The 55450-nt window shown below is 67.2% G+C and carries 60 protein-coding genes (2 of these 60 cut by a window edge); 31 read left to right on the top strand and 29 right to left on the bottom strand.

All coding sequences use genetic code 11. The features are described from left to right. Nucleotides 1-76: the 3' portion of an MMPL/RND family transporter gene (locus AC4LGL_RS24175; protein ID WP_491840975.1), read on the top strand. 2822 nt of this gene lie to the left of the window's left edge; only the last 76 of its 2898 coding nucleotides appear in the window; its start codon lies beyond the left edge, outside the window; it ends in the stop codon at nt 74-76. Here AC4LGL_RS24175 and AC4LGL_RS24170 read toward each other — a convergent pair. Continuing rightward, on the bottom strand, nt 73-846 hold the full coding sequence (locus AC4LGL_RS24170) for an ArsR/SmtB family transcription factor (RefSeq protein WP_491840991.1): 774 nt from the start codon (nt 844-846) through the stop codon (nt 73-75). The genes AC4LGL_RS24175 and AC4LGL_RS24170 overlap by 4 nt on opposite strands. A gap of 548 nt (nt 847-1394) precedes the next feature. Between AC4LGL_RS24170 and AC4LGL_RS24165 the strand changes: the two genes are divergently transcribed. Beyond that, entirely contained in the window at nt 1395-2057 is a 663-nt protein-coding gene (locus tag AC4LGL_RS24165) for a C40 family peptidase (protein WP_491840974.1), read from the top strand. Between the two features lie 53 nt (nt 2058-2110). Beyond that, on the top strand, nt 2111-2857 hold the full coding sequence (gene yaaA / locus AC4LGL_RS24160; RefSeq protein WP_491840973.1) for a peroxide stress protein YaaA: 747 nt from the start codon (nt 2111-2113) through the stop codon (nt 2855-2857). Nucleotides 2858-2860: 3 nt separating this feature from the next. Here the strand turns inward: yaaA and AC4LGL_RS24155 are convergent, their stop codons facing one another. From AC4LGL_RS24155 to AC4LGL_RS24135, 5 genes are read right to left on the bottom strand one after another with little or no spacing between them, the layout of a single operon-like run. After that, entirely contained in the window at nt 2861-3778 is a 918-nt protein-coding gene (locus AC4LGL_RS24155) for a TauD/TfdA dioxygenase family protein (protein WP_491840972.1), read from the bottom strand. Nucleotides 3779-3808: 30 nt separating this feature from the next. Next, entirely contained in the window at nt 3809-4879 is a 1071-nt protein-coding gene (locus AC4LGL_RS24150) for a PhnD/SsuA/transferrin family substrate-binding protein (protein WP_491840971.1), read from the bottom strand. Next, the gene (locus AC4LGL_RS24145; protein WP_491840970.1) at nt 4869-5627 is read right to left on the bottom strand and encodes an ABC transporter ATP-binding protein; all 759 of its coding nucleotides are present in this window, start codon (nt 5625-5627) and stop codon (nt 4869-4871) included. Before AC4LGL_RS24145 ends, AC4LGL_RS24150 begins: the two co-directional genes overlap by 11 nt. Continuing rightward, the gene (locus AC4LGL_RS24140) at nt 5614-6477 is read right to left on the bottom strand and encodes an ABC transporter permease (protein WP_055114363.1); all 864 of its coding nucleotides are present in this window, start codon (nt 6475-6477) and stop codon (nt 5614-5616) included. Before AC4LGL_RS24140 ends, AC4LGL_RS24145 begins: the two co-directional genes overlap by 14 nt. Nucleotide 6478: 1 nt before the next feature. Further along, entirely contained in the window at nt 6479-7408 is a 930-nt protein-coding gene (locus AC4LGL_RS24135) for a TauD/TfdA dioxygenase family protein (protein WP_491840969.1), read from the bottom strand. A 399-nt stretch (nt 7409-7807) separates the two neighbouring features. Here AC4LGL_RS24135 and AC4LGL_RS24130 point away from each other — a divergent pair, with 399 nt between their 5' ends. The 7 genes from AC4LGL_RS24130 (at nt 7808) to AC4LGL_RS24100 (ending at nt 14290) form a co-directional block, all read left to right on the top strand. Continuing rightward, the gene (locus AC4LGL_RS24130; RefSeq protein ID WP_491840968.1) at nt 7808-8440 is read left to right on the top strand and encodes a hypothetical protein; all 633 of its coding nucleotides are present in this window, start codon (nt 7808-7810) and stop codon (nt 8438-8440) included. 43 nt (nt 8441-8483) lie between these two features. Then, the gene (locus AC4LGL_RS24125; protein WP_055114366.1) at nt 8484-8705 is read left to right on the top strand and encodes a hypothetical protein; all 222 of its coding nucleotides are present in this window, start codon (nt 8484-8486) and stop codon (nt 8703-8705) included. 6 nt (nt 8706-8711) lie between these two features. Continuing rightward, nucleotides 8712-10202: an amidase gene (locus AC4LGL_RS24120; RefSeq protein WP_491840967.1), complete on the top strand. Its 1491-nt coding sequence runs from the start codon at nt 8712-8714 to the stop codon at nt 10200-10202. Between the two features lie 81 nt (nt 10203-10283). Beyond that, nucleotides 10284-11177: a fructose bisphosphate aldolase gene (locus AC4LGL_RS24115; protein WP_055114370.1), complete on the top strand. Its 894-nt coding sequence runs from the start codon at nt 10284-10286 to the stop codon at nt 11175-11177. A 24-nt stretch (nt 11178-11201) separates the two neighbouring features. Continuing rightward, the gene (locus AC4LGL_RS24110) at nt 11202-12116 is read left to right on the top strand and encodes an alpha/beta fold hydrolase (protein ID WP_491840966.1); all 915 of its coding nucleotides are present in this window, start codon (nt 11202-11204) and stop codon (nt 12114-12116) included. Nucleotides 12117-12166: 50 nt separating this feature from the next. Continuing rightward, a complete protein-coding gene (locus AC4LGL_RS24105; protein ID WP_491840965.1) occupies nt 12167-12814 on the top strand; it encodes an MBL fold metallo-hydrolase in 648 nt (215 codons plus the stop codon). 90 nt (nt 12815-12904) lie between these two features. Then, entirely contained in the window at nt 12905-14290 is a 1386-nt protein-coding gene (locus tag AC4LGL_RS24100; RefSeq protein WP_491840964.1) for an FAD-dependent oxidoreductase, read from the top strand. A gap of 11 nt (nt 14291-14301) precedes the next feature. On the opposite strand, the gene AC4LGL_RS24095 is transcribed toward AC4LGL_RS24100, so the two are convergent. The 5 genes from AC4LGL_RS24095 to AC4LGL_RS24075 all read right to left on the bottom strand — a co-directional run bounded on the left by AC4LGL_RS24095 (nt 14302) and on the right by AC4LGL_RS24075 (nt 20782). Beyond that, complete coding sequence (locus AC4LGL_RS24095; protein WP_491840963.1) at nt 14302-15570, bottom strand: competence/damage-inducible protein A; 1269 nt, start codon at nt 15568-15570, stop codon at nt 14302-14304. A gap of 35 nt (nt 15571-15605) precedes the next feature. Continuing rightward, entirely contained in the window at nt 15606-16838 is a 1233-nt protein-coding gene (locus tag AC4LGL_RS24090; protein WP_491840990.1) for an enhanced intracellular survival protein Eis, read from the bottom strand. Nucleotides 16839-16901: 63 nt separating this feature from the next. Then, entirely contained in the window at nt 16902-17126 is a 225-nt protein-coding gene (locus AC4LGL_RS24085; protein ID WP_055114375.1) for a hypothetical protein, read from the bottom strand. Nucleotides 17127-17135: 9 nt separating this feature from the next. Next, nucleotides 17136-19877: a glycoside hydrolase family 2 protein gene (locus tag AC4LGL_RS24080; RefSeq protein WP_491840962.1), complete on the bottom strand. Its 2742-nt coding sequence runs from the start codon at nt 19875-19877 to the stop codon at nt 17136-17138. Between the two features lie 167 nt (nt 19878-20044). Beyond that, the gene (locus AC4LGL_RS24075; RefSeq protein WP_055114376.1) at nt 20045-20782 is read right to left on the bottom strand and encodes a glucose 1-dehydrogenase; all 738 of its coding nucleotides are present in this window, start codon (nt 20780-20782) and stop codon (nt 20045-20047) included. A 101-nt stretch (nt 20783-20883) separates the two neighbouring features. On the opposite strand from AC4LGL_RS24075, the gene AC4LGL_RS24070 reads away from it, so the two are divergent. Further along, complete coding sequence (locus AC4LGL_RS24070) at nt 20884-21960, top strand: NAD(P)H-dependent amine dehydrogenase family protein (RefSeq protein ID WP_491840961.1); 1077 nt, start codon at nt 20884-20886, stop codon at nt 21958-21960. Here AC4LGL_RS24070 and AC4LGL_RS24065 read toward each other — a convergent pair. After that, the gene (locus AC4LGL_RS24065; protein ID WP_491840960.1) at nt 21957-22721 is read right to left on the bottom strand and encodes an HAD family hydrolase; all 765 of its coding nucleotides are present in this window, start codon (nt 22719-22721) and stop codon (nt 21957-21959) included. The two genes, AC4LGL_RS24070 and AC4LGL_RS24065, sit on opposite strands and share 4 nt — an antisense overlap. Nucleotides 22722-22788: 67 nt before the next feature. Between AC4LGL_RS24065 and AC4LGL_RS24060 the strand changes: the two genes are divergently transcribed. The 5 genes from AC4LGL_RS24060 (at nt 22789) to AC4LGL_RS24040 (ending at nt 27806) form a co-directional block, all read left to right on the top strand. Then, nucleotides 22789-23154, top strand: a complete 366-nt coding sequence (locus AC4LGL_RS24060) for a VOC family protein (protein WP_491840959.1) — start codon at nt 22789-22791, stop codon at nt 23152-23154. Nucleotides 23155-23286: 132 nt separating this feature from the next. Further along, nucleotides 23287-24417 (top strand): nitronate monooxygenase, encoded by a 1131-nt coding sequence (locus AC4LGL_RS24055; RefSeq protein ID WP_491840958.1) that lies wholly within the window; start codon nt 23287-23289, stop codon nt 24415-24417. Between the two features lie 41 nt (nt 24418-24458). Beyond that, entirely contained in the window at nt 24459-24863 is a 405-nt protein-coding gene (locus tag AC4LGL_RS24050; RefSeq protein WP_491840989.1) for a hypothetical protein, read from the top strand. A gap of 130 nt (nt 24864-24993) precedes the next feature. Continuing rightward, nucleotides 24994-25563: a TetR/AcrR family transcriptional regulator gene (locus tag AC4LGL_RS24045; protein ID WP_491840957.1), complete on the top strand. Its 570-nt coding sequence runs from the start codon at nt 24994-24996 to the stop codon at nt 25561-25563. Beyond that, complete coding sequence (locus AC4LGL_RS24040; protein ID WP_491840956.1) at nt 25560-27806, top strand: molybdopterin-dependent oxidoreductase; 2247 nt, start codon at nt 25560-25562, stop codon at nt 27804-27806. The genes AC4LGL_RS24045 and AC4LGL_RS24040 overlap by 4 nt, the downstream gene beginning before the upstream one ends. A gap of 15 nt (nt 27807-27821) precedes the next feature. Here AC4LGL_RS24040 and AC4LGL_RS24035 read toward each other — a convergent pair whose 3' ends face one another. After that, a complete protein-coding gene (locus AC4LGL_RS24035) occupies nt 27822-28427 on the bottom strand; it encodes a hypothetical protein (protein ID WP_491840955.1) in 606 nt (201 codons plus the stop codon). Between the two features lie 209 nt (nt 28428-28636). Between AC4LGL_RS24035 and AC4LGL_RS24030 the strand changes: the two genes are divergently transcribed. Beyond that, the gene (locus AC4LGL_RS24030) at nt 28637-29884 is read left to right on the top strand and encodes a cytochrome P450 (RefSeq protein WP_491840954.1); all 1248 of its coding nucleotides are present in this window, start codon (nt 28637-28639) and stop codon (nt 29882-29884) included. Here the strand turns inward: AC4LGL_RS24030 and AC4LGL_RS24025 are convergent. After that, the gene (locus tag AC4LGL_RS24025; RefSeq protein WP_491840988.1) at nt 29838-30107 is read right to left on the bottom strand and encodes a hypothetical protein; all 270 of its coding nucleotides are present in this window, start codon (nt 30105-30107) and stop codon (nt 29838-29840) included. The genes AC4LGL_RS24030 and AC4LGL_RS24025 overlap by 47 nt on opposite strands. A gap of 202 nt (nt 30108-30309) precedes the next feature. On the opposite strand from AC4LGL_RS24025, the gene AC4LGL_RS24020 reads away from it, so the two are divergent. From AC4LGL_RS24020 to AC4LGL_RS24010, 3 genes are read left to right on the top strand one after another with little or no spacing between them, the layout of a single operon-like run. After that, on the top strand, nt 30310-31044 hold the full coding sequence (locus AC4LGL_RS24020) for a helix-turn-helix domain-containing protein (RefSeq protein ID WP_491840987.1): 735 nt from the start codon (nt 30310-30312) through the stop codon (nt 31042-31044). Between the two features lie 57 nt (nt 31045-31101). Next, nucleotides 31102-31824 carry a FadR/GntR family transcriptional regulator gene (locus AC4LGL_RS24015; protein ID WP_491840953.1) on the top strand — a complete coding sequence of 241 codons (723 nt, stop codon included), beginning with the start codon at nt 31102-31104 and terminating at the stop codon, nt 31822-31824. Further along, nucleotides 31821-32477, top strand: coding sequence for a sterol desaturase family protein (locus AC4LGL_RS24010; RefSeq protein WP_491840952.1), 657 nt, complete (start codon nt 31821-31823; stop codon nt 32475-32477). The genes AC4LGL_RS24015 and AC4LGL_RS24010 overlap by 4 nt, the downstream gene beginning before the upstream one ends. Here the strand turns inward: AC4LGL_RS24010 and AC4LGL_RS24005 are convergent. Together AC4LGL_RS24005 and AC4LGL_RS24000 are read right to left on the bottom strand one after the other, a co-directional pair. Next, nucleotides 32458-33237 carry a L,D-transpeptidase gene (locus AC4LGL_RS24005; RefSeq protein WP_491840951.1) on the bottom strand — a complete coding sequence of 260 codons (780 nt, stop codon included), beginning with the start codon at nt 33235-33237 and terminating at the stop codon, nt 32458-32460. The genes AC4LGL_RS24010 and AC4LGL_RS24005 overlap by 20 nt on opposite strands. 176 nt (nt 33238-33413) lie before the next feature. Further along, nucleotides 33414-34835 (bottom strand): DUF7159 family protein, encoded by a 1422-nt coding sequence (locus tag AC4LGL_RS24000; protein WP_491840950.1) that lies wholly within the window; start codon nt 34833-34835, stop codon nt 33414-33416. A gap of 211 nt (nt 34836-35046) precedes the next feature. Between AC4LGL_RS24000 and AC4LGL_RS23995 the strand changes: the two genes are divergently transcribed. Continuing rightward, nucleotides 35047-36504 carry a peptide MFS transporter gene (locus AC4LGL_RS23995; RefSeq protein ID WP_491840949.1) on the top strand — a complete coding sequence of 486 codons (1458 nt, stop codon included), beginning with the start codon at nt 35047-35049 and terminating at the stop codon, nt 36502-36504. Here the strand turns inward: AC4LGL_RS23995 and AC4LGL_RS23990 are convergent. After that, the gene (locus AC4LGL_RS23990) at nt 36498-37451 is read right to left on the bottom strand and encodes a threonine ammonia-lyase (RefSeq protein WP_491840948.1); all 954 of its coding nucleotides are present in this window, start codon (nt 37449-37451) and stop codon (nt 36498-36500) included. The two genes, AC4LGL_RS23995 and AC4LGL_RS23990, sit on opposite strands and share 7 nt — an antisense overlap. A gap of 38 nt (nt 37452-37489) precedes the next feature. Here AC4LGL_RS23990 and AC4LGL_RS23985 point away from each other — a divergent pair, with 38 nt between their 5' ends. From AC4LGL_RS23985 to AC4LGL_RS23975, 3 genes are read left to right on the top strand one after another with little or no spacing between them, the layout of a single operon-like run. Then, entirely contained in the window at nt 37490-37912 is a 423-nt protein-coding gene (locus AC4LGL_RS23985) for an acyl-CoA thioesterase (RefSeq protein WP_491840947.1), read from the top strand. A gap of 49 nt (nt 37913-37961) precedes the next feature. After that, complete coding sequence (locus tag AC4LGL_RS23980; RefSeq protein ID WP_491840946.1) at nt 37962-38174, top strand: Rv3202a family protein; 213 nt, start codon at nt 37962-37964, stop codon at nt 38172-38174. Between the two features lie 18 nt (nt 38175-38192). Beyond that, on the top strand, nt 38193-38525 hold the full coding sequence (locus AC4LGL_RS23975; protein WP_491840945.1) for a hypothetical protein: 333 nt from the start codon (nt 38193-38195) through the stop codon (nt 38523-38525). Here AC4LGL_RS23975 and AC4LGL_RS23970 read toward each other — a convergent pair. From AC4LGL_RS23970 to AC4LGL_RS23960, 3 genes are all read right to left on the bottom strand, one after another. Further along, nucleotides 38467-39369, bottom strand: coding sequence for a cytochrome c biogenesis CcdA family protein (locus AC4LGL_RS23970; protein WP_491840944.1), 903 nt, complete (start codon nt 39367-39369; stop codon nt 38467-38469). The two genes, AC4LGL_RS23975 and AC4LGL_RS23970, sit on opposite strands and share 59 nt — an antisense overlap. A gap of 9 nt (nt 39370-39378) precedes the next feature. Further along, nucleotides 39379-39825, bottom strand: a complete 447-nt coding sequence (locus AC4LGL_RS23965) for a protein disulfide oxidoreductase (protein WP_491840986.1) — start codon at nt 39823-39825, stop codon at nt 39379-39381. Between the two features lie 180 nt (nt 39826-40005). Further along, nucleotides 40006-40887, bottom strand: a complete 882-nt coding sequence (locus AC4LGL_RS23960; RefSeq protein WP_491840943.1) for a TIGR03854 family LLM class F420-dependent oxidoreductase — start codon at nt 40885-40887, stop codon at nt 40006-40008. 86 nt (nt 40888-40973) lie between these two features. Between AC4LGL_RS23960 and AC4LGL_RS23955 the strand changes: the two genes are divergently transcribed. Beyond that, complete coding sequence (locus AC4LGL_RS23955; RefSeq protein WP_491840942.1) at nt 40974-41414, top strand: DUF6188 family protein; 441 nt, start codon at nt 40974-40976, stop codon at nt 41412-41414. Between the two features lie 17 nt (nt 41415-41431). Here AC4LGL_RS23955 and AC4LGL_RS23950 read toward each other — a convergent pair whose 3' ends face one another. After that, on the bottom strand, nt 41432-41905 hold the full coding sequence (locus tag AC4LGL_RS23950; protein WP_491840941.1) for a hypothetical protein: 474 nt from the start codon (nt 41903-41905) through the stop codon (nt 41432-41434). A 178-nt stretch (nt 41906-42083) separates the two neighbouring features. On the opposite strand from AC4LGL_RS23950, the gene AC4LGL_RS23945 reads away from it, so the two are divergent. After that, on the top strand, nt 42084-43364 hold the full coding sequence (locus AC4LGL_RS23945; RefSeq protein WP_491840940.1) for a cytochrome P450: 1281 nt from the start codon (nt 42084-42086) through the stop codon (nt 43362-43364). A 4-nt stretch (nt 43365-43368) separates the two neighbouring features. On the opposite strand, the gene AC4LGL_RS23940 is transcribed toward AC4LGL_RS23945, so the two are convergent. From AC4LGL_RS23940 to AC4LGL_RS23925, 4 genes are all read right to left on the bottom strand, one after another. Next, a complete protein-coding gene (locus tag AC4LGL_RS23940) occupies nt 43369-43755 on the bottom strand; it encodes a cupredoxin domain-containing protein (RefSeq protein WP_491840939.1) in 387 nt (128 codons plus the stop codon). A gap of 67 nt (nt 43756-43822) precedes the next feature. Next, nucleotides 43823-45241 carry an APC family permease gene (locus tag AC4LGL_RS23935; protein ID WP_491840938.1) on the bottom strand — a complete coding sequence of 473 codons (1419 nt, stop codon included), beginning with the start codon at nt 45239-45241 and terminating at the stop codon, nt 43823-43825. Nucleotides 45242-45348: 107 nt separating this feature from the next. Continuing rightward, entirely contained in the window at nt 45349-46455 is a 1107-nt protein-coding gene (locus AC4LGL_RS23930; RefSeq protein ID WP_491840937.1) for a glycosyltransferase, read from the bottom strand. Nucleotides 46456-46538: 83 nt separating this feature from the next. Next, the gene (locus tag AC4LGL_RS23925; RefSeq protein ID WP_491840936.1) at nt 46539-47441 is read right to left on the bottom strand and encodes a dienelactone hydrolase family protein; all 903 of its coding nucleotides are present in this window, start codon (nt 47439-47441) and stop codon (nt 46539-46541) included. A gap of 67 nt (nt 47442-47508) precedes the next feature. Between AC4LGL_RS23925 and AC4LGL_RS23920 the strand changes: the two genes are divergently transcribed. From AC4LGL_RS23920 to AC4LGL_RS23910, 3 genes are all read left to right on the top strand, one after another. Further along, on the top strand, nt 47509-48435 hold the full coding sequence (locus AC4LGL_RS23920; protein ID WP_491840935.1) for an SDR family oxidoreductase: 927 nt from the start codon (nt 47509-47511) through the stop codon (nt 48433-48435). A gap of 100 nt (nt 48436-48535) precedes the next feature. Next, the gene (locus tag AC4LGL_RS23915; protein WP_491840934.1) at nt 48536-50326 is read left to right on the top strand and encodes an N-acyl-D-amino-acid deacylase family protein; all 1791 of its coding nucleotides are present in this window, start codon (nt 48536-48538) and stop codon (nt 50324-50326) included. A 4-nt stretch (nt 50327-50330) separates the two neighbouring features. Further along, nucleotides 50331-50774: a nuclear transport factor 2 family protein gene (locus AC4LGL_RS23910; RefSeq protein WP_491840985.1), complete on the top strand. Its 444-nt coding sequence runs from the start codon at nt 50331-50333 to the stop codon at nt 50772-50774. Nucleotides 50775-50784: 10 nt separating this feature from the next. Here AC4LGL_RS23910 and AC4LGL_RS23905 read toward each other — a convergent pair whose 3' ends face one another. The 4 genes from AC4LGL_RS23905 to bfr all read right to left on the bottom strand — a co-directional run bounded on the left by AC4LGL_RS23905 (nt 50785) and on the right by bfr (nt 54419). Beyond that, nucleotides 50785-51150, bottom strand: a complete 366-nt coding sequence (locus AC4LGL_RS23905; protein WP_491840933.1) for a VOC family protein — start codon at nt 51148-51150, stop codon at nt 50785-50787. 54 nt (nt 51151-51204) lie between these two features. Next, complete coding sequence (locus AC4LGL_RS23900) at nt 51205-51687, bottom strand: carboxymuconolactone decarboxylase family protein (RefSeq protein WP_491840932.1); 483 nt, start codon at nt 51685-51687, stop codon at nt 51205-51207. A 41-nt stretch (nt 51688-51728) separates the two neighbouring features. Beyond that, entirely contained in the window at nt 51729-53792 is a 2064-nt protein-coding gene (locus AC4LGL_RS23895; protein WP_491840931.1) for an MDR family MFS transporter, read from the bottom strand. Nucleotides 53793-53939: 147 nt separating this feature from the next. Then, nucleotides 53940-54419: a bacterioferritin gene (gene bfr, locus AC4LGL_RS23890; RefSeq protein ID WP_055120222.1), complete on the bottom strand. Its 480-nt coding sequence runs from the start codon at nt 54417-54419 to the stop codon at nt 53940-53942. Nucleotides 54420-54660: 241 nt separating this feature from the next. Here bfr and AC4LGL_RS23885 point away from each other — a divergent pair, with 241 nt between their 5' ends. Both AC4LGL_RS23885 and AC4LGL_RS23880 read left to right on the top strand, forming a co-directional pair. After that, nucleotides 54661-55296 (top strand): fatty-acid--CoA ligase, encoded by a 636-nt coding sequence (locus tag AC4LGL_RS23885; protein ID WP_491840984.1) that lies wholly within the window; start codon nt 54661-54663, stop codon nt 55294-55296. Next, nucleotides 55296-55450, top strand: partial view of a (2Fe-2S)-binding protein gene (locus AC4LGL_RS23880; protein WP_055114440.1) — the 5' portion only. Its footprint extends 61 nt past the window's final position; only the first 155 of its 216 coding nucleotides appear in the window; its start codon is at nt 55296-55298; the stop codon falls past the right edge of the window. Before AC4LGL_RS23885 ends, AC4LGL_RS23880 begins: the two co-directional genes overlap by 1 nt.

Raw genomic sequence — 55450 nt, 5'->3', positions numbered from 1 at the left:
ACGGGTGCGTCAGCGTCCCCTGCCGGCGCCGTGGCCCACTCCCGTCCAGCGTGACCCGCAGGACTCGCTGGTCTAAACGGCCTGTTCCAATCCGGACTTCAAACCGGACAGTTTGACCGGCCAGCCGTGCGAGATGATCTCTCGCACGGGGCCGGCGGGATCGAAACCATCGTGGACCACCGTGAGCTTCACCTGGTCCCCGACCGGTTCGATGTCGAACGACACCCGTGACCGGGGTTCGGCCGCCGCCTCGGCAAGGATCTCCTCGTTGAGATCGGGGGCTATCTGGGTCAGGTCGGGCGTGAAGGTGTGGAACGTGAAGGCGAGCCGCTGATAGGGATCGGACTCGACGACGACCTGCTCGGGGTCTTCGATACGCAGCCCGCCTTCGACCCAGGTGTAGGTCGAGCCCTTCTGCCAGTCGGATTCGATGGCGTGTCCCATGTAGCTGCCGGAGAACGCCGGGTTGGTGAGCGCCTGCCACAGCCTTTCCGGTGTAGTGCGGATATAGGTGGTGTACACGAACTCGCCCGGAACAGAGGGGCGCTCCAGGACCGTCTTGAGGTCTGTGAGGGCCTCTACCCTCGTCGAGTCGTAGCGGTCGATCCAGCGGTCGGCGATGGCATTGATCGGTTCGGGGTTGAGGTAATGCAGTTTCTCCCGCCCCTGACGCAGCGTGGTGACGAGGTTGGCCGCCTCCAGCACCGCCAGATGCTTGCTGACCGACTGCCGGGCCATCGACAAGCCGCTACAGAGCTGCCGCAGGCTCTGTCCGTCGCTGTCGTTGAGGCTGTCCAGTAGCAGCCGCCGACTCGGGTCCGCCAGCGCTTTGAAGACCTCGTCCACCCTCACCGTCCCGTCATAGCCCGGGCGCCCGGGCTCTTCGGTCAATCATGCAGCCATTAGGCTGCATGTCAAGGGACGCCGCCGCCGGGGATCGCCGCCGCAACCGCGAATCAGAGCGCCCGATCGGGGCCCGCCAGCCACCATTCAACGGGGTGGCGCCGTTGCCGGATTTACCGCGCCGCGTCGATCCGCCTGCGATCGCGTCCACGGAGAAGCCCGTCGCCGCCCGGGACGCCCTCCAGGCGCGCAGGCAGCCGGTCGAGGTTCGAAATACCTTTAACATCAATGTAATTCGGACACCGCTTGCGTTGCGCAAGCTTTTGATCGACCCGTGGACTGTCAGCACAAGCCCAGTGCCACAGCACTATTGGCGATTGTCCGACACGTCCACCGACGCCTGGCAAACACATTCCCCTGGCAACCGAATTGCGCGCGCAGGCAACTGCACTCAATCCGGAGATGCGTGAAACAGTCCATATCAGGCACCTCTTGTGAACGGAGTCACATATTTTGCCCGGCCAAAAACGGCTCTGCTAGCGTCCCGCCGCATGTTTGCTATCGCGACGCTTATGGCGCTTGTCCAGCAGGTTTCGGGCACGCCGTACATCTCGGGTGGAGACTCGCCGGCCGGCACCGACTGCTCGGGGCTGGCTTCCTGGGTCAGCAATATGGCGACCGGCCGTCCCGTCTACGGCGACCGGTTCAACACCGGAAATCAGGAGCGTGCGCTCCTGGCCCGCGGCTTCAAGTACGGGACCCAGCCGGGCGCCCTGGTGATCGGCTGGAACGGCGGCCACACCGCCGTGACCCTGCCGGACGGCACGCCGGTGTCCTCGGGCGAGGGCGGCCACGGCGTCCGGGTCGGTGGCGGCGGTGCCTACCAGCGCCAGTTCAGCCATCACATGTACCTGCCCATGGCGGCAGAAGCGCCGCAGGAGGCGCCTGCGGACGTGCCGATGGACCCGTTCGCGCCCCCGCCACCTCCGCCGATCGATCCCATGGCCGCTCCGGCGCCCATGGACCCCTTCGCGCCCCCGCCACCCGTCGATCCGATGGCCGCTCCGGCCCCGATCGATCCATTCGCCCCGCCGCCGCCGGCCGATGCCGTCCCGCCGGTCGCCCCGATGGATGCGCCGGCGCCGATCGTCCTGGACGTCCCGCCCCCTCCGGCTCCCCCGGCGCCCGACGAGCCGGCCCCGATGGCCGTCTGACATCACACCGGTCGGTGGCCGGCCAACCGAGAGCATTCGGATAGCGTCTGGATGTGCTCGTGCTCCTGCCACCATCGGAGACCAAACGCACCGGCGGGGACGGCCCGCCGGTGCGTTTGGACATTCTGAGCTCGCCAGAGCTCACCCCGCTCCGCCAATCTCTGATCGACGAACTGGTCACCCTGGCCGCCGACCCACCGGCCAGCCGGACAGCCCTAGGCATCTCCGCCGGCCAGGACGCCGAGATCGAACGCAACGCCGCCCTGCGCCAGGCGCCGACGATGCCGGCCATCGAGCGATACACCGGGGTGCTCTACGACGCCCTCGACGTCGGGTCGCTCCGCGGCGCGGCCGTCGCACGAGCCCGCCACCGGCTCGCCGTCGGATCCGCCCTGTTCGGCCTCCTGCGCGCCGACGATCCGGTGCCGGCCTACCGGCTGTCCGCTTCGTCCAAACTGCCCGGACAACCGGGCCTGGCCAAACGTTGGCGCCCGCTGTTGGAACCCGTCCTCGCCGATATCGCCGCAGGCGAGCTGATCGTCGATCTGCGGTCCGGCTCCTACGCCGGGCTGGGCCGGATCCCCGGTTCGGTTCGCGTGCAGGTTCTCGCCGAACATGCCGACGGCCATCGCACCGTGGTCAGCCACTTCAACAAGGCTCACAAGGGCCACCTGGCCCGCGCGCTGGTCAGCTCCCGCAGCGAACCCGACAGCGCAGCCGGGGTCGCGGCGGTCGCCCGCCGTGCCGGCATGCACGTGGAACGCGACGGCGATGAACTGACCGTCGTGGTACCGGCCTGACGTTCAGGCTGCGTCGAACGGCTCGCCGTCGAGAGCCTGCGATGGTCGCCCGTCGGGGCCTTGGGGCACATCCCCCACCAACGTCACCCGATACAACCGGCGGTCGTGTTCGCCCGTGAGATCCGACGGTGCCAGATGCACGGTCGCGCGGTTGTCCCAGAACGCGATGCTGCCCGGCTCCCACTTGAACCGCACGGTGTACTCCGGACGCACCAACTCGTCGTAGAACAGGCCGAGCAGGCGGCGACTCTCGTGCGGTGACACGTCAACGATATGGCTGGTGAAACCCGGGTTGACGTAGAGCGCCCGCTCCCCCGTCTCCGGGTGGACCCGCACCACCGGGTGCTCGGTCAGCAGCGGACGGCGATTCACCCGGCGCTGATAGTCCTCGGTTGCGGTCGTGCCGTCCGGTGGTGCGAACCGGTGCACCGCCCTCAGTCCGTCGGCGAGCCGCCGCAGCGGTGCGGACAGTCCGGCGTAGGCGGCGACGGTGTTCGCCCACTGGGTGTCCCCGCCGTAGGGCGGGATCACCTCTGCCCGGAGTATCGATGCGGCAGGCGGATTCACCGCGGCGGTGACATCGGCATGCCAGTTGGCCTTGTCGTAACCGCGACTGCTGCCGTACCGGGCCTTGAACCGGTCGGCGAAAATCGGATAGATCGTCGGGTAGTCCGGGTCGGGGATGGAATCGAACAGCGGATGCGCCGGGGTCGGAGAGCCGAAGGCCCGGGCCAACCGAAGGTGATCGTCGTGGCCGATGAACTGGTCGCGGAAGAACACCACCTTCCATTTGAGCAGTGCGGCACGGATTTCGGCGATGTGCTCATCGAGTAGCGGTGCGGTGAGATCGATTCCGTGGATCTCGGCACCGATCCAGCCGGACAGTGGCCGAACGCTCAGTGCGGACGCCAGTTGTGTCATCAGTGTTCTCCTCGATTCAGTTTGGAGCCGTTAGGATTTCAGCGATTTCGGTGTGACACCGTCGAGTTCGTTCTGCGCAATGACGATGTCGTTGTACCGACCGTCCACAAAGGGCTTCACGTCAACGCGGCCCTTGATCGTTCCCGTCTCGTGCAGACCGTCGGCGACGGTCTGGAACAACGCCGTGGACTGCTCGTCGATCGGGTAGTACGAGGCGATCCCGTCCTCTTCGTAGAGCTTCTTGCCCTGGTCGAAGGTGATGCCCTGAACCTTGACGTAGTACTGGTCGATCCACTGGTCGGCATGCGTGTCCTTCCAGTTGTTGGCTGCGACGGCGCGTCCGAGGTAGTCGCCGATCGCCGCCACCTTGGCGGGATCATCGAGTACATCCCTTCGCACGATCAGGGTCTGAATGCCGGTGTTGATGCCCTTACCATCACCGAGGATCGGCGGCTCTCCCAATTGGTAGTACTGGTTACCCAGCACGATGGCGGCATCGACCGCGCCGGCGGCGAACGTCGGCACCACCTCTGCCCCAGCGAGTTCCACCGGCTGCACATCGGTTCGCAGGTCCAGACCGTGGCGCTTGAGCAGCCCTGCGGTCACCATGTGGCGGCCCGACCCGGGCGGATAGGCGACCCGCTTTCCGCGCAGATCCTCGATGGTCCTGACCCCGCTGTCGGGGCGAGCCACCAGGTAGTAGCCACCGCTGGTACCCGGATTCGCCTGCAACCCGATGGTCACCAGGTCTGTGACGCCACTGTCCACCGCGATCGGTACCGGTGCCTCACCGATGGAGCCGACGTCGGCCGCGCCCGACCGCAGTGCCTCGATGACCGCGGCGCCGCCGCTGAAATCGGCGAAATCGACCTCGTAAGGTGTTCCCTGGCCGGCATTGGCCAGGTTCCACGGCAGCGACTGTGTCCCGTTCTGCTCGGCGACGACGAGCTTGGTGCCGGCCGGTACCTCGGTCTTGGCGGCGATCTTCACCGTGTCGATGGCGCCGCCGGACTCGTCGTCGGACAACCCGCACGCGCTGAGCAACAGCGGAACCAACAACAATGCGGCGGAGCGCAACCGAACTCGACGGTCAAATGGCATCTGATGGTTCCTTGTCTTCGGATACGCCGAGTTCGGACAGCAACCGCTTTCGCAGCGCGGTGAATTCGTGGGTGTCACGGGCGCGCGGTTTGGGCACCGTGACGTCGACATCGAGAGAGATGACGCCGTCGGTCAGCACGATCACACGGTCGGCGAGCAGGATCGCCTCATCGACGTCGTGGGTGACCAAAAGGACCGCCGGGGTGTGTCGGCGGTGCAGATCCATCAGCAGGCCGTGCATCCTGATCCGCGTGAGCGCGTCGAGTGCGCCGAACGGTTCGTCGAGCAGCAGTAGCTGCGGTTCACGCACCAGGGCCCGGGCCAGCGCGACCCGCTGCGCCTCTCCGCCGGACAATGTGCGTGGCCATGCCTTGGCCTTGTCCGCAAGATTGACCTCGCGCAGCGCCGCCAGCGCGCGCCGTTGTACCGCTGCGCCGGCGGGCAATCCGATCGTCACGTTCGCCAGCACCCGCTGCCACGGCAGTAATCGGGAATCCTGGAAGACGATCGCCCGCCGCTCGGGCACCCGCAGGTAGCCGTCCACGTCGCTGTCGAGAGCGCCCAGTGCCCGCAGGAACGTGCTCTTGCCTGAACCACTTCGGCCGAGCAGGGCGACGAACTCGCCGGCTCGGATCTGCAGATCGAGCCCGTCGATGATGACGTTGTCCCCGAACCGCTTCCGGATGTCGCGGGCGATCACCACCGCCGCCGCGTCAACAGGGGCGGGCAGCGTGTCAGTCCCCGTCATAGGCCCGCCTCCAGGTGAGAAGCCGGCCTTCGAGGAAGCGCACCACCAGAATCGAGACAAGCCCGAGAATCGCGTACACAGCGATCAACACGAAGACGATGTCGATCTGGAAGTACTCGCGGGCGTCGGTCATCATCCGGCCCAGTCCCTTCTTGGCATTGATCGTCTCGGCGAAGATCAGCGACAACCAGGACGCCGTCAGCGCCAGCCGCAGGCCGACCAGGAATCCCGGAAGCGATCCGGGAATGATGACCCGGTAGATCATTTCGGCCCGGCCGGCACCGAACGATCGCGCCGCCTCAACCAGCGTGGCATCGACGCTGCGGATCGCGCTGAACGTGTTGATGTAGATCGCCACGGCAACGGCGAGTGTGATCAGCAGGATCTTCGGCAGCTCGCTGATGCCGAACCACACGATCAGCAGTGGCACCAGCGCGAAGTTCGGAACCGCGCGCAGCACTTCCATGTTGGCATCGACGAAGTTCTCCCCGATCCGGGACAGCCCCGAGATGAGGGCCAGCCCGAGGCCCAGCACGATGCCGAACGCGAGGCCGTATCCGACGCGCAACAGACTGGCGGTCAGATGCTCCTGAAAGGTCCCGTCGGCGATCAGCGTCCACGCGGCACCGAGCACCCGGGTCGGCGGCGGCACGGTGCGCTCGTCGAAGATGCCGACCGTCGAGAGCAGCTGCCACAGTCCGACCAGCAGCACCGGGCCCAGAAGCCGCTGCACCGAACGCGGCACCAGCGGTTTGCGCTGTGCCCGCCGGACCGCCGCCCGCGGGTCGACCAGTCCGCTGGGCGGGTCGGCATGCGCGACACCGGTCGGTCGCGACAACAAGATGGCCATCTCAGGCAGCGCCGAAGTAGTCGCCCGAAATCGACTCCGAGGCAACACCATCGGGGCCCACCGGAATGTCGCCCACCAGGGTGATGCGGTGCAGCACCCGATCGCCCTCGACGTGTTCGAAGTCCCGCGGTGCCAGGTGCAGGACGGCGCGGTTGTCCCAGAACGCCACACTGCCCGGCTCCCACCTGAATCGCACCGAGTACTCGGGCCGGGCGATCTCCTCGAACAACAGATCGAGCAGGTGCCTACTCTCCCGGGCCGAGAGATTGACGATCTCCCGCGTGAAGGACGGATTGACGTAGAGAACTTTCTCCCCGGTCTCCGGGTGCACCCGGACCACCGGGTGGATCGTCGCCAGTGGATTACTGCGCACCAGGTCGCCGATCTTCTCGTTGCTGCGTTCGGCCGATGCCGTCGAACCGAATCGGTGCTCGGCACGCAGCTCGTCGACGAGCGCCTGCACCGACGGAGACAGACCCGCGTACACCGCAGCCACATTGGCGAACTGAGTGTCACCCCCATAACCGGGCACCTGCTCTGCTCGCAGGATCGAATGCGACGGCGGGTTGATCAGCGGCGTGACGTCGGCGTGCCAACCCGGACCGTTGGGACTTTGCCGCTTGCGGTACCTGGTGCCGTAGCGATGGTCGTAGGCGGCCGGGGACACCGTATGAATCTGCGGGAATCCGACTGGGGCAGAATCGCCCTCGTAGGGATGACCCGGGGTGACTTCGCCGAACTGGGCACCGAACGCGATCTGCGACGCGTGGTCGAGGTCCTGCCCGCGGAAGAACACCACCTTCCACCGGTGCAGGGCCTCGCGGATCGCCGCCACCTGTTCGGGCGGCAGTGGCGCGGACAAATCGGCCCCGTCGATCAACGCTCCGGTGAATCCCGACAGCGGACTGATAGTGAGTCCCGTGGAAGACATGGCCACACTCCCCTCGAAAGCGGCTGCATACATCGGCCATTCGAAGCTACCGACGCTGCCCGCAGGGCCAACCGGTTTGAATCGACGTGACGGGAAGTGCCGTCGTGGAGCGGGTGACCGATTTGTCGTTGCCGGCCGCGGACCGAGTTGGTCATCCAAATCGCTTCTGCCTGCGGCGCACTGACTCTTTGCGAGGATACGACTGCGAATGTCACTGTTGCCGAGCTACTTTCAGCGCAGCGCTGCCACAGGAGCTCGACCGACCCACACCCCGACCGGATTTCGGCGAATTCCCGGGTGTCACCCACAGCGCCCGGTCTCGTCGTGCACAATATGAGCTCGCGTCAGCGCCCGTCGCCTGTGCCACGCCCATCACACCGCCGTTACCCGGGAGCAAGCTTGGTCACCTTCCCAGTCTCCACACCGCATCCGCCGTATCAACCGGTTCGCCGTGGACGTCACCGGAAGGCGCCGCAACGACAGTGGCTGCCCGTCGGGATCGGGGTCGCCGCCGCAGCCGTGGTCAGCTCCATGCTCACCGCGTTCGTCATCATCACCACGTTGGCTTCCAAATTCTCCGCCCGGGATTCGGTGTACGCCGTCGGCGCCAGAACATATGAGGTGAAACCGAACCGCCTACCGGAACCCGTCGCCACCGAACGGTCTGCCGCCGCTTCGGCCACCGCGGCATTCGCCTCCGACGGATCCGGTTTCGTCGACTCCCAGGCGCGGTGCCGCGACAACCAGACCGCCAGGGCCATCGGGCGCACCGAAGGCTCACTCGTCGTGATCTGCCTGGATCGCACCGGACGCCTGGAATACCACGGTGTACGGCTTTCCGACCGGGCCGCCCTGGCGGCGTCGGCGGACCTCACACCGGGCCGCAAGTTCGTCGCGCGCAACTTCCAGGCGAACTACGCAGTCTCACCGACCGAGTTGCTGGTCACCTCGGGAAGCGCGGTCCTCAAACGCGAACCGATGGTCGAGTACCGCGAGATCCTGTCCACACCGGTGGTCGTCGCGCCGCGGTAACCACGCTAAACTGGCCGCTCATCGGCCGTGCGGCGGGAGATCGATGTCCACTTTCTGGCGGTACGTCCGCATCCAGGTCATGGTGTTCGTCTTCGGTATCGTCGGGCCGATCTTCCTCATCGTTTACTTTGCCGCGCAACCCGATCCGACACTCAAGTGGATGTATTTCGTCGGCCTGATCCTGACGGGGGCCGAGGTACTGATCGCGCTCGAGCTGACCCGTCGAAGTACGCCGTCGGACACCACCGTCGAACTCCTGGAGTGAGGTGACATGGATTCCTCGTCGGCATTCGAACTCGCGGCCACCGATGCCATCGGGCAGGCGGCACTGGCCGCATCCGGTGAGGTCAGTGCCGTCGAGTTGCTCGAGGCTGCGATCATCCGGGTCGAGGCGACGCGCACCCTGAACGCCGTGGTCACCGACCTGTTCGACCGGGGGCGGGCCCAAGCCGCGGCACTCGACGAGTCCGGCGTACTGCGCAAGGAGCAGGCCGGGCCGCTGGCCGGGGTGCCGTTCCTGCTCAAGGATCTGGGTGCCGCACTGGCCGGTGCCCGCGAGGCGATGGGCTCGCGGGCGTTGCGCGACCATGTCGCGACCGAAAACGCGTGGACGGTGGACCGCTACCTGGACGCGGGCCTGGTCGTGTTCGGAAAGACCAACACCCCGGAGTGGGGCAACCACTGCACCACCGAACCGTTGTTGTTCGGTCCCACGATCAACCCGTGGTCCCCCTCCGTCACCCCCGGCGGGTCCAGCGGAGGTTCGGCCGCAGCCGTGGCGGCCGGCGTGGTGCCCGCTGCCTCGGGCGGGGACGGCACCGGGTCCATCCGGGTGCCCGCCTCCTGCTGCGGCGTCGTCGGTCTCAAGCCACGGCGCGGGCGGTCGTCCTTCGCCCCCGATGGTGGCCACGGCCTCGAAGGCCTCGTGAACGGACACGCCCTCACCCGCACGGTGCGCGACAGCGCGGCTCTGCTCGACGTCATCGCCGGCACCGCACCCGGTGATCCGTACAGCGCCGCGGCTCCTGCCGTCCCGTTCCTTCAGTCGGCCGCGCAGACCCCGTCGCCACAGCGCATCCTCATCGCCACCTCGTCACCGTTTCCCACCGACCGGATCGACCCGGAGGTGGTGGCTGCGGTCGAGGCGACCGGCCGTCTGCTGGAAAGCCTCGGACACCACCTCACTCCCGGGGCCCCGACGATCGATCCGGATGCCGTCGCCGACGCCATCGCGGTGCTGCACACCGTCAGCAACGCAGAACTACATGACCTGGCCGCCGCCCATCTGGGACGAGCACCCCTCGAAGACGAATTCGAGCCGAGCACCTGGGTGATGATCCGGGAGGGCTTCACCACCACCGGACTGGCGTACGCGAACGCGATCTCCGCCGTCCACGCCCAGACCCGCCGTTTCGCCCGGGAAATGGCCGGTCACGACGTGCTGCTGGTGCCGACACTGCTGACCGGTCCGCCGCCGTACGGACTGCTGAATCAGCCCCGGGGCACCACCCGGGCCTTCTTCGACGTCGAGTTCGCCACCACCGGTTGGACCGCCTTGGCCAATGTCACCGGTTGGGCCGCGATTTCGCTGCCGCTGGGCCAGACCGCCGAGGGCCTGCCGATCGGCGTGCAGCTGCTGGCACCCGACGAAACCGTGCTGCTCAGCCTGGCCGGCCAACTCGAGCAGGCGGCCCCGTGGGCCGGCCGTACCCCGCCCCGATGGGTGGGCGCTACCGCTGTGAGCTGGCCGCCTATCCTCTGAGTCGAACTGTGCGCCACTGTGGTGTGCGCCTCAGCAGCACAACTACATCAGGACACCGTCTTCAAAGGAGTAGACAACCTCATGGTGAACCAGCAGCAGGCCGACAAGATGACCACGGGCAAGGGCTTCATCGCCGCGCTCGACCAGAGCGGTGGGTCCACCCCCAAGGCGCTGCGTCTCTACGGGGTCGAGGAAAGCGCCTACTCCTCCGAAGAGGAGATGTTCGACCTGATCCACCAGATGCGGTCACGCATCATCACCTCGCCGGTGTTCAACGGTGACCGCGTGCTCGCCGCGATCCTGTTCGAGCAGACCATGGACCGCTCCATCGAGGGCAAACCCACCGCCACCTACCTCTGGGAGGACAAGGGCGTGGTGCCACTGCTCAAGATCGACAAGGGCCTGGCCGACGTCGAGAACGGCGTGCAGGTGATGAAGCCGATGCCCGGCCTGGACGATCTGCTCGCCCGCGCGGCCAAGGGTGGCATCTTCGGCACCAAGGAGCGTTCGGTGATCGGCGCGGCCGACGCCGAAGGCATCGCGGCCGTGGTCGCCCAGCAATTCGAGGTGGCCAAGCAGGTGTTGTCGCACGGTCTGATCCCGATCATCGAACCCGAGGTCACCATCTCGATCTCCGACAAGGCCGAGGCCGAGGACCTGCTCCGCGACGAGATCACCAAGAACCTCGACGCGCTGCCCGCCGACCAGAAGGTCATGCTCAAGCTGACTCTGCCGACTCAGGCCAACCACTACCAGTCGCTGGTCGAACATCCCAAGGTGATGCGGGTAGTGGCGCTGTCCGGCGGCTACTCGCGCGATGACGCCAACAAGATGCTGGCCGAGAACACCGGCGTGATCGCGAGCTTCAGCCGCGCGCTCACCGAAGGCCTGTCGGCGCAGCAGAGCGACGACGAGTTCAACGCCACGTTGGACAAGTCCATCCAGTCCATCTACGACGCCTCGGTCGCGGGCTAGACGCGGACCCGGCGAGGCACACAGATGGTCATCCCGATCGATCGCCCCAAACTGGAGGGCAATGTCGCCGTCGGCGACGGCCGTCAGCTCGGCTTCGCCGAATTCGGTGACCCGCAGGGCCGTGCGGTCTTCTGGCTGCACGGCACCCCGGGAGCGCGTAGGCAGATCCCGACCGAGGCCCGGATCTACGCCGAGCGCAACCACATCCGGCTGATCGGGGTGGACCGGCCCGGCATCGGTTCCTCCACCCCGCACCAGTACGACCGGGTACTGGATTTCGGTGACGATCTGCGCACCATCGCCGACGTCCTGGGCATCGACAAGATGGCCGTCATCGGGCTGTCCGGTGGCGGCCCCTACACGCTGGCCACCGCGGCAGCCATGCCCGACCGGGTCGTGGCGGCCGGGGTGCTCGGCGGTGTGGCCCCGATGATCGGCCCCGACGCGATCAGCAGCCCGCTGATGCAGCTCGGTGCGGCAGTCGCGCCCATCCTTGAGGTGGCCGGTGCGCCGATCCGGTTGGCCGCCTCCGGACTCATCCGGCTGATCCGTCCGGTCGCCTCCCCCGCCCTCGAGATCTACGCGCGGATCTCCCCCGAGGGCGACCGGCGCATGCTGGGCCGGCCCGAGTTCAAGGCCATGTTCCTCGACGATCTGCTCAACGGCAGCCGCAAGCAGCTGGCCGCCCCGTTCTACGACATCGTGGTGTTCGAGCGGGACTGGGGCTTCCGGCTCGACGAGGTCAAGGTTCCGGTGCGCTGGTGGCACGGCGACCATGACCACATCGTGCCGTTCGCGCACGGTCAACATGTGGTTTCCCGGTTGCCCGATGCGGTGATGACCGAGCTGCCCTACGAGAGCCACCTCGGTGGTCTGGGCTGCGCCGAGGAGATCATGGGCACCATGATCACGATGTGGGACACGGCCGGCACCGACTGAACCCGTTCAGGGGTTGACCTCAACCATTGTTGAGGGGCGAGGCTGTCGTCATGACCACCTCGATGACCCGGATCCGGACCGATCTGTGGGAAACGCGCACCGACACACCGTTTCCCGGATTGACCACCCACGCCTATCTGTGGACGCCCGCCGGGCACAACGCCCTGTTCTACAGTCCGGCCAGTGACGCCGACTTCGCCGCGCTGGACACGCTCGGCGGAGTCGACGACCACTACCTCTCACACCAGGACGAGGCGGGACCGATGCTGGCCCGCGTCGCCGAGCGGTTCGGGTCGAGGTTGCATGCGCCCGCCGCCGAACGCGAGACGATCGGGCGGCACAGCCCGATCGACGTCCCGCTGGGGTCCCGCCATCTCGACGACCGCGGTGTCGAGGTGATCCCCACCCCGGGGCACACTCCCGGCAGCACGAGCTATCTGGTTCAGGGCGCCCAGGGCCGGTACCTGTTCACCGGGGACACCATGTTCGTCGCCGGCGACGGGCGATGGTCGACGTTCGTGATCCCGGGTGTCGGTGACGCCGCAGCCATGGCGGACAGCCTGAACCTGTTGGCGAGCCTGCAACCCGATGTCGTCATCTCCAGCGCGTTCGGGGCGCGGGCGGTCACTGTCCTCGACGAGGGCGCTTGGCCGGCATGCGTCGAGCAGGCGCGGCGCTCGATACCGGTGACCCGCTGAGGTTCGAGTAGCGCACTACTCTAGGCCCGGCTCCGGCCCGCTCCGATACTTCGAGCAACTGGTGATGTGCCAGCGGTCCGGAGGTCGGCAATGGCAACGATCGGCAAACACGCAGTGGTGCTGGGCGCGAGCATGGGCGGGCTGTTGGCAGCCCGGGTGCTGGCCGAGTTCTTCGAGACGGTCACCCTCGTGGAGCGCGACGTACTCCCCGGCGGTCCGGCCCAGCGGCGCGGGGTGCCGCAGGGCCGGCATGCCCACGGACTGCTCAGCGGTGGGCTCCGGACACTGGAGAAACTCTTTCCCGGCCTCCCCGAAGACCTGGCCGCCGACGGCGCAACGGTGCTGGGCGGTGAAAACCTGTCCCTCATCTCGCTGACATTCGGCGGCCACAAGCTCAATCTCAGCCGGGCACCGGAGCAGCCGATCGATTCCTATCTGGCCAGCCGACCGTTCCTGGAAGCACATGTGCGAGACCGGGTGCGCGCCATCGACAACGTCGACGTGCTCGACGGGCATGACGCGGTCGAGCTGCTGATGACCGGCACCCGGCGGGTGACGGGCGTCCTGGTCGCCGGCCGCGACGGTGGTACCGGCAGGGCGATAGCCGCCGATTTGATCGTCGACGCGATGGGACGCGCCGGCCGGACCCCGGCGTTCCTCGAAAGTGCGGGATTCGGGCGTCCGGCCGAATCACGGGTCGAGGTGAAGGTCGCTTATTCCAGCCAACTGTTGCGCTTCACCGGCAGCGCGCCCCGCGATCGGCTCATCCTGGTCGGCGCCGTACCCGAAAGACCTTACGGTGGTTCATTGTTCGCCTACGAAGACGACACCTGGATGCTCACCACGGCGGGCATGAACGGACATGAACCACCGGCCGATCTGGCCGGGATGATCGACTTCGTCGAGGATCTGTTCCCGGCCGATGCGATCGCGGCCCTGCGCGGCGCCCAACCGCTGGAGCCGGTGGCCACCTTCCGTTATCCCGCGAGCGTGCGTAGGCGGTACGAGCGCATGACCCGTTTCCCCGATGGTCTCCTGGTGTTCGGCGACGCCATCTGCAGCTTCAATCCGGTGTACGGACAAGGGATGTCGGTGGCCGCGCTCGAGGCGCTGGCGCTGCGCGACTGCCTGTCCCGAGGTGCCGATGATCTGGGTCCCCGATTCCTGCGCGCGGCCGCCGGCTGCGTCGACACGGCATGGCAGATGGCGAGCGGCGCCGACCTGGCGCTGCCGCAGATACCCGGCCATCGCCCGGTCTCGGTACGGGTATCCAACTGGTACACCCAGCACGTGCTCGCGGCCGCTGAGTCCGATCCGGTGGTGACCGAGGCGTTCTTCCGGGTGATGAACCTGATCGACCCACCCAGCAGACTGCTGCACCCGTCGATCGTGGCGCGGGTGGCGCGCGGCGCCCCGCGACGGCTCCGCGCGGTGCGTGCCGCGCCCGCGGCAACCCCGGTCGCGGCCGGCACCTGAGGGCGGCAGGTTCAGTCGCCAACTCCCGTGAGCGCCCGGCGCAGCAGGTGCATCGCGACCGTGGTGGCCCGCTCCCGGATGTCGGAACGGTTGCCGGGGAGTCGGAGGGTGCGGGTGATGGCCACCGGCCCCGACCGCACCGCGAAACACACGGTGCCGACCGGCTTTTCCGCGGTACCGCCGTCCGGGCCGGCGATCCCGCTGATGGCCACCGCGGTATCGGCACCGAAATGGTGCAGCGCGCCGGTGACCATGGATTCGACCACCGGTTCCGACACCGCGCCGTACTCGGCGATCAGCACCGGATCCACGTTCAACAGTTCGGCCTTGGCCTCGTTCGAATAGCTGACCACCCCGCCGGCGAAGTAATCCGAACACCCGGGGATGTCGGCCAACCGGGCGGCCAGTAGTCCTGCGGTGCAGGATTCCGCAGTGCCGATCCGGTGCCCGGCGAGCAGGCCGGCCACCTGCTGGTCCACGGTCGCGCCGTCCTCGGAGTACAACGCGGCACCGTGCCGGTCCCGCAGCAGGGCCAGCAGCGCCTGGTAGGCACCGGCGGCGTCGGGCTCGTAGCGGGTGACGATCTCGAGTTCGCCGCGACGCAGGCACGTCGTGATCTCCAGTGCGTCGAAGCCCGGGACGGACCCCTCGGCGTCACGCAAGGTCTCGGCCAGACCGGATTCGGCGAGGCCGAACATCCGAACCATTTCCTGCCGGTACTCGGTCCGACCCGAAATCGCTTGTTGCACAGCCTCGGTCGCGACAGCGGTATGCCACATCGGCTGCAGTTCCCGCGGCGGGCCGGGCAGGACCACCACCGTCGGGCTGCCAGGAACCACGACACCGGGGGCGGTGCCGACGGGTGCCAGAACCTCCGCGCCCACCGGCACCATGGCCTGTTTGCGGTTGGCGGCGCGCACCGAGTCGAAATCCACGCCGGGCCGGTCGCCGATCAACTTGCGCAGGATGGCGGCGATCCGCTCCTCCATCGCCTCGTCGAGCACGAGTTCGCGGCCGCAGAACTCGGCGACCGTCGCCACGGTGAGGTCGTCGGCGGTCGGTCCGAGCCCGCCGCTCGTCACGATCAGGTCCACGCCCTCATCGGCGAGGAACCGCAATTGTGCCGCGATGTCGCGGGGCCGGTCACCGCAGATGGTGATGTGTGCGAGTTCCACCCCGAGCTCGAGGAGCTGATCGGCCAGCCACGGACCGTTGCGGTCCTGAACCCTGCCGGTGAGAACTTCGGTTCCGGTTACGACGATGCCTGCGCGTGCGCTCACCCCGTGAACATTACGCAGCACGTGTCGGACGCGGCCTAGAAGCTGTAGCCCAGCTCGGCCGGAACATCGCTCACGAACGCCGCACCGAGCCGCTGCAGCAGGGCTGAGTCCTTGCTGCGCAATCGGTTTGCGGCAACGAACGCGTCCGGGTGATGAGCGCCGAGATAGAGACTTCCGAGGACGTCGAGGTCGAGTTCGACGTCCGCCGGCGCCTCAGTGGGCGTACACCGTGCGCGGCCTTCTCGAACCTGCAGGGCGAAGCGTCCGCCGTCGCCGCGGAAACCGTCCGCGACCTCCAGGACGACGTCGAGGTCGGCGTGATACCGCCGCGCCTCGAGAGCCACCGGGATGTTCATGATCCGGATCCACAGGTCGTCACTGCTCGAGGTCACGCGAGCCAGCCGTGGATTGGTCAGCAGGTAGGGCAACGGATCGCCGGGGTGAGTCCAAACGCTCACCTTGTCCATGAGGTCCATCCCGAGCAGGGCCCGCCACAGGGCGATGTAGGCGTCGGTGGTCACCGCGGTGACGTCGCGGACGCGCAGCGTCCGGGATTCCTCGCCGTGAACGCGATACAGCGCGTAGCCGTCGGGGTGCAGGAACGCGAACCATGCCGAACCGCCCTCGCGGGTGTCCTCCCGGTCGGCGAGCACGTCGTCCCACAGCGCCGTCGTACACGCCAACCCGCCCGGGGTCTGCCGTCGCCAGCGGTCGTAGATCGCGGAGAAGGCGTCGCGGTGCTCGACAGGTTTGACCATGCGGACACCACCGGGGTCGGGGACAGAGCCATGGAACTCGGCGAACCTGCGGTCAACGGTCATCAGGTGCACGGTGGTGGCCGGACCGTAACCGAATCGGCCGTAGATTCCGCCCTCGCTGGCGGTGAGTGCGGCGATCGGATATTGCGCCTCCGCGATCCGCTGGTGCAGCTCGGTGTACATCGAGCGCAGGATGCCGCGGCGTCGATGGGTGGGAGCGACGGCCACATAGCTGATTCCCGCCGCGGGCAGCGTTGCGCCGCCCGGAACGGTCAGGGTGAGGTCGAGGAAGATCGACTGTCCGACGATGTCGCCATCGCCGTCCCGCGCCACGACACCACCGTCGGCAGGCACCAGCTCGCGCCATGCCGCCATCGAATCGGGGTGGTTGACCTCACCGAACGCGGTGTTGCCGAGCAGCGCCATGCCCGCCCAGTCAGCGTCGGTGATGCTCTGTATCGCGAGCGGTGTTGTCGAGGGTGCCACGTTGTCGATCACAGAATCCGACAGTGCCACACCGTCACCGACGAGGGCGACCGATTTTCCGGCCGCCCGACCGGGACGGCCGGTGACTCAGCGCTTGAGCCAGTTGTTCAGCGTCGCGAGTTCGCGGGTGTAGGTGGTCATGATGTCGTCCTGGTACAGCGTCGCCCCGCTGATCGTGGTCGGCCCCTGCCACACCACCCTGATCCGGTTCGCACCGCGCTGGTAGACGTCCACCCGGTCGAGGTCACGGTGCAGCCATCCGCCGCTGTCGGCCAGCCGGCCGACCTCATGGCGCTCATCGGTTGTGGTCATCAGCCGATCCTATCGTCGTGCCCGCTGGTCGATCGGTACCACCGTCGGTGCACTGTTGTACCCGCCGACCCGGACCCAGTTGGGTCCGTGCTCCGATCCGGTCACCGTGCCGCTGATCTCCGTCGTCTCGCCCGGGTACACGGTGACGTAGTTGTCGGAGTATTCGATCGGGAGGATCTCGTCACCGTCGCGGGTCGTGGTGATCTCGGCCCGCTCGAAGAAGGCGATCTGACGTCCCGGATTGTGCAACCGGATCACCACGCTCGCGCTGCCGTCGGTCGACTCGGTTCGGTGCGCGGTCACGTCCAGCCGTGCGGGTCCCATGGTGTTGAGCGGTGTCAGGTCGGCCCAGCTGCTCTGCACCAGGTCGAAGGCCTGGTCGTTGACCGGGGGCCCGACATCGTCGAGTTTCTGCGACTGCCAGTACGTGTTGTCGGCGACCACGGCACCGGACTCGTCGAGCAGTTCACAGCGGATGAACACCACCGGTGAGTCCAGGGCCAGCCGCGGCAGCGTCAACCCCGGCACCACCCCGTTCGACGGCACCGCCGGCACCTCGGAACTGCGGTCGTCGCGCATCCGGCCGGTCAGGTCGTAGGTCCGCACCCGCACCCGAAGACCGGTCCGCTCCTGCGGCGACTGGTTGACCACCTTGACGGCGGCGGTGTCGTGGTCGCCGGTCGCGTACGAGTCGAAGACGACCGACAGCGGGCGCAGCCCCTTCTTGGCTCCGAAGTACGCGCCGCCGGGCCGCAGGTAGTAGTCGAAGAGGTGGCCGAAGAACGACGGCCAGTGGTTGTTGAGCATCCAGTAGATGGTCATCTTGTGGTTGTCCCACCCGCCTGCGGCGAACGCCTCGAACTGTGCGCGGGTGGACTCGTAGTGGGCAAGCTGGGCCTTGCGCGCGAATTCCTCTGCGCCGCGCGATGATCCGTAGCGCTGCATGACCGCGGTGCGGATGCTCTCCAGGGCCGCGTTGCTCGGGTTCGCCCCGGCGTGGAAGTACCAGGCCTCGTTGATCGGCCACAGCTTGTCCGGCGGGATGAACTTCTGCAGGCTGGCGAACGGCGGGATGTGTTCGTTGTCGCCCTGTTCGGCATTGGAACCGCGGGTGGCCTGATAACGACCGTCGAACCAGTAGCTCGGCGGGCGCCACGTATACGGGCCTGCCATGTGGATGCCGTCCCAGTCCGGCTCGCCGTTGGCGTCGCGGGCCAGCGACGACACCGTGTCGACGACGGTGTTGGGCCAGTGCAGCTCACCCAGGATGCGGCGGTAGCCGTCGAGCACCGGCGCCGGGGGCTTGCCGTCGCTGCCGTTGGCCCAGAGGAACGCCGACGCGTGTCCGCGCAGCGACAGGATCTGCGAGCGCATGCTCTCGTCGGCCACCCGCCGATCCTCGTCGTCCCACTGCCACCACTTCTCCCACTGGTTGCAGCACATCCACCCGTACATCAGCGGGATGCCGAGTTCGTCGGCCCGCTCGATGATGTTGTCGCCCGGGAACTTTCCCTCCAGGCGCACCATGTTCAGCCCGAGGTCCCGGACGTATCCGAGGATGGCGTCCTCTCGCTGCGGGTCGTACTGGAACAGCAGATCGGGCGTATATGCCGCACCCCGGACCAGGAAGTCGCGCCCGTTGACGGTCAGGTAGAAGCTGCCACCGCGGCCCAGATCGGGGAACTGTTCGTCGTTGTCGCGGTGCTGCGCCACGGTGCGGATACCGAATCGGGAATCCACGGTGTCGATCGGCCGTCCGTACCGCACGAACTCCAGCCGCAGGTCATAGAGGTCCGGCCGGCCCATGGTGTAGGGCCACCAGAGGTCCGGGTTGCTCACCTGCAAAGCCGCGAAAGTGTCCGGGTCGAACCGGATTTCCCGCTTCTCCCCCGGCGCCAGGCTGACCGCTTGATCCACCGAGATGGTCGGCTTTCCCGGCCGGCTGATCCGGGCCCGAACGACGCCTCGCATCGGAACGTCGGCGGTGTTGCGGATGTCGGAGTAGACGGTGAGCCGCGCATGCGAGGTGTCAGGCAGCGGCAACGCGGTGGTGACCAACGGGTCGCTGAGCACGACCTGCCCCGAGAAGCTGAGGTAGACGGGTTTGAAGATGCCCGCGTTACGGTCGGGCACATAGGAATTGCCACGCAGCGGGTTCTTGTCCGGGCCCTGATAGCCGATGCGGTTCCAGTTGAGCCAGTCCCACCAGCTGTCGGCGAGCTCGACCCCGTCGATGTCCTGCAACGCCTGCTCGGGAGTGACCCTGACCGCCAGCGTGTTGGCGCCGCCGGGGTTGATCCACGGCGTGGCGTCGATCTCGTGGATCGTGTGCATCCCTACGAGCAGGGAATTACCGGCGATCATGGTGCCGTTGAGCCAGACCTCGGCGCGGTAGTTGATGCCGGGGAAATCGAGCCGGTAGCTGGAGCTGCCCTGCGGAGCGGTGAACGTCGTCCGGTACCACCAGTCCTGGCGGAACAGATCGTCGGGCACATCGGCCAGGTTGTCCCCGACGTACAGGTCCGGGTAGGTGCCGTCGTCCTGTAGCGCCGCCAGCACCGTCGAAGGCATGTGTTTGACCTCGTGCCAGTCGGCCTCGACCGCGCCCGGGGTCGACAGCGCGGCGCCGTCGGCCGTCACGGTGCGCGCCGAGGCCAACTGCCAGCCCTGTGCCAGCTCCACCCGTCCCGACGGCGGCTCCGGGGTGGCGAACGGCGGGAAATCGGCGGCGCACAGCGAGAACACCAGCACCGCGGCAACGACCAGGCCGACGAAACCCGTGAGGCTCAGGCCTGCGCGGCGACTCCGGGCGGAAATGGGCAGCTCCTCACAGACCGGTACGGCACCGTGTCGATGAGTCGATGCCCTGCCGGGTCATTCTGCCGTGGCCGGTACCGCCGCGTGCGGCCGGTGCTGACTCAGAGCTTGTGCGGGACGTCGTTGACGAGGCCGCCGTCCATCACGAACTCCGCGCCGGTGGCATAGCGAGATTCGTCGCTGGCCAGGAACACCACGAAGGTCGAGACCTCCTCGGGTTGTCCGGACCGGCCCAGCGGAATGGTCAGCATGTCCTCGGGGAAATGCTCGGTCATCGGGGTCCGGATGAATCCGGGGTGGATCGAGTTGACCCGGATCTGTTTGGGTCCCAGCTCCAGTGCCGCAGACTTCGTCAGGCCGCGCACCGCCCACTTCGAGGCGACGTACGGGTGCACCATGGCCGCACCGCGCAACCCCTCGATCGACGAGACGTTGATGATCGAACCGCCGCCCGCGGCCTTCATCGCCTTGACGCACGCCTGCATGCCCAGGAAGGTGCCGGTCAGGTTGACGTCGATCACCTTCTGCCACTGGGCCATGTCGAACTTGCCGATCTGGCCGAGCGCGACGATGCCGGCGTTGTTCACCAGCACGGTGAGTGAGCCGAACTCCGAGGTGGCCGTTTCCACGGCCGCGTTCCATTGGTCCTCCTCGGTGACATCGAGGTGCACATAGCGGGCCGAATCGCCGAGTTCGGCGGCCAGCGCCTTCCCCTCGTCGTCGAGGATGTCCCCGATCACCACCTTGGCGCCTTCGGCGATCAGCGCCCGGGCGTGCTCGGCACCCATGCCCCGCGCCCCGCCACTGATGAGTGCCACTTTTCCGTCTACCCGTCCCATGACGGGTGAGGCTACCGCCTGCGGTCGCAAATTAGAACCTGTTCCAATTTTCTTGTCCGGTAGGCATACTGCGATCAGACCGAACACTTGAGGAGACCTGTATGGCCATTCGCGTGGCGATCGTCGGCACCGGAAACTGCGGCCGGTTGGCCCTGATCCAGCTCATCGAGGACCCCCGGTTCGAACTCGTCGCGGTGGGCACCTCGACCGAGGCGAAGGTCGGCCTGGACGCCGGCGAACTGGCCGGACTGGGTGGCGTCACCGGGGTCACCGCCACGCTGGGCATCGATGCCTCGATCGCCGCCAAGCCGGACTGCCTGGTGTACTGCGCGATGGGTGACACCCGCCCCGTGGAAGCCACGCGCGATGTGATGGCCGCACTGGCCGCCGGGATCAATGTGGTCGGCTCGGCCCCGGGCGGCCTGCAATTCCCCTGGGGCGCCATGCCGGAGAAGGCCATCGCACGGGTCGAAGAAGCTGCTCAGGCGGGTAATTCAAGCGTGTTCATCACCGGTGTCGACCCCGGGTTCGCCACCGACCTGCTGCCGTTCGCCATCGCCGGTACCTGTCAGCGCATCGATCAGATCAAGACCATGGAGATCGCCGACTACGCCACCTATGACGGCACCGAGGTGATGTCGATCGTCATGGGATTCGGCAACCCGATCGACCAGCCCGGAATGTTGTTTCTCCCCGGAATCCTCAGTGCCGCTTGGGGGACCGCGATCCGGATGCTCGCCGCCGGACTGGGCGTCGAAGTCGAAGACATCACCGAGCACTACGAGTTGGAGCCCGCGCCCGAGGACATCGAGGTCGCGACCGGCGTCATCGCCAAGGGCACGGTGGCGGCGATGCGCTTCCAGATCAACGGCATGGTCGGCGGTAAGCCGGTGATCGTCGTCGAACACGTCACCCGGGTACGTGCGGACCTACGACCGGACTGGGCGCAACCGGCCCAGCCCGGCGGCTCCTACCGCGTCGAGATCACCGGCGAGCCGTCGTATGTCGTGGACATCTGCCCCACCAGCCGTAAGGGCGACCACAACCACGCCGCCATCGTCGCGGCGGCCGGGCGCATCGTGAACGCCATCCCTGACGTGGTGGCCGCCGCGCCCGGCATCCGCACCACCCTGGACATGCCGCTCGTCACGGGCATGGGACTGCACAGGCTGGGCTAGGCGCCGGGACGGAGCCGGCGTTCGCCACGACGCCGGCCACCGGGACGCGGCAAGCTGAGCACCGGCCAGTCCTGTTCGGTGGCGGCCGAGGCCAGACCCGGCCGCGGATTCACGGGCCGCGGATGGCCCACCAACCGCATCAGTGCGCCATCCTCGGGGCCGTCCGCGTAGAAATAGCTGTGGGCCAGATCGACCTGCTCGGCCCGGCAAAAGGCCTGCACCGCATCGGCTTTGCGGGCCCCCCAGATGATCGGTTCGACGATCCCGCCGGTGAGCCTGCCCTGGTCGTCGGTCAGAAAGTGATTGCACAGCACGTGGTCGATCCCCAGGTGCCGCGCGACCGGCTCGGCGTGGATGGTCAGGGCCGAGGAACTCATCACGACGGTGTGGCCGCGGTCCTGGTGACGACGCACCACGTCACGCATGTGCGGGTAGACCCGCTGGTTGATGCGGCTCTCGAACAGGTACTCCCCCAGCTCGTCGAGCTCGAGCAGTGATTCGCCGCGGAGGTACCCGGCCGCCCGGACCAACAGCCGCTCGAACGGCATCCGGCCGATCCGATACCGGACCGAGGCCTCGACGATTCCGAGGATCTCGCCTGCAGCGGCCTGCCGCCGGCGGATCCGATGACCGGCGTGCGCCGTGGCGGTGAACCCGTCCACCAGCGTGCCGTCCAGGTCGAAGAAGGCCCCCACCTGCGCACCGCCCGGACCGTCCCCGATCTCCTCAAGTGACTCGGGTGGCGAGAGCATGCGGCCCATGGGCCTAGTACACCAAGCCGCCACGACAATCTGCCAGTCGAGACTCGATCAGGACTAGAACAGAGGGATGTCCGCACAAATGCAATCCATCGCGATCAAGGACGTCGCGGCTGTCATCGCCACCGGTCGTTTCGAGGAGGCGAGGGCCTGGTACGCGCGGCTGCTCGGCCGGGAACCTGACCTGGAACCTGTTCCAGGGGTCGCTGAATGGCAGCTGACCGCGACCGCCTGGCTACAGGTCGTCACTGATCCGGTTCGGGCCGGGAGGTCTGCCGTGCGATTCGGTGTCGACGATCTGGAGCACACCGCCGCCGGGCTGCGCCAGGATGGGGTGACAATCGGGGAACCGCAGGTCATCGCCGACATGGTCGCTGTCATCGACGTTGCCGATCCTGACGGGAATGAAGTTTCATTCGTCGCCGAACTCGCATGAAAATTCCGGGTCGTTCCCCAAACGAGCCCGAGGCCGTACTAAACTAGAACACGTTTCATTTCCATGCGGGCCGTACCGGCCGAGGACTCTCAAACCGCACCGCCACTACACCGCCACCACAAGGAGCTCCGAATGCACACCGCACTCTGCGACGAGCTCGGGATCGACGTCCCGATCTTCGCGTTCACCCACTGTCGCGACGTGGTCGTCGCCGTCAGCAAGGCCGGTGGTTTCGGCGTGCTGGGCGCCGTCGGATTCACCCCCGAGCAGCTCGAGATCGAGTTGAACTGGATCGACGAGCACATCGGCGACCACCCGTACGGCGTCGACATCGTCATCCCGAACAAGTACGAGGGCATGGACGCCAACATGTCCGCCGACGACCTCAAGGGCATGCTGCAGTCCCTGGTGCCTCAGGAGCACCTGGATTTCGCCAAGAAGATCCTCGCCGACCATGGCGTGCCGGTCGACCACAGCGACGACGACGCCCTGCAGCTGCTGGGCTGGACCGAGGCCACCGCGACGCCTCAGGTCGAGATCGCGCTGAAGCACCCCAAGATGACGCTGATCGCCAACGCGCTGGGCACGCCGCCCAAGGACATGATCGACCGCATCCACGCCGAGGGGCGCAAGGTCGCGGCGCTGTGCGGTTCGCCGTCACAGGCCCGCAAGCACGCCGACGCGGGCGTGGACATCATCATCGCCCAGGGCGGCGAGGCCGGCGGCCACAGCGGCGAGATCGGCTCGATCGTGCTGTGGCCCCAGGTGGTCAAGGAAGTGGCCCCGGTTCCGGTCCTGGCCGCCGGCGGTATCGGCAGCGGTCAGCAGATCGCCGCTGCCCTGGCTCTCGGCGCGCAGGGCGCCTGGACCGGCTCGCAGTGGGTCATGGTCGAGGAGTCCGAGCACACCGAACAGCAGCACGCGGCGTACGCCAAGGCCACGAGCAAGGACACGGTGCGCAGCCGCTCGTTCACCGGCAAGCCGGCCCGCATGCTCCGCAACGACTGGACCGACGCCTGGGAGAACCCGGACAACCCGAAGCCGCTCGGCATGCCGCTGCAGTACATGGTGTCCGGAATGGCCGTCGCGGCGACGCACAAGTACCCGAACGAGAGTGTCGACGTCGCGTTCAACCCGGTGGGCCAGGTCGTCGGCCAGTTCCAGAAGGTCGAGAAGACCTCGGCCGTGATCGAGCGCTGGGTTCAGGAGTACCTGGAGGCGACGGGCAACCTCAATGCCCTGAACGAGGCCGCCGGGGTGTGATCGAGGCCGCCGGCAGCGGGTTCCTCATCGCCGTTCTGTGGATGGACCTGATCTTCGACGTTCAGGTCCTACCCCACCGCAGGTCGGCCGAATTGCCGGAACCCGTGCTGGCGTCCATCGCCGGCTACTACCGCCGTGCGACCACGACATCGCGCCCGATGAGCCTGCTGATCGCCGCCGTCATGGTGGTGCTGTTGGCGGCAGTGGCTTTTCACGCATTCGACGGTGCCGACCCGGGTTGGCTGACCGCAATGTTCGCGCTGCTCGCCGGCGGCCCCGTGCTGCTGGCCCTGCTGCGCACCGTCCCCAACGCCGTGGCCCTGGGCGCGCGCACCGCCGGCCCGGCCCAGCAGACGCGATTGGCCCGCGCCATCTGCCGCGATCATCTGCTCTGCCTGACGAGCATGTCCATTTTTCTCGTGCTGTGGCTGGTGACAGCCGCTTAGATCGTCAACGCGGCGAATTGCAGTCAGCATCAAGCAGCAACCCGCCGCTTGAGTCGTAGGCGACGGGCGGTAGACCCACGCCTGCCGATTATGTATGGTTGCATACACAGAATTGGCGGAAGGGCTTCGGATGACCAGTCCTCGCGAACGCATGGTGGCTTCGGCCGCACTGTTGATCCGGGAACGCGGCGCGCACCCGACGGCGATTGCCGATGTATTGGCCCACAGCGGCGCCCCGCGAGGCTCGGCATACCACTACTTCCCCGGCGGCCGCAACCAACTCCTGTGCGAGGCAATCGATTACGCCAGCGATCACATCGCGGCTCGGATCGACGAGGCGGACAGCGCCGTGGCACTGCTCGACGCGATGATCGCGGGGTTCCGTAAACAGCTGTCCGCCACCGACTTCCGGGCCGGTTGCCCGATCGTCGCGGTGACGGTCGAGGCCGGCGAACCCGCGGCCGCCGAGCCCACTCCCCTCGACCGCGCCGGGGTGGCCTTCACCCGCTGGACCGGACTCATCACCCGCCGCCTGCAGAGCGACGGAGTCACCACCGAACGCGCCGAGGAACTCGCCACACTGATCCTGACCGCGGTCGAAGGCGCCGTGGTGATGGCTCGGGCGACCCGTGACGTGAAACCACTCGATCTGATCCACCGTCAACTTCGCGCACTCCTTCCGGAAGGAACCCCGTCATGACCGTCGATCAATGGCAGCCCACCGCGTGCATCCTGTGTGAGTGCAACTGCGGCATCGTGGTGCAGACCGAAGGCCGGGCCATCACGAAAATCCGCGGCGACAAAGACCACCCGGCGTCGGCGGGCTACACGTGCAACAAGGCGCTGCGGTTGGACCACTACCAGAGCAGCACCAACCGCCTGACCTCGCCACTGCGCCGCACACCTGACGGCAGCTACGAGGAGATCGACTGGGACACCGCAGTTTCCGAGATCGCCGCGAAGTTCCTGGCAGTCAAGGACGCTCACGGCGGGGACAAGATCTTCTACTACGGTGGCGGCGGCCAGGGCAACCACCTCGGCGGCGCGTACAGCGGCGCGTTCCTCAAGGCGATCGGCTCGCGGTACCGGTCAAACGCCCTGGCGCAGGAGAAGACCGGTGAGGCGTGGGTCGACGCCCACCTCTACGGCGGGCACACCCGCGGCGAGTTCGAGCACGCCGAGGTCTCGGTGTTCGTCGGCAAGAACCCGTGGATGTCGCAGAGTTTTCCACGGGCCCGCGTCGTGCTCAACGAGATCGCCAAGGATCCGGACCGCGCGATGATAGTGATCGACCCGGTGATGACCGACACCGCCAAGCTCGCCGACTTCCACCTGCGCGTGCGGCCCGGGACCGATGCGTGGTGCCTGGCCGCGATGGCCGCGGTGCTGGTTCAGGAAAACCTGTGCGACGAAGAGTTCCTGGCCGCTCACGTCAACGGTGTCGAACCGGTCCGTGAGGTGCTGGGCCACGTCCCGATCGGCGACTATGCCGCGCGGTGCGGCGTCGACGAAACCCTGCTGCGCCAGGCGGTGCGCCGCCTCGCCGCAGCCGACAGTGTGGCCGTGTTCGAGGATCTCGGCATCCAGCAGGCCCCCAACAGCACGCTGTGCTCGTACCTCAACAAGATGCTGTGGATCCTCACCGGCAACTTCGCCAAACGCGGTGGGCAACATCTGCATTCGTCGTTCGCCCCGCTGTTCGGTTCAGGTGGGGTCGGGCGCAGCCCGGTCACGGGCGCCCCGGTGATCGCCGGCCTGGTGCCGTCCAACGCGGTGCCGCAGGAGATCCTCACCGACCACCCCGACCGCTTTCGCGCGATGATCGTCGAGAGCAGCAACCCGGCACACTCGATCGCCGATTCGGCGGCCGTGCGCGCCGCGCTCGAATCGCTCGAGCTCCTGGTGGTCATCGACGTCGCGATGACCGAAACCGCCCGGTTGGCCGACTATGTGCTGCCCGCGGCCAACCAGTTCGAGAAGCCCGAGGCGACGTTCTTCAACCTTGAGTTCCCGCACAACAACTTCCACCTGCGGCACCGGCTGTTCGAACCGCTGCCGGGCACCCTGCCCGAGCCCGAGATCTGGGCCCGCCTGGTACGCGCCATCGGCGCGGTCGACGACGCCGAACTGGATCCGTTACGGCGCGCCGCCCGCGACGGTCTGGACGCCTACGCCGCAGCGTTTCTCGGCGCTGTGGGTGCCAACCCGGGTCTGGGGCGGGTCCTGCCATACGTGCTGTACGAGACGCTCGGACCGGTGCTTCCGGATGGCCTCGCCGGTGCCGCGGCGCTGTGGGGGCTGGCGCAGAAGACCGCGATGACCTATCCCGATGCCGTGCGTCGCGCCGGTCACGCCGACGGCAACGCCCTCTTCGAGGCCATCCTGGCCGGCCGGTCCGGGCTGACCTTCACCGTGCACGAATACCCGGACGATTTCGCTCTGATCGGGCACCCCGATCGCAAGATCGCACTCGACATGCCCGAGATGCTCGACGCGGTCCGGGCATTGCCGACCATGCCGTCGGCACTGACCTCCGAGGAGTTCCCGATGGTGCTCTCGGCCGGCGAACGTCGGGCCTACACCGCCAACGACATCTTCCGCGACCCGGCCTGGCGCAAGCGCGACACTGAGGGCGCCCTGCGGATCAGCGCCGACGACGCCGAGTCCATCGGCCTACGCGACGGAGACCGGGCCAGGCTGACCACCGCGACGGGAAGCGCGGACGTGACCGTCGAGGTCAACGACGCGATGCTGCCCGGGCACATCTCGCTGCCCAACGGATTCGGCCTCGACTACACCGACGGTCAGGGACGGTCGATCGTGCCCGGAGTCGCCCCCAACGAGCTCACGTCGTCGCAGTGGCGCGATGAGTACGCGGGCACACCATGGCACAAGCACGTGCCTGCCCGGGTCGATCTTCCGGTGACAAGCCTGCCGGCCTGATCAGATTCCCGTGCCTCAGGGCGCCGGCGCCGGAGCAGCCGGCGCCGCCGGTACGGCGGGCACAGCAACAGCTGGACCGGCGGGAGCGGCGGGCAACCCGGCGGGGCCGGCAGGAGCGCCGGGCTCGGCTACGGCCGACCCGCCGGGCAGCGGTGCCTCCGGCGCCCCGGGTGCCGCAGGCGCGGTCGGAACGTTCGGCCCGGGTACCTGACCCGGGACAGGTGTATTCATGCCGCGCTGTGCGAGCCCGAGTACCAGGGCTTCCTTGCCACTGATCTCCTGGTTCTGCACGGCATGCCACAGATCCTTGAGATAGCTCAAGTTGGGGGTTTCGGCACCCTGTCCCGTGGGATCCATCGTGGCGCCCGGTGGCAGGGCATCGGGGCTCGCCAGGTGAGGGGTGCCCACTGGGGCCGCGGCAGCCGGTGCCGCCGGATCTCCGACCGCGGCCTGAGCCGCCGGCCCGGGAGCAGCCGCCGGCGCGGGCGCAGGTGCCGGCGCGGGGGCGGGCGCCGGATTGGGTGGCTCCGCGGCCGCCGCGGCGGCCATGGCCAACGCGACGACAGGACCCGACACGCAGCCCGTCAACACGATCCCGAACCTACGGACGTCGACTCGCATAACTGGTTGGCCTCCTGCTGTTGCTCCAGGGACGAATGGTAACGCTGAGTGCATCGTCGCGCTCGTTCAACCGTTACAACGCAAGAATCGGAACACGTTCCAATACCCACGATGTGGGAGTTTCCGAAACCCGCTCCGAGGGGCCCCACCTGTGGTGTAGCAATGGGTCTACGCCACTACACAACGTCGTCGCGAGGAGCGCCAACGCCATGCCGACTCTGCACCTCCCGCCCGGATTCGACTTCACCGATCCCGACATCTACGCCGAACGGCTGCCCGTCGAGGAACTCGCCGAGATGCGCAAGCTGGCTCCGATCTGGTGGAACGAGCAGCCGCTGGGCCAAGGAGGGTTCGACGACGGCGGGTTCTGGGTCGTCACCAAGCACAAAGACGTCAAAGAGGTCTCGCTGCGCAGCGACGTGTTCTCCAGCCAGGAGAAGACCGCCCTCCCGCGCTACCGCGACGGCACCGTCCAGCAGCAGATCGAACAGGGCAAGTTCGTCATGCTCAACATGGACGCCCCACACCACACGCACCTGCGGAAGATCATCTCGCGGGCCTTCACACCACGGGCGGTCGAACGCCTGCGCGCGGACCTCGCCGAGCGCGCACGCACGATCGTGGAGACGGCCGCCGCCGAGGGCTCGGGAGACTTCGTCGAGCAGGTTTCGTGCGAACTACCGCTCCAGGCCATCGCGGGCCTCATGGGTGTGCCGCAGGAAGACCGCAAGAAACTGTTCGACTGGTCCAATCAGATGGTCGGCGACCAGGACCCGGAGTTCGCCTCCAACGATGCGATCAGTGCCTCGGTCGAGCTGATCATGTACGGGATGCAGATGGCGGCTGAGCGGACGAAGAACCCTGGCGAGGATCTGGTCTCCACTCTCCTGCAGGCCGACGTCGAGGGGCACAAGCTCTCCGACGACGAGTTCGGCTTCTTCGTCATCCTGCTCGCCGTGGCAGGCAACGAGACGACGCGCAACTCCATCACCCAGGGAATGATGGCGTTCGCCGATCACCCCGACCAGTGGGAGTTGTTCAAACGGGAGCGCCCGGGCACCGCGGCCGACGAGATCGTCCGGTGGGCCACGCCCGTCACGTCATTCCAGCGCACCGCACTGGAAGACACCGAGCTGGCCGGCGTGCCGATCAAGAAGGGGCAGCGGGTGGTGATGTTCTACCGCTCGGCGAACTTCGACGAGGACGTGTTCGACGACCCGTACAGCTTCAACATCTTGCGCGATCCCAACCCGCACGTGGGGTTCGGCGGCACGGGCGCGCACTACTGCATCGGCGCCAACCTCGCCAGGATGACGATCGACCTGATCTTCAACGCGATCGCCGACGTGATGCCCGACCTGAGGCCGCTGGCGGCGCCCGAACGGCTGCGGTCGGGTTGGCTCAACGGCATCAAACATTGGCAGGTGGACTACCGCGGCCAGTCGGATAGTCGATGATGGATCGCCAATAGTCCTCCGGGATCTCGGTATTCGACCGCAGGGTGATCGCCAGACCGGTTGCCATCGCAATGCCGAGAAGCCCCAGCCACAGGCCGGCGAGGGCGATCGCGATCCAGAGCACGGTTGTCAGCGCGGGCCAGGGCGACACCACCGCGAGCACCGGAGCGAAGAAGAAGCCGGCGCCGATGTAGGCGGCCGACCCGGCCCGGTCGGCCGCCATGACGAAGTGCAGCCAGCGCGGAATACGTTGGTCGGACTGAGGTTTGTCGCTCACTGCCGCCTCCTTGGTGGGTACTGGACTCCACGGTGACGCGGACCGGGTAAGTACCGCAATTACCCCGCAGGTAGTGGTTATCTCCCCGCGCGTGAGTGAGACTCGGGTGGTGACGACTGCGGCAACCCAGACACCTATCGGATCGCTGATGCGCGACTGGCGATTACGGCGCCGCATCAGTCAGCTGGACCTCGCCATCGAGGCCGACGTCTCGGCGCGACATCTCAGCTTCATCGAGACCGGGCGGTCGGTACCGAGTCGGGCCATGGTGCTGCGCCTCGCCGACGCACTGGAGGTGCCGCTGCGAGACCAGAACCAGTTGCTCCTCGCTGCGGGGCTGGCACCGGTGTACGCCGAGCGGACTCTGGAGGATCCCGAGATGACAGGTGTGCGCGACGGTGTGGCCCGAGTGTTGGACGCCTACAACCCGTTTCCCTGCGTGGTCGTGGATCGCACCTGGAATCTGTTGCAGGCCAATGCCGGTACCGCAGTCATGCTGGACGGTGTCGCGCCCCATCTGCTGGCGCAGCCCAACGCGCTGCGGATCACCCTGCACCCCGAGGGCATGGCCCCGCGCATCCGGAACCTGGCAGAGTGGCGCCACCACCTGATCAGCCGGCTGCGCCGGGAGGTCACCGTGAGCGGTTCGGCGGAGCTGGCCGCCCTTCTTGCCGAGATCGAGTCCTACCCGGGAGGGATGGAACCGGTGCGCGACCTCGGCGGCGTGGTCGTCCCACTGGAACTGTCGGCCCCCGACGGCGCCGTGCTGACCTTCCTGAGCACCGTCACCACCTTCGGTACTGCCCTGGACCTGACCGCCGCGGAACTGAGCATCGAGGCCTTTCTGCCGGCCGACGCCGAGACCGCAGCCGCTCTGCGGTGAAAATTTAGTGGTCTTACCACTTGACCTCTGACCGCCAGGCCGGGCAGCATGGGCGGTATGGCGCTACAACCGGTGAACCGCCGATCCGTGCCCGAGGACGTCTTCGAGCAGATCGTCGCCGAGGTACTCAGCGGTCAGATGCAGCCCGGCGAGCCGCTGCCCAGTGAACGCCGCCTGGCCGAGGTGCTCGGCGTGTCCCGCCCGGCTGTGCGCGAGGCGATCAAGCGGCTGACCGAGGCGGGCCTGGTCGAGGTTCGGCAGGGCGACTCGACCACGGTGCGGGACTTCCGCAAACATGCGGGCCTGGATCTGTTGCCCCGACTCCTCTTGCGCGCAGGCGAACTCGACGTCGGCGTGGTTCGCAGCATCCTCGAAACCCGCCTGCACAACGGACCCAAGGTCGCCGAGTTGGCCGCCGAGCGGGCCCCGTCCGAGGTGATCGCGCAACTCGGCCGCACCGTCGAGGCCCTGGCGGCCGAACCGGACCCGGTCGAGCAACAGCGCCAGGCACTCAGCTTCTGGGATCTGATCGTCGACGGTGCGGATTCGATCGCTTTCCGCTTGATGTACAACACCCTTCGGCAGACCTACGAGCCCGCGCTGCCGGCGCTGGCCACCATGATGGCCGCCGAAGTCGGCCGCCCCGAGGCATATCGCCGGATCGTCGAGGCCATCGAAGCAGGCGACTCCGCGGCTGCCCGTCTCGCGGCCCAGGACCTACTGGAGCCCGCCACGATGGCGCTCATGGGCGCCCTCGAGGCGTTGGAGGAAACCCGATGACGCGCAATGCTTTCACGTTGGGTGACGCGGCTCGGGAGTTCGTCAAGCACCCCTCCCCCTGGATGATCGGCACCGCGCTGATCGCCGGCGTCGCCGCGCGGTGTGCCGTCGGAGACTGGCAACTCACCGACGCGCTCGTACCCGCGGTGATGCTGGTGACGTTCCCGTTCTTCGAATGGGTCGTCCACGTCTTCGTACTGCATTGGCGGCCAAGGCGATTAGGCCCGATCACACTGGATTCGCTGTTGGCTCGCGACCACCGGCTGCACCACGTCGACCCACGTGAGATCCCGTTGATCTTCATCCCGTGGCGAGCTCTGCTGTGGATCCTGCCTCTCGCAGTGGCCGTCGCCCTCCTGGCGTTCCCCCGACCCGGCCTGGGGCTGACTTTTCTGTCACTGCTGACAGTGCTCGGCCTGGCCTACGAGTGGTGCCACTACCTGATCCACAGCGACTACAAGCCGAAAACCCGCGCATACCGCGCGGTTTGGCGCAACCATCGCCAGCACCACTACAAGAACGAGCACTACTGGTTCACGGTGACCACCGCCGGGATCGCCGACCGGCTCCTGGGGACCTATCCCGACCCGGCGACGGCCTCCACCTCACCGACCGCGAAGAACCTGCACGCGGCTATGCCTGCACGACAATAGGGTCGCCAAGGTGCACCGTGTTGAAGTACCAGTCGGCGTTGTCGGGACTCAGGTTGATGCAACCGTGGCTGACGTTGGCATAGCCCTGCGATCCCACCGACCAGGGCGCCCCGTGCACGTAGACACCACCCCAGGTCACGCGAACCGCGTCGTAGACGGTGAGCTTGTACCCCTCCGGGTCGCTCAGCGGAATACCGATGGTGCGCGAATCCATCACCACGACAGGCTCTTTGGCCAGCGCGGTGAAGGTCCCGATCGGGGTCGGGTGCTTGGGCTTGCCCATCGACGCAGGCATGGTGCGGGCCACCGTGCCATCGATGCTGACCGTGAAGGTGTGCGCATCGATGTCGGCGACACCGAGTACCTGGGCCCCCGTCTCGAAACTCGTCTTCGCACCGCCGGCCGAGACCGAGATCTTCGAATGAGCCGGCCACAGCTGATCCGGTTTCCACTGCATCACATCGTCACTGAGCCAGGTGAAGGTGCCCGTGGGGGTCTCGGGAGAGCTGATCTTCAGGCTGCTCTGTGCCGCATCGCGATCGGTCACCGGGTCGGCGAACGTCACCGTCAGCGGCATGGCGACGCCGACCACCGAGCCCGAGGCGGGCTCGATCTTCGCACCGGGTGCAGGCGTGCTCGACGCAGCAGATGCCACATTCACCGTGCTCGCGGCGGCCAAGGTGGCGACACCGATCGCCGCAAACACTTTCAGTACCGATACTCGAACGGTTCCGAATGACGACGATGGGGCGCTCAGCATTCCACCAGTGTAGGTGAGCGCCGAAGGTGCACCTTTTAGGCGCAGCGTGGCGACGGCAATTCGAGGTCGGCGGTGGCGCAGTGGGTTGCCCATGGTGAACTCATCGGCCGGGCAACTCAGAACGTTTCACCGCACCCATCGGCGCCCTGGCGTGAGTCTCAGCAACGTCACAGCGGTCAGGGCGTGGCGGGAACCGGCACCGGAGTCTCGGCCGGCAGCTGCTCAGGTGCGGGTGGGGCCACTTCCGGCGCGGGCGGTGCCGGCTCCGGCGCTGGTGGCTCCAGTGCGGGCGGTGCCGGTTCGGTCAACGGAGCCTGCGCGGCCGTCTGCTGCACCGGCGCCGCCTCGGGCGGGACTGGTGGCGCTGGAGGCGCCACCTCGGGGGCCGGGGCCGGAGGCGGAGGTGGAGGTGGAGGCACCTCCGATGTCGAGGACGGCGGCGGCGCCTGATTCTCGGGCAAGGGCTGTTGACCCGGTTCCGGCGGCGGCGCACCTGGAACTTGTTCGGGCAGTGGCGGCGACTGCTCCGGCGGCACCGCCTCCAGTCCGGGCGCGGGAGGCGCCATCAGCTCGCCGGTGTTCTCGGGTGGCGCCGTGATGGATTGATCGACGACGTACTCGGGCGGGGCGTCCTGTACCACCGGTTCGAGCATCGGCGGAGCTTCGGACGTCGAGGGCGAGGGCGCCGGAGACGTGACCGCCGAGGTCTGCTGCACGGAAGCCGAATCCCCCGATGTACTCACCACCGGACGCGTGCTCTTGTGCGGCGCCGGCTCCGAGGTGGGCAACAGCTGCTGGCCGATCGCTAGCGAGAGCGATACGGCGAACGCCAGCACTCCACCGACCAATATCGCCAGGGGCGTCAATTGCTTTGGGGGCCAGCGCCATCCGGTCGGGGCTACGCTGTCGTCGGATGCCCAACGGTTCCTGCGCACCGCGGCCAATGCGGCTCCCCTGGCCAACGGCAATCCCGGTTCGGCAGGTGTGAACACCGGCGCCGCCAGCGCCTGCTCGAGTTTCGGCAGAACCGAGTCCAGATCTACGGCGGACCCCACGACGACCAGCGCATCAGGGCGCGGGTCCGCCGCGTCGAACATGTCTGACAACCAGGTGGTCAGGCCGGCCACGGTTTCGATGCCACGGCTGACCGTGGTCTGCACCGGGCTCTCGCCGCTCACGGTCATCGCCTGTACGACATCGGGTTCCAGCACACATACGCCGGTCGTGTCGAATCCGACGATCCCGGCAACGCGCCGAGCCAACGCATCCGTCGCGTGCGGCAACCGGACCGGGATCACATCGGCGAATCCGGCGTCCGCGAACTTCTTCAACAGCACCGCGGCCTCGGCGGCCGCCCCTGAACTCCACGTGACGCCGATGGCTGTCAGCCGCAAACCACGTTCTGCGGCAACTCTTTCGGAACGCCGAACCGCCTTCACCACGTCGGCGCAGATGTCGTCGGTGCGCGCGGGTGCAAGGCCGCGAATGTCGAGCGCCTCATGGTCGACGGTCGCTCCGTCGGCCTCGCAGCCCTCTACCAGGACCAGACCGACGGTGGACGGTGTCAACGACACACCGAGCACCGCGTCCACATACACCCCCGAAAAGTGTGGCCGTCGTCCAAACGTTTCACGGTGACATTACCCGGTGGCAGCTTCATTCCCATCTCCTGCACCGTCGGTGACCTCTCACCACCGATGACGAAATGTGCTGTGCCGCAGAATCGCCAGTACACCAAGCAGTCACAGTTTGCCGCCTTGGCCGTCAATTTGGACCGACCGAGCGGTCAGCATGGCAAGGTGGTGGCGCATGCAGGAAGTCCAGGATTCTCCGCGACACCGGACGTTCTTCGGCCATCCCCTCGGGCTGGCCAACCTGGCCGGGGTGGAGATGTGGGAGCGGTTCTCCTTCTACGGGATGCTCACCATCCTCGGCTACTACCTGTACTACGTGGCCACCGACGGCGGGCTCGGGTTGCCCAAGAGCACCGCCACCGGCATCGTCGGCGCCTACGGCGGTCTGGTTTATCTGTCCACCGTGCTGGGTGGCTGGGTCGCCGATCGCATCCTGGGCATGGAGCGCACGGTGTTCTACGGCGGTGTGGTCGTCATGGCCGGCCATATCGCCCTCGCGGTCATTCCGGATCTCTCCGGCGTCGGCATCGGCCTGGTGCTCGTCGCACTCGGGTCCGGCGCACTCAAGGCCAACGCGTCGTCACTGTTGGGCACGCTCTACGCCTTGAACGACCCGCGCGCCGACGGCGGGTTCACCTTGTTCTACCTCGGCGTCAATCTGGGCGCCTTCGTCGGACCGCTGGCCACGGGGTTGTTACAGACACACATCGGCTTCCACTACGGCTTCGGCGCCGCAGCGGTCGGTATGGCAGTGGGGCTGGCGCAGTACGTGATGTTCCGCCGCAACCTCGGAAGCCACGGACGTGTCGTGGCGAACCCGTTGCCGGTGCGGTCCATCGGAAAGATGATCGCCGCCGTGGCGGCGGGGACCGTGGTCGTGGGGGTGCTGTTCGCGGCACACCTGGTCAAACTGGCGAACCTGTCACAGATCACCACCGCGGTGATCGCCGTGGCCTCGGTGATGTACTTCGCGGTGATGCTGTCCAGCGCCAAAGTGACAGCTACCGAACGGATCCGGGTGCGGGCCTTCATCCCCTTGTTCATCGCCAATGCGGTGTTCTGGTCGCTGTTCCAGCAGACGTTCACGGTGCTGGCCGTCTACTCCGACGAGCGGGTCAACTGGTCACTGTTCGGCTGGACCGCGCCGTCGAGCTGGATCGGGTCGATCGAGCCCGTATGGATCATCCTGCTCTCACCCGTGTTCGCGGTCCTGTGGACCCGGCTGGGCAACCGGGCACCGACCACACCGCGCAAGTTCGGCTACGGGGTGATCGGGATGGGCGCCGCATTCCTGCTGTTTCTCCCGACAGCGCCGCACCAGGGCAAGGTGGTGCCCGCGCTACTGGTCGCCGGCATCATGGTGGTGTTCGCGGTGTCCGAGCTGCTGGTGTCACCGATCGGCCTGTCGGTCACGACAAAGCTTGCCCCAGAGGCGTTCCGGGCCCAGATGATGGCGCTGTTCTTCTTCTCGGTAGGGCTCGGCACGGCGATGTCGGGGGTGCTGGCCCAGCATTACGATCCGGCTCACGAATTCGCCTACTTCGGCACGCTCGGGGCGGTGGCGATCGTCACGGGTGTCGTGGTGCTGCTGATGTCACCGCGGATCAGCAGGTTGATGGAAGGTGTTCACTGACCTTCCGCGAGGATCTCGGCCAGCAACGGCAGCGCGATGTTTCCACCGGAGACGATCGCGACCGTCGGCCCCGGCGGCGTGGCTGCCGTGCGATATCCGGCCAGCGCCACGGCACCGCTGGGCTCGGCCACCAGATGTGCGTGATGCGCCAGTTCTCGCACCGCCGAACGGATCTCGTCCTCGCTCACCGTGATCACACCGTCGAGCACCCGTTGCAGGTGAGCGAAGGTGAGCCCCGACGGGGTCGCACGCAAGCCGTCGGCGATGGTCCGGTTGCGTTGGGCCACAGGCCATTCCACCAGGTGGCCCGCGGCCAGACTCTCCGCGGTGTCCGCGGCGAGCTCGGGCTCCACGCCGAATATCTTGGCCCGGGGGCACAACGCGCGGATCCCGGTGCCCACCCCGGAGGCCAGACCACCGCCACTGATCGGGATGAGGACCGTCGCGACCTCGGGCAGATCCTGCGCGATCTCCAGCCCGATGGTGCCCTGGCCCGCGATCACGTCGGGATGGTCGAACGGTGGCACCAGAACACCGCCGGTGCGCTCGACCAGTTCGGCGGCGACCGATTCACGTTCCCCCGCCCCACACAACACGACCTGCGCCCCGTGGCCCCGGGTGGCCTGCACCTTGACGGCCGGGGTTTCCTCGGGCATCACGATGTGGGCCGTGACCCCAAAGGCCGCAGCCGCATACGCCACGGCCTGGGCGTGATTGCCGCTGGAGTAGGCCACCACTCCGGCCGCCCGGACCTCGGGATCGAGCCGGCCCAGCGCGTTGAATGCGCCGCGGATCTTGAAGGCGCCGATCGGTTGCAGATTCTCCGGCTTCAGCCACAACGGACGGTCAGCATCTGACCACCCGGCCGCCAGCAGCGGGGTCCGCACGATGTCGGGGGCTATCCGCCGGGCGGCGGCTTCGATGTCGTCGAGGGTCACCAGGTTCACCAGGCAAGTGTCTCCCGGCGGTCGGTTACCGTGCTGACGTGACCCAGTACAGCTTCGGAATCGTTCCTCGTTACGCCGAGATCGACCAGCAGGGTGTGGTGTTCAACGGCCACTACCTCACCTGGTTCGACGAGGCATGCACCGGGCTGTTCGACCACCTTGGCGTGAACTTCACCGAGCTGATCGCCAACGGCATCGACATGCAGGTGGTGCACACCGAGATCGATTTCCAGGCTCCGGTCAGGTGGCGCGAGCCGGTGCGGATCGCCGTCCGGTGCGAGCGCATCGGCACCACCAGTTTCACCATCGGCTTCACCGTGCTGGGCACCGACGCCGCGGGCGACGAGCAGACCCGGGTGTGCGGACGGAACGTCTATGTGGTGGTCTCGACCGACGACTGGGCCAAGCGGCCGGTCCCCGAAGACATTCGCACCGCGCTCACTTCCGTTGCCGGTCAATGATTCTTCCGTCCGGGCTGTGCCGTGGCGCCCGCGGCGGTAATGTCTGGCCATGACACACGCTGAGCGCGGTGAGTTCGGCGACGACGTCCCGGAGGCCGACGTCGTGGAACAACTGATACCGGTCGGCGTCGACGACGAGGATGACGCGCTGTCGGAACTGCCCCGGGTGCGGATCTCGACGGATGCCGATGCCACCGAGGCCGACCTGATCGATCAGGCGATCGCCGTACCACTGGACGACGAGTCCGACTTCGACCGCTGACAGGAAGGATCCCCCGGCATGCGCCTGCCCGATGCCCTCGACAGCATCTCCACCGATACCGCGACCACCTCGCGGGTGTTCGGTGACCCGTACCTGACGCCCGACGGAGCGACGGTGATACCGGTGAGCAAGGTGAGGCACCGGCCCGACAGCGGGCGAACCAGCTCACGACCGCTGGGGATTTTCGTCGTCAAGGACGGCAAACCCACCTGGGTGCCCGCCGTCGACAACACGCGGATCGCCTTGCTGGGTGAACTGATCGGGTTGGTGGCAGCGACTTTGGCGACGGCCGCTATGGTGCGTCGTCCGCCGTGGCCGGACGTACGTGGCGAGTTCTCGCGGCGACTCTGACCCGCCGGGTACGCCACCCGAGCCCGAGCACGACCAGCGTCAGCAGGGCGAGCAACCACGGCCATGCGCCGTGCCGATGCACCCATCCCGCGAGGGCACCCTGCACGCGCCCGGCAGCCGCGATCACCGGGTCAGCGGGATTTCCTGCGGCGCCGAACAATTGGATTTCATACCAGCCGTAGTAGGCGACATAGGCGCCGACGGCGATCAGCAGGGCTCCGCTGATCCGGCTGATGTACGGAACGACACTGCGCAAGCGGTCGATCACGACGGTGCCGGCCAGCGCCGTGGCCACGGCCAGAACGCCGACGACAAGGGCGAAACCCCCTGCGTAGGCAGCGAACACCGCCACCCGGTGCAGTGGGGTGGGTGATTCGAGAGTGGCGCCGGTGACCGCCAGGAAGGGACCCACCGTGCACGACAGTGATGCCAGCGCATACCCGACGCCGTAGCCGGCCATGGAGCCCAGCCGTGCAGTGGGCGCCCAGCCGGCCCGGCCCGCGACCGCATCGGGCAACAGCAACCCGAGCCGGCGACCGGCCAGCAACCAGACCCCCAGCACCAGCAGGATGATCCCGATGACCAAGGTGACGTACGGAAGATAACGCTGCACCGTGTTTGCGGCGGCAACGGTCAGCAGCCCGAAGGTGCCGAACACGGCAACGAATCCGGCGGTCATCACGATGGTGGCGACGAGCGCCCGCCCCAGCGCGTTCAACGGCCCCCGCGGCGAGGCGCCCCGCACCACCAGCGCCAGGTACCCGGGCAGCAGTGCGAAACCGCACGGATTGAGTGCCGCGACGAGTCCGGCGCCGAACGCCAGCCCCACCAGGTTGTCTGGCACGCCGGGCGGCTAGCTCTTCAGGGCCGCGACCCGGTCGGCCAGTTCCTGCTGCGGCATCGCGGACGTGGGGTTGTTGACGAAGGTGGATGACCCGTCGGCACGGTAGAAGACGTAGGCCGGCTGCCACGGGACGTTGTAGCGGGCCCAGATCGACCCGTCCGCGTCATTGAGGGTGGGGAAGTTGAGGTGGTATTTGTCGACGAACCCCTGCATGGCCCCGACATCGGAATGTGCCGCCACACCGACGAAGCTGACCTGTGGGTTGGCCGCGGCGACCTGGCTCACCGACGGCGCCTCGGCGTTGCAGAACGGGCACCACGGCGTCCAGAACCACAGCACCGCGGGCCGCCCGGCCAGGCTCGACCCGTTGAACGGGGCACCCGACAGCGTGGTGCCGGTGAACTGCAGCCGGTCGTCGGCGGCGGCGGTCGGCGCGAGCACCAGCGCCGACACCATTGCGATCGTGGACAGCACGCCGGCCAGCACGGATACGACCGATAGGCGCAACTGCGGGAATCGAAGTCGCATCGTCATGACAGTCTCCTTCGCTCAGGGCGCAGTGCACGCTCGGCCTGCACATACCCCCTGACACGGCTGTCGACACTCCCCGGTTCAAAAGCAGGATTTCGACCGGCCTCAGTTCTGCCGCGGCAACAGCTCGGTGGTGAACCGGTCCAGGAACGCATCGCGATCGGTGGTGCCTGCCGCCCTGATCACGAACTTGGTCAGGCCGGCGGCCAGGTAGCCGTCGATCTGGCAGTGCAGGTCGGGCCAGTCCGCCGCCACCAGTTCGGCCGGGTCGACGTCGGGCCTGCGGCGACGCACCGCGGCGAGCAGTTCGGCCGGCAGCGCACCGTCGCCCACCGCGAGGCTGATGCCGTAGTGGTCGGGTTCGATGGTCCGGCCCGCGGCCTCCGCTGCGGCCTCGATACCCCGGCGCGCTGCCCCCGCCTCGTCCGGGGTGAGGAAGCTGCCCAGCCACCCGTCGCCGAGTCTGCCGATGCGGGTCAGCGCGGCCGGCGCCGATCCGCCCAGCCAGATGTCGATCGGTGTGGCGGGAAGCGGCTGCACGTGTGCGGAGCGGACGGTGAAGTACTCCCCCTCGAACGACACATCATGGCCGCTCAGGGCCGATCGCAAGAGGTCAAGCGATTCGTCGAAGACCGCGGCCCGGCGACGGTCGGGCACCACGAAGATGTCCCGCTCGGCGGGCAGTGCCGAATGCAGCCCGAATACGGGCAGAACCCGCTTGGGTGCGAGCGCCGCCAGCGATGCCAGTTGTTTGGCCACCAGCACCGGATGGCGGCCCGGCAGGATGGCCACCGAGGTCCCGACCTTCAACCGCCGGGTACGCGCCAGCGAGTAGGCCATGCCGATGAACGGATCCACCGCCGGGGTGTAGACCAGTTCGGAGAACCACAGTGAGTCGACCCCGGAATTCTCCAGGTGGTCGACGATGCCGCTGAGTTCGTCCGGGGCCGTGTCGGCGCCGACTCCCAGACCGAACCTGACCTTCATCGGACGTTTCCCATGCCATCCATGATTGACGCAACACCGCGCGAGCGCCTCTTGTGCCCGGCCGTCCGGCGGTTCAGAGTAAGACAATGAGCGAACAATGGATTCAAGGGTGCTTGGTCCAGCGGATCGCGTTTCGCGATGGCCTGGTGCTCAACCTCGATGACTACAACGAACTGGTCATCTCGGTCCCGCTGGAACTGACGCTGCCGGCCACCGGTGCCGACGCTTCGGAAGTGGTGTCGCTGGACCCGCGGTCACTGCGCAACGAGGTTCGGCCGCTCTTCGATTTCGCGGGGCAGCGTTGCACACATGCGGACTGGGAGGACAACGGCAGCCTCCACCTGAGCTTTTCCGACGGCCACCGCATCGATGTCCGGCCCGAGGAGGACCGGACATCGTGGGAGTTGTACGGGAAGCACCACGGCTACGCCGCGTGCCTGCCCCACGGGCGGGTCCGCGTCGTCCGTCACGATCTGGATGACCTAGATCAGGACGGCGACGAGGGACCCACCCGCGAGAGCGGCTGACCGCTACCGACGGGACATCAGCCGACGCCGAGGATCGGAACCCAGACGCCGAACAGCCAGACCCCCCACTGCCGGAACCCGTTGTCCCACACTGGGTTCAAGTTGTAACCCCAGTAGTTGATGGTCGGCGGGAGCGGGCCACCACGCCATTGGAACGGTGGTGGTGGGCCCCAGCCCCACGGCGGCGCGCCCCGGCGGTCGTCCCACCAGTCGTGCCGGTTGTTCGCCCACCACGGACCCTTGTCGTCCCAATGGTCGCGGCGGTCGAAGTCAGGACCGCGATCGGGCCCACGCCCGCGACTGTCGAAGTCACGATCATGGCCGGGCGGCCCACCGTTGCAGAACGGGAAACAGTCGTCGTTACCGTGCCCCGGCTTGAGCGGAGCCGGCACAGCGGGCGACGCCGACGCCACCGGGACCCCCAACCCCGTGACACCCATTGCGAACGCGCCGGCTGTCAGCGCACCCGCCACGAACTTGGCCAGTTTCATACCTGAACCTCCTACAGTCTCGTGACCCCGGCGCCGGCCATCCCCCAATGGCCCGGCGCCGCAACGCCTTGCAACTCACCTGGCTGCGAGCGGCGAAACGTGCACCCCAGAGGGGTATCGCCTCGGCCGATCCGAGCGTTACCCGTTTTCCGGGCCCGTGCGGCCCTACCCTGGCGGGGTGGGTATCGCACCGCGGATCAATGGGGCGCGTCCCGGCGACGTGCCGCGCTCGGAGATCGACCTCGGATCGTGGCAGTTCTGGCGCGAGGATGACGAAGTCCGGGACGGCGCATTCGGCGTGCTGCGCCGTGACGACCCGGTCTCGTTCCACCGGGCCTGCGTCCTCGACGGCTCTCCGGAGAGTGTCGGGCACTGGGCGGTGACCAGGTACGACGACGTGTTCCACGCCAGCCGCCATCCGGACATCTTCAGCTCCGCCTCCGGGATCACCATCGGCGATCAAACCCCGGAATTGGCAGAGTATTTCGGCTCGATGATCGCGTTGGACGATCCCCGTCACACCCGGCTGCGCAACATCGTGCGCAGCGCGTTCACGCCGCGGGTGGTGGCCCTGATCGAGGATTCGGTGCGTGACCGGGCGCGACGCCTGGTCAGTGACATGGTGGCCAGGAATTCCGACGGCACCGCCGAGCTGGTCACCGAACTCGCCGGACCGCTACCGCTGCAGATCATCTGCGACATGATGGGTATCCCCGAACACGACCACCAGCGGATCTTCCACTGGACGAACGTGATCCTGGGATTCGGCGACCCCGACCTGACCACCGATTTCGACGAGTTCGTCACCGTCGCGACAGACATCGGCGCGTATGCGACCGCGCTGGCCGACGAACGGCGTGCGGCACCCACCGAGGATCTGACGACCAGCCTGGTTCAGGCCGAGGTCGACGGGGAACGGCTGACCTCGGCCGAGGTGGCCTCGTTCTTCATCCTGCTGGTGGTCGCGGGCAACGAAACCACCCGAAATGCCATCAGCCACGGGGTGCTCGCGCTCACCCGCTACCCGGAGCAGCGGCAGAAGTGGTGGTCGCGGTACGACGAACTGGCCCCCACGGCGGTCGAGGAGATCGTGCGCTGGGCGTCGCCGGTGAGCTACATGCGCCGCACGGTCACCCGGGACACCGTGCTGGGCGAGACACCGTTGCCCGCCGGGGCGAAGGTGACACTGTGGTACGGATCGGCGAACCGCGACGAGTCGAAGTTTGCCGATCCGTGGATGTTCGACGTCACCCGCCACCCCAACCCCCACCTCGGATTCGGTGGTGGCGGAGCGCATTTCTGCCTCGGAGCAAATCTGGCGCGCCGCGAGATCACCGTGGCGTTCGAGGAATTGCACCGCCAGTTGCCAGACATCGTCGTGACCGAGGAACCCGACCGACTGCTGTCGCCGTTCATCCACGGCATCAAGCGCATGCCGGTGGCCTGGCCCAGTCGATGAAGGGCTACTTGACGGTCAGGGTGCCCAACATCGCAGGGTGATACAGGCAGTAGAACGGATACTCCCCCGGCTCCTGCGGTGCCGTCAGCGTCGCCCGTGCCTTGCCGTCGACGTGGACGTCGAACGTGCCCTTGGTGCGGGACGTCACCGAATGCTCGACCTCGTCCTTGTTGATGATCGTGATCTCGGTCCCCGGCGCCACCGGTCCCAGAGCACTGAATCCCATACCTTCGATCGCGATGACGGGTCCGGTCGGCATTCCCGTGGCCGGACCGGTGGTGACGCTCTCCGAGTGCTCGCCATGGGTACTCGGCGAATTGGCTTGTCCGCAAGCGACACTCATCCCCACGAGCAGGAACATCGACACCATCAACGCTGCAAGTCGGAACACCTTCGCCCCCTGAGATCGTCGTCTCCGCAGACAAGTATCCGTCCCACGGGGCTGCGATGTGCCTGATTCAGCCGACCCGGCGACCCACGACCACACCGACCGTGAACGCGGACACGAGCACGCCGACGATCACCCAGGCGAGCACGCTGGAACCGCCGACCAGGTCGTTGAGGTTGGTCAGGATCAGTACCAGTGCGCCCAGCAGACCCGCCAGGCCCAGCGCCGGGGCGATACGCACCCGCCACGGTGAATGGCCGTGCCGGTCGGAAGCGAAGTAGACCAGGACCGCGACGCTGGTGGCGATCATCAGCACCACCACGCCGACCGTCGTCGCCCCGGCGAACCAGGTGTAGAACTGGGCGGCCGGGTCCAACCCGAAGACCACCGCCAGGAGCACGCTGAACGCCACGATGCCGGAGATCCACAGTGAGGCCCGGTGTGGCGAGCCGTGCCGGTCGTGCGGCCGGCTCAGCCGCGCGGGCAGCACGTCACGCTGCGACAGCGCGAACACGTAGCGCGAGGCCACGTTGTGGAAGGCGAGGATGCAGGCGAACAGGCTGGTGAAGTACAGGACGGTGATGATGTCGGCGCCCGCCGTGCCGATGTAGCGGTGCGCGGTGTCGCCGAGGAACGTCGCGCCCGAATCGGTGGCGCGGGCGACGGCCTGCTCGTCGCCCCAGCCCGAGATCAGTGCCCAGCTGGTGACCGCGTAGAACACCCCGATCAGGATCAGGGCCAGGTAGGTGGCCCGGGGAATCGTGCGCTCCGGAGCGTGGGCCTCGTCGCGGAAGATCGCGGTCGCCTCGAATCCGACGTAGCTGATGATCGCGAACAACAACCCGATGCCCAGCGACCCGGAGAAGATCGCACCCGGGTTGACGATGCCCGAGGACAGGCCGTGCTCACCGCCGTTGGCCACGATCACCAGGTCCAGCACCAGCACGATCGCGATCTCGGCGGTCAACAGCACGCCGAGCACGCGGCTGGACAGCTCTATGTTGCGGTACCCGAGATAGGTGGTGACGGCGAAACCCACTGCGGCGAACACCCACCAGGGCAGCGTCGGCCCACCCGCCAGCTCGACGACGCTCGCCCCCGCCGGGCCGAGCAGCCCGTACACGCCCGCCTCCAAAGCCACGTAGCTGACCAGCGCCACGAATGCGATACCGATGCCGGCCGGCAGCCCGAGCGACTGACGAACGTAGGAGAAGAAGGCGCCTGCCTCGTCGACATACGGAGTCATCGCGGTGAAGCCGACCGCGAACAGCAACAACACCAGCGTGGCGGCGATGAACGTGGCAGGGAATCCGGCTCCGTTGCCGGAGGCGATGCCCAAGGGCACCACCCCGCCGATCACACCGAGTGGTGCGGCCGCGGCCACCACCATGAAAACGATCGAGGCCACTCCCAGGTTGCCGCGCAGTTGACGGCCGCCCTCGGGCGGCGGGGAGTCCAACGATTCTGGGGCTGTGGTGGTTTCGGACATGCTCGACCGTCCTTCAGGCAACGTGCGCAAAATATGACCCGCGGAACATAGGGCCGGCGCGGGGCCGCACACCAGGTCTGGCGTCAGCGTGCGCAAAACCCGGCTTGCTACCCGGCTCCGAGTACGTCGAGCATTCCGGCGGCCGACCGCGGCCAGGTGAACTGCTCGGCGCGCTGACGCGCGCTGCTGCGCCGCAGCGGTTCGGGCCGGCCGATCACCGAAGTGACGGCTTGTGCGATGGCACGGGGGTCATTGTCGGCGGTCGCTCCGCTGTCACAGGTGAGGATCTCGGCCAGGGCCGATGTCCGGGACACCACCGCGGGAGTTCCGCAGGCCAGCGCTTCCAGCGCCGCCAGGCCGAACGTCTCGTGCGGGCCCGGCGCCAGCGCGACGTCGGCCGAGGCCAGGATGGTCGCCACGGTGTCGCGGCAACCGACGTATCCGGTGAAGGCCACCGGCAACCCACTGGCCTGCCTCTCCAGCCGGGCCCGCAACGGGCCCTCCCCGACGACCACAAGTTGCGCGTCTACGCCCGAATCACGCAGAGCGGCAACGGTATCGATGCTGCGGTGGGCGTGCTTCTCCACCGACAACCTGCCGCAGTGCACCAGCAGGGTCTGCTGTGGCGCCGCCCAGCGACTGCGCATCTCGGCGCACCGGCGCCGTGGGTGGAACTGCTCGAGGTCCACCCCGAGCGGCACGGTCGCGACGTTGTCGGCACCGATCCGGTCGAATTCCTCCCGCGCGAAACCCGTCGTACACACCACCGCGTCGTAGTTCGCCGCGGTGCGGCGGTTGGCGAAGTCCGCCACCATGACCGCCGCCGACCGCGGCAACACCTGACCGACCAGCCGGTCCAGGCGTTCGTGGGAAATCATCACGGTGGCCACCCCATGCCTGCGGCCCCACGGCCCCAGCGACCGCAGGGTCAACCGGTCCGAAACCTCGATCGCGTCCGGACCGAGCTGCTGAAGCAACGCGGTCACCGGTCCCGGTAGCACCGCGCGGTAGCCCGCGGTGAACGGGATGAGCCTGGCGGGCAGGGAAATTCGCACGACACCACTGGCAAGGACATGCCGCTGCGGATGTGGACCCGGAACGATCAGGTAAACCTCGTGGCCCAGGGCGCAGTACTCCGCGCCGAGGCGGTCGACCGCGGTGCGCAGACCACCCGAACGCGGGCCGTAGAAGTTGGCAACCTGGACAACCCGCATGCCACGATGAGAACCGGGCCGCGTGTGCGGTCAACAACGACGCCGCAACCGAGGCCTGAACAGCCGCTGAACAAGCCCGGGGTTCAGGCCAGATGCGCCCCGAACCAGTCCTGGATCCGGCGCCAGGCATCGGTTGCGGCCGCGGGGTTGTACCGATCGCCGGTGTCGTTGAAGAACGCATGGTTGGCGTCGGGTTCGGTGATCAGATCGTGCACCATTCCGGCGCGTTCCAACGCCGCGCGTACCGTCGGTTCACCCGCATTCACCCGCTGATCCAGGGCGCCGTAGAACGCGAGCACCGCGGCATCACGGGAACCACTGAAATCCGGATCGTCGGGAGCCGGGCCGTAGAACGGCACCGCGGCGGCCAGCGCCGGAGTACCCGCCGCCAGGAGTCGCCAGACCAGCCCGCCGCCCATGCAGAAACCGACAGCGGCGACCTTGCGGCCCGGCACGCGGCGTTGCACCTCTTCGATGCCGGACTTCAGATCGGCGATCAACTCCGGCGGTTCGATCCGGCTCAACGCGGCGGTGGCACCCGCCGGATCGGTGAATGCCGCCGTGCCGCCCTGCGCCGAGAGCAGATCGATCGCGAGCGCCGAATACCCGATACCGGCGAACCTTCCGGCCACCGAACGGATGTGGTCGGTGAGCCCCTTGTTCTCGTGGATCACCAACACCGCGCCCCTGGCTTCCTGCGCGGCTGCCCAGGCTCCCTGCAACTCCCCTGCGGGGCCCGACCAACTGACCGGCGTGGTGGGCAGCGCATTCTGCAGTCCGGGAGGCTCCGCCGGTCCGGGTGGCGCACTCGGGGTGGTGGCGGGTGCCGGTTCCTTCGCCTCACCGCAGGCGGCGATCAGTGAGGCTGCCGCGGCCGCACCGATTCCCAGCAGACCCAACCGGCGCAGCGCCTCACGACGCGACAACAGCCCGTCGAGGTGATCGGTCGCGATTTCCTCGGCGATGTAGCGCTGCAGTGGAGTCACCTCAGCCAGTATGCGCTGAAATCCCGAACTGCAGCTATAGAACTGCACGCGGCGGGATACTCATCGGATGGCCTGGACACCCGACCCGGAGGCGCTGCGCGGACGCATCGCCGTTGTCGCCGGGGCCACCCGCGGCGCGGGGCGGGGCATCGCCGCGGCGCTGGGGGAAGTCGGCGCGACGGTGGTGTGCACCGGCCGCAGCAGCAGGTGCGGAAGCCGCCTCTCCGATTACGACCGGCCCGAAACCATCGAGGAAACCGCCGAAATGGTAACGGAGCTGGGCGGATCCGGCGTCGCCGTACAGGTCGACCACCTCGACGTCACCCAGGTGCGCAAACTTGCCGGGCGGCTCAAGGCCGACTACGGGCACATCGACATCCTGGTCAACGACATCTGGGGGGCCGAGGTACTCAAGGGCCCGCCGGACACCTGGGGCCGGCCGATGTGGCAGCACGACCTCGACGACGGGTTGCGGATGCTGCGTCTCGGACTGGACACGCACCTGATCACGTCACACTGCCTACTGCCGCTGCTCGCCGACCGCCCCGGCGGGCTGTTGGTGGAGATCACCGATGGCACAACCGAATTCAATGCCGAGAATCCCCGGCTATCGGTGTTCTACGACCTGGTCAAGAACGCGGTGAACCGACTGGCGTTCAGTCACGGGCACGAACTCGCCGCGTTCGGCGCCACCGCCGTCGCGGTCACTCCGGGATGGCTGCGCTCGGAGATGATGCTCGACAACTACGGCGTCAGCGAGGCCAACTGGCGGTGCGCACTGGACCTCGCCCGCACCGACGGCTACCCGGCCGCGCCGCCGGGATTCGCCGAATCCGAGTCGCCCCGTTTCGTCGGCCGCGGTGTGGCCGCGGTGGCCGCCGACCCGCACCGGGCGCAGTGGAATCAACGTTCCGTCAGCTCGGCTGCCCTGGCGCGCCAGTACGGCTTCACCGACCTGGACGGACGGGTGCCGGATGCCTGGGCTCCGCTATAACCCCAGGTCAGACCATTCCGCCCGCTTCCAGTAGACATTTTTTCAAATCTGTTCACCATTTTCATTGACACTCCCACCAGCGGGACTGTTCTATGGCTGGGTGAGCTTCGACACAATCATTCGCAACGGCCGGTGGTTCGACGGCACCGGGGCGCCGTCAGCGGTGCGCAACATCGGAATTCGTGACGGGCACGTGGTCGCCATCTCCCCGGACCTCCTCGACGAGGCGGACTGCCCGCAGGTCATCGACGCCGCCGGCAAGTGGGTCATGCCCGGAATGTTGGATATCCACACGCACTACGACGTCGAGGTCCTCAATGGCCCGTCGTTGTCGGAGTCGCTGCGCCATGGCGTGACCACCGCGATGCTCGGGTCCTGCTCACTGTCGACCGTGCACGTCGGCGGCGTCGACGCGGGCGACCTGTTCGGCCGGGTCGAGGCGATCCCGCGCGATCAGGTGATCGCCGCTGTCGACGACAACAAGACGTGGACCACCTGCGACGAATACGTGTCGGCCCTCGAATCGCTGCCGCTGGGCCCCAACCTGGCCGCCTTCATCGGGCACTCCGACATGCGGACCGCAGTGATGGGACTCGACCGGGCGACCCGTAAGGATCAGCGGCCGACGGCAACCGAACAGGCCCGCATGGAGCAGATGCTCAAAGAGGCCCTCGACGCGGGCTTCGTCGGGATGTCCTCACAGCAACTGCTTTTCGACAAGATCGACGGCGACATCTGCCGGTCCCGCACCCTGCCGTCCACCTACGCCAAGCCCCGCGAGCTCCGCCGGCTCAAGTCGATGCTGCGGCGCGCCGGCCGGGTGCTGCAGTCCGGTCCCGACATCCAGAATCCGCTCAACCTGGCCTCGCAGGTGGCCCAGTCCCTCGGGCTGTTCCGCAAGCAGCTGAAGACCAGCCTGCTCTCGGCTGCCGACATCAAGGCCAACCCGTACGCGATCTGGATGATGGGGCCGCTGGCGAAGGCGGTGAACACGCTCGGCGGCAACTTCCGGTGGCAGCATCTGCCGGTGCCGTTCGAGGTGTATGCCGACGGTATCGACCTGGTGGTGTTCGAGGAATTCGGTTCCGGTGCAGCGGCTCTGCACCTGCGCGACGAGGTCGAGCGCAACGACCTGCTGCGCGACGAGTCCTACCGCCGCACATTCCGCAAGGACTACGACAGCAAGTTCGGTATGCGGGTCTGGCACCGGGACTTCTTCGACGCCGAAATCGTCGCCTGCCCCGACGAATCCGTGGTCGGCAAGACGTTCGGCCAGGTCGGCCAGGAGCGCGGCGAGCTGCATCCGGTCGATGCCTTCCTGGATCTGGTGCTCGAGCACGGCACCGCGATCCGCTGGCGGACCACCATCTCCAACCATCGTCCCGAGGTGCTCAAGAAGCTCGCCCGGGACCCGGGCATCCAGCTCGGCTTCTCCGATGCCGGCGCCCACCTGCGGAACATGGCCTTCTACAACATGGGACTGCGCCTGCTGCGACACGTCCGCGACGCCGAGCGGGCCGGTACGCCGTTCATGTCCATCGAGCAGGCCGTGCACCGGCTGACCGGTGAGCTGGCCGACTGGTACCGGATCGACGCCGGCCATCTGCGGATCGGGGACCGCGCCGACATCGTGGTCGTCGATCCCGAGCACCTCGACGACTCACTCGATGCGTACGCCGAGGAGACCGTCGACCACTACGGCGGGTTGTCGCGCATGGTGAACCGCAACGACGACACCGTCACCGCGGTGCTCGTCGGCGGACGCACCGTGTTCACCGACGGTGCGCTGACCGACCTGGTGGGCAAGCAGCGCACCGGCCAGTTCCTGCGGGCCGCACACCGCGTCCCGTCGATCTCCGCCGAGGATGGGAAGTTGACCAGTGTCCGTTGAAGACATCTCGATCGAGGAAACTGTCCACGGCATGTGGAAGGCGCTGTCGGAACGCGACTGGGATCTTCTCAAGACCTACCTGTCGGACGACTGCATCTACCTGGACATGCCGGTAGGCGCGGCCGCGGCCGCCAGAGGCCCGGAGGACATCGTCAAGCGGCTCAAGATCGGCCTCGAACCGCTCGCCTCCTACGAGAACTTCCCGGGCCTGCTGGTCGACAACGGCCGTGATGCCATGTACGAACACCACGAGGAATGGCACTGGGCCACTGGCGAATCCGCCGTCCTGAAGTTCGTCACCGTTCACCGGGTCGAGAACGGCAAGGTGACGCTGTGGAAGGACTACTGGGACATGGGCGCCCTGGCCAACCACGCTCCGCCGGACTGGCTGGAGAACTTCGCCACCGCCGACATGTCGTGGGTGTTCGACGCCACCGGTCTGGTCTGACCGCAGCCGCTCAGTCGATTCCCCACACCAGGCAGAACGGGTGGCCGGCCGGATCCCGGAACACCCGGAACAAGGTCTCCCCGACGGCATCGGTGACACGGGTTGCGCCCAGCGCCAGCACCTGACGCTGGGCCGCGTCAGGATCGTCGACCTGGATGTCGAGGTGAATCTGCTGCGACCCCCGCGGATCGGGAAACAGTGGCGGCTCGTGCTGCGGTGAGTACTGGCAGGCGAGCCGCCGGCCCGCCGGGTCGGTGACGACCACCCACGTGTCGTCCTCGGCGGCGACGTCGCCGCCGAGCACCTCGGCGTAAAAGGCGGCCAGCGCACGCGGATCCCGGCAGTCCAGCACGATGGAGCGAAGGCTTCCGATCATGGCTGCGGTATTGCCGTCACGACGCCCGGGTAAACCGGGCCGCGAGCGCGCGGGTTACAGCGTGATCCTGCAGGTTTGACCGATGTCGAGGGTCCGCAGCATCCGGCCCATTCCCAGCCACATCGCACACGACAGCGCCAGGTCGGTGAGCAGTTCGGCATCGAACTGCTCACTCGCGCGATCCCAGAAGTCCTCGTCGTCACGCAGTCCGGTGTGATCGCTCGCGAAGCGCTCGGCGAACTCGGCGGCGACGCGTTCCTGCGCGCTGTAGCCCGGCCAGGTCCGCCACTCGGCGGCGTGGTCGTAGAGATCCTCGTCCACTCCCGCCGCGGCACCGTCGGAGTCGCGGGTGTTCTGGCACACCACGCACTCGTTGTTGAGTGCGATCACCATCCGGGCGAGTTCGCGCACCCGGAGGGGCAGGCGGCCCTTGGTGTACACCGCGTTGGTGAAGTTGGCCATCGCGGTGCCGATCTCGGGAGACTTCAAGATCCAGCCGGCCACGTCGTCGTCGGGAAATTCTCCGATTCGGCTCATGGCCGAATCGTACGCAGATTCCGGCAGTTCTGGAACAAGTTCTAGTTTTTGGTTCCCGAGCCGGTCAGCTCGGTGGCGCGGTCGTCGTCTCCCCAGTCCCGTTGCACCACAATCCGGTGCGCGATGCGCTCGAGTGCGGCCTCGACCTGGGCTCGGTCCGGGCGGCCCTCGTACGACGACGACTCCCCCAGTTTGTCGACGATCCGACCCACCAGCGCCGCCGAGACACCCTCGACCTGCCGCACCCCGGCCTGGGTCAGCCACAGGTTGTCCCCGGTACGCAGTACATAGCCGTCCTGCACCAACCGGTTGAAGGTCGGCTCGAGCACTTCGAAGGGCACGACCAGGCGGTCGGCGATCTCGGTCAGGCGAGCCGAGCCGAATACCTGGCCGTGCCGGTAGATCTTGAGCAGCGCCCACAACCCCGCGACATCCAGCTCGCACCCGGGGCCGCCGGCGACATTTCGCAGCCGGATCTCTGGTGAACTGCGCATCAGCCGGCTGACCACGGTCTCGAGCACCTGGTCCGCCGATTCCGAGCTCGGCATGCCGAAGCCTTCGCCGAGATCCGCCGCCATGGTCGCCTCGGCCTCCAGCAGGGGCACCTCCTTGAGGAACAACGCCACGATCAGGCCGATCAGCGCCACCGGCGCGGCGCACAGGAACACCAGGTCCAGCGCATTCGCATAGGCGTCGACGATCGGGGCGGCGACCTCGGGCGGCAGTTCGTGCAGCGCCTTGGGTGAAGCACCCGCCACGGCTGGAGCTCCGCCGGCAGCGAGTGCACCGGGCAGGCGATCCGACAGGAAACCGACGAACAACGAGCCGAAGATCGCGGCACCGAACGAACTGCCGATGGTCCGGAAGAACGTCACCCCCGAGGTCGCCACGCCCAGATCACTGAAGTCGGAGGTGTTCTGCACGATGAGGACCAGCACCTGCATGCACATGCCGATGCCGGCGCCCAGGATGAGCAGGTAGAGCGACTGGATCGGGATCGGTGTCGCGGCGTTCATGCGCGACAGCAGCACGAAGCCGACGAGCATGATCGCCGTGCCGGCGATCGGGTAGATCTTGTACCGGCCGGTGCGGCCCACCAGACTGCCGCTGACGGTCGAGGTGATCAGCAGCCCGATGACCATCGGCATGGTGCGCAGCCCGGATTCGGACGGCGATACACCGTCGACGAACTGCATGAAGGTGGGCATGAACGTCAGGGCGCCCAGCATGGCGAAGCCGACGACCAGCGACAGTACGCAGCACATCGTGAACACCGGATTGCGGAACAGCCGCATCGGCAGAATCGGTTCGGCCGCCCGGGTTTCCGCCCGGACGAACATCGCCAGCGCCAGGACGGAACCGATGACCAGACCGATGATGGTCGGCGAGGTCCACGCCAGTTCGCCGCCCAGGCTGGTGGCCAGCGTGAGACCGGATGCCCCGATTCCGACCCACACGATGCCGGCGTAGTCGATCACCGGGCGCGCGCCACGGGACACCACTGCCGGGATCGTGGCGGCCGCGACGATCAGGACGACGACGCCCACCGGGATGCTGAGCCAGAACGCCCACCGCCAGCCGAGGTGATCGGTGACGAAGCCGCCCAGCAGCGGGCCGGCGACGGTGGTGACCCCGAAGACCGCACCGAGTGCACCCTGGTAGCGCCCGCGGTCCCGCAGCGGGATGACCTCGGCGATCAGCGCCGAGGACGTCACCATGATCGCGCCGCCGCCGATCCCCTGCAGCGCCCGGGCGGCCACCAGCATGGCCATCGATCCCGACAGGCCGCTGAGGACAGATCCGATCAGAAAACACAGGACCGCCGCCTGGTACACCACTTTTCGGCCGAAGATGTCGCCGACCTTCCCGACCACGGCGGTGACGACGGTAGAGGCCAGGAGATAGCTGGTCACCACCCATGCCTGATGGCCCGCACCGCCGAGGTCCGCCACGACGGTGGGGAGCGCGGTGGCGACGATCGTCTGGTTGAGCGAGGCGAGCAGCATTCCGAGCAGGACGGCAACGAACACCAGGTTGCGCCTGCGCACGCTCAGGATCGGGGCGCCGGTCGGTTGCTCGCCGGTGGATGTTGTCGGGGTGGTCATAACTTCCTTTCGCCGGCCTGCCGGTACACCAGCGATATCGTTAGACAGGCTATGAAAGTTACAGCACAAACAAAGCCGCCCCGGACAGCCGGCGGTTCACCGGCTACCCAGGGCGGCTTCGATTGAAACGGACCGAGCTACCTGAGCTTATTGGGGGGGCCGGGAGACGCACTGCGCTGCGTAGAGCGCGTCACCCAACTTCTCCATCAGCTCGAGCTGGGTTTCCAGGTAGTCGATGTGACCTTCCTCGTCCGCCAGGATCGTTTCCAGGATCCGCGCCGACGTCGCGTCCTGCTTTTCGCGGCACATGATGATCCCGGGCTTCAGGCGGGCAACCACCTCGTACTCGATCGCAAGATCGGCCTCGAACTGTTCCCGAAGTGTCTGCCCTACCCGTAGCGAAAAGAGCCGCTGATAGTTGGGCAAGCCGTCCAGGAGCAGGATTCGGTCGGTGATGGTCTCCGCGTGCCGCATCTCTTCGAAAGACTCGGAACGGGTATGTTCGGCCAGTTCGGTAAATCCCCAATTATCTTGCATCTTTGAGTGCAGGAAATATTGGTTAATTGCAGTGAGTTCGCTCGTCAATTGCTCGTTGAGCAATTTCAGAACATCCGGATCGCCTTGCATCGTCACTCCTAAGCACCTTGAGGGCTGGTCAAGTGTTGCCGTTTGCCGTGCACATCCAATCTAGTGCAGGAAGCACCATGTGACGCAATGATTAACGGCCAATTCGGCGTGTTCGTGCGACGCATCGGGACCCATGGGGCACCGGACCCGAAGCGTGGCCACGAGGAGTGGACTGGCTGTCCTAACTAAGGTTAGACTGCGCTAATCCGCGATGACACCCCGAAAGAAAGGTCGGCAAGAAATGAGTGAGTACGATTTACACTCGCTCATTCTGTCCTGCGACTTCCGCGTCGACGATGTCGACGAAATGTGGAAATGGATGGGGAAACATCGCTCGGGACTATTGTCGATCGGCGCGCATCACGTCGTGCTTTACAAATCAATTTGGGAGCCGGGCCGGGTATTGGTGACAATCGGCATTCGGCATGCCCGGTCCATCCGCGACGTACTGCGTTCGCCCGCAATCTTCGAGTGGTTCGATATTTCCGGCGTCGAAGATATTCCGCCGATATTCGGCGGCGAAGTGGTGGAGAAGATCGACCTGACCGAGCCCTCCCCGGAGGGCCACGTGGCCGGCGTGATCGTGGGTGCAGTGGCGACCGTCGACGACGTACCCACCTTGATGCGCAAGGTGCACGACGGCCTCGAACGCTTCGAGCAGGGCGGCATCCGCAAGATCTGGGTCTACCAGGCGCTCGACGACGGCCAGGAAGTGATGATCCTGCAGGAGGTCTCCGACGAGATCAGCGCCCGGCAGTGGATCGATCATCCGGACGCGGCCGCCGAGTGGATGACCACGGCGGGTTTCGGTGCCTACCCCAGCCTGTTCGTGGGCAAGTTGGCCCACATCATGAACGTCGACGAGCAGGACGACTGATGTTCGTCTGCCTGTGTACCGGGGCGACCAGTCAGGTCGTCAACGAGATCATCGAGTCCGGCGCCACCACCTCGAAGGAAGTGGCCGAGGCGTGCGGAGCAGGCGCCGACTGCGGCCGGTGCCGACGCACCATCCGCGCCATCATCGCCGCCCA

The sequence above is a fragment of the Mycolicibacterium arcueilense genome (assembly GCF_058536225.1).
This window is presented reverse-complemented; position numbering and strand designations above follow the sequence as displayed.

Excerpts from the sequence above, each read along its gene's own strand:
- AC4LGL_RS23920 (WP_491840935.1), top strand. The coding sequence starts at position 47,509 with ATGGCCTGGACACCCGACCCGGAGGCGCTGCGCGGACGCATCGCCGTT.
- AC4LGL_RS24135 (WP_491840969.1), bottom strand. The coding sequence starts at position 7,408 with ATGTCTTCCACGGGACTCACTATCAGTCCGCTGTCGGGATTCACCGGA.
- AC4LGL_RS24020 (WP_491840987.1), top strand. The coding sequence starts at position 30,310 with ATGCGCGACTGGCGATTACGGCGCCGCATCAGTCAGCTGGACCTCGCC.
- AC4LGL_RS24030 (WP_491840954.1), top strand. The coding sequence starts at position 28,637 with ATGCCGACTCTGCACCTCCCGCCCGGATTCGACTTCACCGATCCCGAC.
- AC4LGL_RS23965 (WP_491840986.1), bottom strand. The coding sequence starts at position 39,825 with ATGGTGTCGGCGCTGGTGCTCGCGCCGACCGCCGCCGCCGACGACCGG.
- AC4LGL_RS23975 (WP_491840945.1), top strand. The coding sequence starts at position 38,193 with ATGCGCCTGCCCGATGCCCTCGACAGCATCTCCACCGATACCGCGACC.
- AC4LGL_RS24035 (WP_491840955.1), bottom strand. The coding sequence starts at position 28,427 with ATGCGAGTCGACGTCCGTAGGTTCGGGATCGTGTTGACGGGCTGCGTG.
- AC4LGL_RS23960 (WP_491840943.1), bottom strand. The coding sequence starts at position 40,887 with ATGAAGGTCAGGTTCGGTCTGGGAGTCGGCGCCGACACGGCCCCGGAC.
- AC4LGL_RS24010 (WP_491840952.1), top strand. The coding sequence starts at position 31,821 with ATGACGCGCAATGCTTTCACGTTGGGTGACGCGGCTCGGGAGTTCGTC.
- AC4LGL_RS23980 (WP_491840946.1), top strand. The coding sequence starts at position 37,962 with ATGACACACGCTGAGCGCGGTGAGTTCGGCGACGACGTCCCGGAGGCC.
- AC4LGL_RS24145 (WP_491840970.1), bottom strand. The coding sequence starts at position 5,627 with ATGACGGGGACTGACACGCTGCCCGCCCCTGTTGACGCGGCGGCGGTG.
- AC4LGL_RS24015 (WP_491840953.1), top strand. The coding sequence starts at position 31,102 with ATGGCGCTACAACCGGTGAACCGCCGATCCGTGCCCGAGGACGTCTTC.
- AC4LGL_RS23950 (WP_491840941.1), bottom strand. The coding sequence starts at position 41,905 with ATGAAACTGGCCAAGTTCGTGGCGGGTGCGCTGACAGCCGGCGCGTTC.
- AC4LGL_RS23930 (WP_491840937.1), bottom strand. The coding sequence starts at position 46,455 with ATGCGGGTTGTCCAGGTTGCCAACTTCTACGGCCCGCGTTCGGGTGGT.
- AC4LGL_RS23885 (WP_491840984.1), top strand. The coding sequence starts at position 54,661 with ATGAGTGAGTACGATTTACACTCGCTCATTCTGTCCTGCGACTTCCGC.
- AC4LGL_RS24085 (WP_055114375.1), bottom strand. The coding sequence starts at position 17,126 with ATGACCACAACCGATGAGCGCCATGAGGTCGGCCGGCTGGCCGACAGC.
- AC4LGL_RS24100 (WP_491840964.1), top strand. The coding sequence starts at position 12,905 with ATGGCAACGATCGGCAAACACGCAGTGGTGCTGGGCGCGAGCATGGGC.
- AC4LGL_RS24025 (WP_491840988.1), bottom strand. The coding sequence starts at position 30,107 with ATGGCGGCCGACCGGGCCGGGTCGGCCGCCTACATCGGCGCCGGCTTC.
- AC4LGL_RS24070 (WP_491840961.1), top strand. The coding sequence starts at position 20,884 with ATGGCCATTCGCGTGGCGATCGTCGGCACCGGAAACTGCGGCCGGTTG.
- AC4LGL_RS24140 (WP_055114363.1), bottom strand. The coding sequence starts at position 6,477 with ATGGCCATCTTGTTGTCGCGACCGACCGGTGTCGCGCATGCCGACCCG.
- AC4LGL_RS24110 (WP_491840966.1), top strand. The coding sequence starts at position 11,202 with ATGGTCATCCCGATCGATCGCCCCAAACTGGAGGGCAATGTCGCCGTC.
- AC4LGL_RS23905 (WP_491840933.1), bottom strand. The coding sequence starts at position 51,150 with ATGATCGGAAGCCTTCGCTCCATCGTGCTGGACTGCCGGGATCCGCGT.
- AC4LGL_RS24165 (WP_491840974.1), top strand. The coding sequence starts at position 1,395 with ATGTTTGCTATCGCGACGCTTATGGCGCTTGTCCAGCAGGTTTCGGGC.
- AC4LGL_RS24045 (WP_491840957.1), top strand. The coding sequence starts at position 24,994 with ATGACCAGTCCTCGCGAACGCATGGTGGCTTCGGCCGCACTGTTGATC.
- AC4LGL_RS23995 (WP_491840949.1), top strand. The coding sequence starts at position 35,047 with ATGCAGGAAGTCCAGGATTCTCCGCGACACCGGACGTTCTTCGGCCAT.
- AC4LGL_RS23955 (WP_491840942.1), top strand. The coding sequence starts at position 40,974 with ATGAGCGAACAATGGATTCAAGGGTGCTTGGTCCAGCGGATCGCGTTT.
- AC4LGL_RS24005 (WP_491840951.1), bottom strand. The coding sequence starts at position 33,237 with ATGCTGAGCGCCCCATCGTCGTCATTCGGAACCGTTCGAGTATCGGTA.
- AC4LGL_RS24125 (WP_055114366.1), top strand. The coding sequence starts at position 8,484 with ATGTCCACTTTCTGGCGGTACGTCCGCATCCAGGTCATGGTGTTCGTC.
- AC4LGL_RS24120 (WP_491840967.1), top strand. The coding sequence starts at position 8,712 with ATGGATTCCTCGTCGGCATTCGAACTCGCGGCCACCGATGCCATCGGG.
- AC4LGL_RS24050 (WP_491840989.1), top strand. The coding sequence starts at position 24,459 with ATGGACCTGATCTTCGACGTTCAGGTCCTACCCCACCGCAGGTCGGCC.
- AC4LGL_RS24115 (WP_055114370.1), top strand. The coding sequence starts at position 10,284 with ATGGTGAACCAGCAGCAGGCCGACAAGATGACCACGGGCAAGGGCTTC.
- AC4LGL_RS23895 (WP_491840931.1), bottom strand. The coding sequence starts at position 53,792 with ATGACCACCCCGACAACATCCACCGGCGAGCAACCGACCGGCGCCCCG.
- AC4LGL_RS23900 (WP_491840932.1), bottom strand. The coding sequence starts at position 51,687 with ATGAGCCGAATCGGAGAATTTCCCGACGACGACGTGGCCGGCTGGATC.
- AC4LGL_RS24040 (WP_491840956.1), top strand. The coding sequence starts at position 25,560 with ATGACCGTCGATCAATGGCAGCCCACCGCGTGCATCCTGTGTGAGTGC.
- AC4LGL_RS24155 (WP_491840972.1), bottom strand. The coding sequence starts at position 3,778 with ATGACACAACTGGCGTCCGCACTGAGCGTTCGGCCACTGTCCGGCTGG.
- AC4LGL_RS24055 (WP_491840958.1), top strand. The coding sequence starts at position 23,287 with ATGCACACCGCACTCTGCGACGAGCTCGGGATCGACGTCCCGATCTTC.
- AC4LGL_RS23935 (WP_491840938.1), bottom strand. The coding sequence starts at position 45,241 with ATGTCCGAAACCACCACAGCCCCAGAATCGTTGGACTCCCCGCCGCCC.
- AC4LGL_RS24075 (WP_055114376.1), bottom strand. The coding sequence starts at position 20,782 with ATGGGACGGGTAGACGGAAAAGTGGCACTCATCAGTGGCGGGGCGCGG.
- bfr (WP_055120222.1), bottom strand. The coding sequence starts at position 54,419 with ATGCAAGGCGATCCGGATGTTCTGAAATTGCTCAACGAGCAATTGACG.
- AC4LGL_RS24065 (WP_491840960.1), bottom strand. The coding sequence starts at position 22,721 with ATGGGCCGCATGCTCTCGCCACCCGAGTCACTTGAGGAGATCGGGGAC.
- AC4LGL_RS24105 (WP_491840965.1), top strand. The coding sequence starts at position 12,167 with ATGACCACCTCGATGACCCGGATCCGGACCGATCTGTGGGAAACGCGC.
- AC4LGL_RS24060 (WP_491840959.1), top strand. The coding sequence starts at position 22,789 with ATGTCCGCACAAATGCAATCCATCGCGATCAAGGACGTCGCGGCTGTC.
- AC4LGL_RS24150 (WP_491840971.1), bottom strand. The coding sequence starts at position 4,879 with ATGCCATTTGACCGTCGAGTTCGGTTGCGCTCCGCCGCATTGTTGTTG.